At 69.8% G+C, this 55,322-nt stretch carries 60 protein-coding genes and 7 pseudogenes (2 of these 67 running past the window's edge); 48 read left to right on the forward strand and 19 right to left on the reverse strand.

What is annotated here, in order from left to right:
* The 9 genes from KCH48_RS04630 to KCH48_RS04670 form a co-directional block, all read left to right on the forward strand.
* Positions 1-911 carry the 3' portion of an NADH-quinone oxidoreductase subunit H gene (locus KCH48_RS04630; RefSeq protein WP_210570632.1) on the forward strand. It extends 34 nt beyond the left edge of the window, so only the last 911 of its 945 coding nucleotides appear in the window; the start codon falls outside the window, past its left edge; it ends in the stop codon at positions 909-911.
* 13 nt (positions 912-924) lie between these two features.
* A complete protein-coding gene (locus KCH48_RS04635; RefSeq protein WP_210570634.1) occupies positions 925-1,488 on the forward strand; it encodes an NADH-quinone oxidoreductase subunit J in 564 nt (187 codons plus the stop codon).
* Positions 1,485-1,790, forward strand: a complete 306-nt coding sequence (gene nuoK / locus KCH48_RS04640) for an NADH-quinone oxidoreductase subunit NuoK (RefSeq protein WP_210570636.1) — start codon at positions 1,485-1,487, stop codon at positions 1,788-1,790. Before KCH48_RS04635 ends, nuoK begins: the two co-directional genes overlap by 4 nt.
* Positions 1,787-3,637, forward strand: coding sequence for an NADH-quinone oxidoreductase subunit L (locus KCH48_RS04645; protein ID WP_210570638.1), 1,851 nt, complete (start codon positions 1,787-1,789; stop codon positions 3,635-3,637). The genes nuoK and KCH48_RS04645 overlap by 4 nt, the downstream gene beginning before the upstream one ends.
* A gap of 5 nt (positions 3,638-3,642) precedes the next feature.
* Complete coding sequence (locus KCH48_RS04650; RefSeq protein WP_210570640.1) at positions 3,643-5,151, forward strand: NuoM family protein; 1,509 nt, start codon at positions 3,643-3,645, stop codon at positions 5,149-5,151.
* A gap of 5 nt (positions 5,152-5,156) precedes the next feature.
* Positions 5,157-6,578 carry an NADH-quinone oxidoreductase subunit N gene (locus KCH48_RS04655; RefSeq protein ID WP_210570938.1) on the forward strand — a complete coding sequence of 474 codons (1,422 nt, stop codon included), beginning with the start codon at positions 5,157-5,159 and terminating at the stop codon, positions 6,576-6,578.
* Positions 6,579-6,797: 219 nt separating this feature from the next.
* Positions 6,798-7,268, forward strand: coding sequence for a hypothetical protein (locus KCH48_RS04660; protein WP_210570642.1), 471 nt, complete (start codon positions 6,798-6,800; stop codon positions 7,266-7,268).
* Positions 7,269-7,360: 92 nt separating this feature from the next.
* Positions 7,361-8,044, forward strand: a complete 684-nt coding sequence (locus KCH48_RS04665; RefSeq protein WP_210570644.1) for a DUF305 domain-containing protein — start codon at positions 7,361-7,363, stop codon at positions 8,042-8,044.
* Positions 8,045-8,175: 131 nt separating this feature from the next.
* Complete coding sequence (locus KCH48_RS04670; RefSeq protein WP_210570646.1) at positions 8,176-9,042, forward strand: F510_1955 family glycosylhydrolase; 867 nt, start codon at positions 8,176-8,178, stop codon at positions 9,040-9,042.
* 75 nt (positions 9,043-9,117) lie between these two features.
* Here KCH48_RS04670 and KCH48_RS04675 read toward each other — a convergent pair whose 3' ends face one another.
* Complete coding sequence (locus KCH48_RS04675; protein WP_246884717.1) at positions 9,118-10,029, reverse strand: DUF5134 domain-containing protein; 912 nt, start codon at positions 10,027-10,029, stop codon at positions 9,118-9,120.
* 146 nt (positions 10,030-10,175) lie between these two features.
* On the reverse strand, positions 10,176-10,763 hold the full coding sequence (locus KCH48_RS04680; RefSeq protein WP_210570648.1) for a TetR/AcrR family transcriptional regulator: 588 nt from the start codon (positions 10,761-10,763) through the stop codon (positions 10,176-10,178).
* Between the two features lie 125 nt (positions 10,764-10,888).
* On the opposite strand from KCH48_RS04680, the gene KCH48_RS04685 reads away from it, so the two are divergent.
* From KCH48_RS04685 to KCH48_RS04700, 4 genes and pseudogenes are all read left to right on the forward strand, one after another.
* Positions 10,889-11,134, forward strand: a complete 246-nt coding sequence (locus tag KCH48_RS04685) for a hypothetical protein (protein WP_210570650.1) — start codon at positions 10,889-10,891, stop codon at positions 11,132-11,134.
* Positions 11,131-11,685: a hypothetical protein gene (locus KCH48_RS04690; protein ID WP_246884718.1), complete on the forward strand. Its 555-nt coding sequence runs from the start codon at positions 11,131-11,133 to the stop codon at positions 11,683-11,685. Before KCH48_RS04685 ends, KCH48_RS04690 begins: the two co-directional genes overlap by 4 nt.
* A 16-nt stretch (positions 11,686-11,701) precedes the next feature.
* A pseudogene (locus tag KCH48_RS04695) lies at positions 11,702-12,616 on the forward strand (multicopper oxidase family protein); the annotation flags it as partial.
* 57 nt (positions 12,617-12,673) lie between these two features.
* Positions 12,674-13,267, forward strand: a complete 594-nt coding sequence (locus KCH48_RS04700; RefSeq protein ID WP_210570652.1) for an antibiotic biosynthesis monooxygenase — start codon at positions 12,674-12,676, stop codon at positions 13,265-13,267.
* A gap of 108 nt (positions 13,268-13,375) precedes the next feature.
* On the opposite strand, the gene KCH48_RS04705 is transcribed toward KCH48_RS04700, so the two are convergent.
* The 5 genes from KCH48_RS04705 to KCH48_RS04725 form a co-directional block, all read right to left on the reverse strand.
* Positions 13,376-14,404: a C40 family peptidase gene (locus KCH48_RS04705; RefSeq protein WP_210570654.1), complete on the reverse strand. Its 1,029-nt coding sequence runs from the start codon at positions 14,402-14,404 to the stop codon at positions 13,376-13,378.
* 147 nt (positions 14,405-14,551) lie between these two features.
* Positions 14,552-15,466 carry a M56 family metallopeptidase gene (locus KCH48_RS04710; RefSeq protein WP_210570655.1) on the reverse strand — a complete coding sequence of 305 codons (915 nt, stop codon included), beginning with the start codon at positions 15,464-15,466 and terminating at the stop codon, positions 14,552-14,554.
* Positions 15,463-15,831 (reverse strand): BlaI/MecI/CopY family transcriptional regulator, encoded by a 369-nt coding sequence (locus tag KCH48_RS04715; protein ID WP_210570656.1) that lies wholly within the window; start codon positions 15,829-15,831, stop codon positions 15,463-15,465. The genes KCH48_RS04710 and KCH48_RS04715 overlap by 4 nt, the downstream gene beginning before the upstream one ends.
* Before the next feature lie 283 nt (positions 15,832-16,114).
* Positions 16,115-16,534: an arsenate reductase ArsC gene (locus tag KCH48_RS04720; RefSeq protein WP_210570657.1), complete on the reverse strand. Its 420-nt coding sequence runs from the start codon at positions 16,532-16,534 to the stop codon at positions 16,115-16,117.
* A gap of 33 nt (positions 16,535-16,567) precedes the next feature.
* Positions 16,568-17,206, reverse strand: a complete 639-nt coding sequence (locus KCH48_RS04725) for a three-helix bundle dimerization domain-containing protein (protein WP_210570658.1) — start codon at positions 17,204-17,206, stop codon at positions 16,568-16,570.
* A 114-nt stretch (positions 17,207-17,320) separates the two neighbouring features.
* Here KCH48_RS04725 and KCH48_RS04730 point away from each other — a divergent pair, with 114 nt between their 5' ends.
* Entirely contained in the window at positions 17,321-17,629 is a 309-nt protein-coding gene (locus KCH48_RS04730) for a helix-turn-helix transcriptional regulator (protein WP_210570659.1), read from the forward strand.
* Between the two features lie 38 nt (positions 17,630-17,667).
* Positions 17,668-18,441 carry an MIP/aquaporin family protein gene (locus KCH48_RS04735; protein WP_210570660.1) on the forward strand — a complete coding sequence of 258 codons (774 nt, stop codon included), beginning with the start codon at positions 17,668-17,670 and terminating at the stop codon, positions 18,439-18,441.
* 103 nt (positions 18,442-18,544) lie between these two features.
* On the opposite strand, the pseudogene KCH48_RS43380 reads toward KCH48_RS04735, so the two are convergent.
* A pseudogene (locus KCH48_RS43380) lies at positions 18,545-18,655 on the reverse strand (SulP family inorganic anion transporter); the annotation flags it as partial.
* Positions 18,656-18,745: 90 nt separating this feature from the next.
* A complete protein-coding gene (locus KCH48_RS04740; protein ID WP_210570661.1) occupies positions 18,746-18,937 on the reverse strand; it encodes a hypothetical protein in 192 nt (63 codons plus the stop codon).
* A 181-nt stretch (positions 18,938-19,118) separates the two neighbouring features.
* Between KCH48_RS04740 and KCH48_RS04745 the strand changes: the two genes are divergently transcribed.
* Positions 19,119-19,367 carry a hypothetical protein gene (locus KCH48_RS04745; protein WP_210570663.1) on the forward strand — a complete coding sequence of 83 codons (249 nt, stop codon included), beginning with the start codon at positions 19,119-19,121 and terminating at the stop codon, positions 19,365-19,367.
* A gap of 69 nt (positions 19,368-19,436) precedes the next feature.
* Here the strand turns inward: KCH48_RS04745 and KCH48_RS04750 are convergent, their stop codons facing one another.
* A complete protein-coding gene (locus tag KCH48_RS04750; RefSeq protein ID WP_210570665.1) occupies positions 19,437-20,015 on the reverse strand; it encodes a TetR/AcrR family transcriptional regulator in 579 nt (192 codons plus the stop codon).
* Between the two features lie 90 nt (positions 20,016-20,105).
* Between KCH48_RS04750 and KCH48_RS04755 the strand changes: the two genes are divergently transcribed.
* The 11 genes and pseudogenes from KCH48_RS04755 (at position 20,106) to KCH48_RS04805 (ending at position 29,510) form a co-directional block, all read left to right on the forward strand.
* Positions 20,106-20,552 (forward strand): DUF1772 domain-containing protein, encoded by a 447-nt coding sequence (locus tag KCH48_RS04755; protein WP_210570666.1) that lies wholly within the window; start codon positions 20,106-20,108, stop codon positions 20,550-20,552.
* A gap of 438 nt (positions 20,553-20,990) precedes the next feature.
* Positions 20,991-21,857: pseudogene (locus tag KCH48_RS04760) on the forward strand (GNAT family N-acetyltransferase).
* Between the two features lie 109 nt (positions 21,858-21,966).
* Positions 21,967-22,110, forward strand: coding sequence for a hypothetical protein (locus KCH48_RS04765; RefSeq protein ID WP_210570667.1), 144 nt, complete (start codon positions 21,967-21,969; stop codon positions 22,108-22,110).
* A gap of 366 nt (positions 22,111-22,476) precedes the next feature.
* Positions 22,477-22,794, forward strand: coding sequence for an FGGY family carbohydrate kinase (locus KCH48_RS42835; protein ID WP_307840813.1), 318 nt, complete (start codon positions 22,477-22,479; stop codon positions 22,792-22,794).
* Positions 22,697-23,062: an FGGY family carbohydrate kinase gene (locus tag KCH48_RS42840; RefSeq protein WP_307840804.1), complete on the forward strand. Its 366-nt coding sequence runs from the start codon at positions 22,697-22,699 to the stop codon at positions 23,060-23,062. Before KCH48_RS42835 ends, KCH48_RS42840 begins: the two co-directional genes overlap by 98 nt.
* 384 nt (positions 23,063-23,446) lie before the next feature.
* Positions 23,447-24,796, forward strand: coding sequence for a sugar ABC transporter substrate-binding protein (locus tag KCH48_RS04780; protein WP_210570670.1), 1,350 nt, complete (start codon positions 23,447-23,449; stop codon positions 24,794-24,796).
* Positions 24,797-24,886: 90 nt separating this feature from the next.
* A complete protein-coding gene (locus tag KCH48_RS04785; RefSeq protein WP_210570671.1) occupies positions 24,887-25,846 on the forward strand; it encodes a carbohydrate ABC transporter permease in 960 nt (319 codons plus the stop codon).
* The gene (locus KCH48_RS04790; protein ID WP_210570672.1) at positions 25,843-26,727 is read left to right on the forward strand and encodes a carbohydrate ABC transporter permease; all 885 of its coding nucleotides are present in this window, start codon (positions 25,843-25,845) and stop codon (positions 26,725-26,727) included. Before KCH48_RS04785 ends, KCH48_RS04790 begins: the two co-directional genes overlap by 4 nt.
* Positions 26,724-27,896 carry an alcohol dehydrogenase catalytic domain-containing protein gene (locus tag KCH48_RS04795; RefSeq protein ID WP_307840805.1) on the forward strand — a complete coding sequence of 391 codons (1,173 nt, stop codon included), beginning with the start codon at positions 26,724-26,726 and terminating at the stop codon, positions 27,894-27,896. Before KCH48_RS04790 ends, KCH48_RS04795 begins: the two co-directional genes overlap by 4 nt.
* Before the next feature lie 70 nt (positions 27,897-27,966).
* A complete protein-coding gene (locus KCH48_RS04800) occupies positions 27,967-28,776 on the forward strand; it encodes a DeoR/GlpR family DNA-binding transcription regulator (protein WP_210570674.1) in 810 nt (269 codons plus the stop codon).
* A complete protein-coding gene (locus tag KCH48_RS04805; protein WP_210570676.1) occupies positions 28,773-29,510 on the forward strand; it encodes an HAD family hydrolase in 738 nt (245 codons plus the stop codon). Before KCH48_RS04800 ends, KCH48_RS04805 begins: the two co-directional genes overlap by 4 nt.
* A 33-nt stretch (positions 29,511-29,543) precedes the next feature.
* On the opposite strand, the gene KCH48_RS04810 is transcribed toward KCH48_RS04805, so the two are convergent.
* Positions 29,544-30,425 carry a helix-turn-helix domain-containing protein gene (locus KCH48_RS04810; RefSeq protein ID WP_210570678.1) on the reverse strand — a complete coding sequence of 294 codons (882 nt, stop codon included), beginning with the start codon at positions 30,423-30,425 and terminating at the stop codon, positions 29,544-29,546.
* Between the two features lie 168 nt (positions 30,426-30,593).
* Between KCH48_RS04810 and KCH48_RS04815 the strand changes: the two genes are divergently transcribed.
* From KCH48_RS04815 to KCH48_RS04865, 11 genes are all read left to right on the forward strand, one after another.
* A complete protein-coding gene (locus KCH48_RS04815) occupies positions 30,594-31,610 on the forward strand; it encodes a zinc-dependent alcohol dehydrogenase family protein (protein ID WP_210570680.1) in 1,017 nt (338 codons plus the stop codon).
* A 36-nt stretch (positions 31,611-31,646) separates the two neighbouring features.
* Positions 31,647-32,312 carry an SDR family oxidoreductase gene (locus tag KCH48_RS04820; protein WP_210570681.1) on the forward strand — a complete coding sequence of 222 codons (666 nt, stop codon included), beginning with the start codon at positions 31,647-31,649 and terminating at the stop codon, positions 32,310-32,312.
* A gap of 14 nt (positions 32,313-32,326) precedes the next feature.
* Entirely contained in the window at positions 32,327-32,845 is a 519-nt protein-coding gene (locus KCH48_RS04825) for a cyclophilin-like fold protein (RefSeq protein ID WP_307840806.1), read from the forward strand.
* Between the two features lie 105 nt (positions 32,846-32,950).
* Positions 32,951-34,207 carry an MFS transporter gene (locus KCH48_RS04830; protein WP_210570683.1) on the forward strand — a complete coding sequence of 419 codons (1,257 nt, stop codon included), beginning with the start codon at positions 32,951-32,953 and terminating at the stop codon, positions 34,205-34,207.
* Positions 34,208-34,280: 73 nt separating this feature from the next.
* The gene (locus KCH48_RS04835) at positions 34,281-35,048 is read left to right on the forward strand and encodes a glucose 1-dehydrogenase (protein WP_210570685.1); all 768 of its coding nucleotides are present in this window, start codon (positions 34,281-34,283) and stop codon (positions 35,046-35,048) included.
* Positions 35,049-35,086: 38 nt separating this feature from the next.
* Positions 35,087-35,503, forward strand: coding sequence for a cupin domain-containing protein (locus KCH48_RS04840; RefSeq protein WP_210570687.1), 417 nt, complete (start codon positions 35,087-35,089; stop codon positions 35,501-35,503).
* Between the two features lie 185 nt (positions 35,504-35,688).
* Entirely contained in the window at positions 35,689-36,327 is a 639-nt protein-coding gene (locus tag KCH48_RS04845) for a (2Fe-2S)-binding protein (protein WP_210570689.1), read from the forward strand.
* A 12-nt stretch (positions 36,328-36,339) separates the two neighbouring features.
* Positions 36,340-37,320, forward strand: coding sequence for a xanthine dehydrogenase family protein subunit M (locus KCH48_RS04850; protein ID WP_210570691.1), 981 nt, complete (start codon positions 36,340-36,342; stop codon positions 37,318-37,320).
* Positions 37,317-39,515 carry a xanthine dehydrogenase family protein molybdopterin-binding subunit gene (locus KCH48_RS04855; RefSeq protein ID WP_210570693.1) on the forward strand — a complete coding sequence of 733 codons (2,199 nt, stop codon included), beginning with the start codon at positions 37,317-37,319 and terminating at the stop codon, positions 39,513-39,515. Before KCH48_RS04850 ends, KCH48_RS04855 begins: the two co-directional genes overlap by 4 nt.
* A gap of 151 nt (positions 39,516-39,666) precedes the next feature.
* Complete coding sequence (locus KCH48_RS04860) at positions 39,667-40,875, forward strand: XdhC/CoxI family protein (protein WP_210570696.1); 1,209 nt, start codon at positions 39,667-39,669, stop codon at positions 40,873-40,875.
* Between the two features lie 26 nt (positions 40,876-40,901).
* The gene (locus KCH48_RS04865) at positions 40,902-41,795 is read left to right on the forward strand and encodes an alpha/beta hydrolase (RefSeq protein ID WP_210570698.1); all 894 of its coding nucleotides are present in this window, start codon (positions 40,902-40,904) and stop codon (positions 41,793-41,795) included.
* Between the two features lie 56 nt (positions 41,796-41,851).
* Here the strand turns inward: KCH48_RS04865 and KCH48_RS04870 are convergent.
* From KCH48_RS04870 to KCH48_RS04885, 5 genes and pseudogenes are all read right to left on the reverse strand, one after another.
* Positions 41,852-42,283 (reverse strand): annotated as a pseudogene (locus tag KCH48_RS04870) (flavin reductase family protein); the annotation flags it as partial.
* 109 nt (positions 42,284-42,392) lie between these two features.
* A pseudogene (locus tag KCH48_RS42005) lies at positions 42,393-42,655 on the reverse strand (DUF4235 domain-containing protein).
* A 32-nt stretch (positions 42,656-42,687) separates the two neighbouring features.
* On the reverse strand, positions 42,688-43,158 hold the full coding sequence (locus tag KCH48_RS04875; RefSeq protein WP_210570700.1) for a DUF3618 domain-containing protein: 471 nt from the start codon (positions 43,156-43,158) through the stop codon (positions 42,688-42,690).
* On the reverse strand, positions 43,155-43,574 hold the full coding sequence (locus KCH48_RS04880) for a phage holin family protein (RefSeq protein ID WP_210570702.1): 420 nt from the start codon (positions 43,572-43,574) through the stop codon (positions 43,155-43,157). Before KCH48_RS04880 ends, KCH48_RS04875 begins: the two co-directional genes overlap by 4 nt.
* 583 nt (positions 43,575-44,157) lie before the next feature.
* The gene (locus tag KCH48_RS04885; RefSeq protein WP_210570704.1) at positions 44,158-45,219 is read right to left on the reverse strand and encodes a YihY/virulence factor BrkB family protein; all 1,062 of its coding nucleotides are present in this window, start codon (positions 45,217-45,219) and stop codon (positions 44,158-44,160) included.
* A gap of 438 nt (positions 45,220-45,657) precedes the next feature.
* Here KCH48_RS04885 and KCH48_RS04890 point away from each other — a divergent pair, with 438 nt between their 5' ends.
* The 6 genes from KCH48_RS04890 to KCH48_RS04915 all read left to right on the forward strand — a co-directional run bounded on the left by KCH48_RS04890 (position 45,658) and on the right by KCH48_RS04915 (position 48,687).
* The gene (locus tag KCH48_RS04890) at positions 45,658-46,557 is read left to right on the forward strand and encodes an aminoglycoside phosphotransferase family protein (RefSeq protein WP_210570706.1); all 900 of its coding nucleotides are present in this window, start codon (positions 45,658-45,660) and stop codon (positions 46,555-46,557) included.
* Between the two features lie 63 nt (positions 46,558-46,620).
* A complete protein-coding gene (locus KCH48_RS04895; RefSeq protein ID WP_210570708.1) occupies positions 46,621-46,806 on the forward strand; it encodes a hypothetical protein in 186 nt (61 codons plus the stop codon).
* Positions 46,740-47,267: a hypothetical protein gene (locus KCH48_RS04900; RefSeq protein ID WP_210570710.1), complete on the forward strand. Its 528-nt coding sequence runs from the start codon at positions 46,740-46,742 to the stop codon at positions 47,265-47,267. Before KCH48_RS04895 ends, KCH48_RS04900 begins: the two co-directional genes overlap by 67 nt.
* An 81-nt stretch (positions 47,268-47,348) precedes the next feature.
* Complete coding sequence (locus KCH48_RS04905; protein WP_210570711.1) at positions 47,349-47,813, forward strand: SRPBCC family protein; 465 nt, start codon at positions 47,349-47,351, stop codon at positions 47,811-47,813.
* Positions 47,810-48,148 carry a metalloregulator ArsR/SmtB family transcription factor gene (locus tag KCH48_RS04910; protein WP_210570713.1) on the forward strand — a complete coding sequence of 113 codons (339 nt, stop codon included), beginning with the start codon at positions 47,810-47,812 and terminating at the stop codon, positions 48,146-48,148. Before KCH48_RS04905 ends, KCH48_RS04910 begins: the two co-directional genes overlap by 4 nt.
* A 41-nt stretch (positions 48,149-48,189) precedes the next feature.
* Positions 48,190-48,687 carry an SRPBCC domain-containing protein gene (locus tag KCH48_RS04915; protein ID WP_246884720.1) on the forward strand — a complete coding sequence of 166 codons (498 nt, stop codon included), beginning with the start codon at positions 48,190-48,192 and terminating at the stop codon, positions 48,685-48,687.
* Positions 48,688-49,126: 439 nt separating this feature from the next.
* Here the strand turns inward: KCH48_RS04915 and KCH48_RS04920 are convergent, their stop codons facing one another.
* Complete coding sequence (locus tag KCH48_RS04920) at positions 49,127-50,035, reverse strand: oxidoreductase (RefSeq protein WP_210570715.1); 909 nt, start codon at positions 50,033-50,035, stop codon at positions 49,127-49,129.
* 420 nt (positions 50,036-50,455) lie between these two features.
* Here KCH48_RS04920 and KCH48_RS04925 point away from each other — a divergent pair, with 420 nt between their 5' ends.
* The 3 genes and pseudogenes from KCH48_RS04925 to KCH48_RS04930 all read left to right on the forward strand — a co-directional run bounded on the left by KCH48_RS04925 (position 50,456) and on the right by KCH48_RS04930 (position 52,327).
* A complete protein-coding gene (locus tag KCH48_RS04925; protein ID WP_246884721.1) occupies positions 50,456-51,043 on the forward strand; it encodes a hypothetical protein in 588 nt (195 codons plus the stop codon).
* 246 nt (positions 51,044-51,289) lie between these two features.
* Positions 51,290-51,373: pseudogene (locus tag KCH48_RS42845) on the forward strand (transposase); the annotation flags it as partial.
* A gap of 63 nt (positions 51,374-51,436) precedes the next feature.
* Positions 51,437-52,327 carry a DUF1963 domain-containing protein gene (locus KCH48_RS04930; protein ID WP_282615113.1) on the forward strand — a complete coding sequence of 297 codons (891 nt, stop codon included), beginning with the start codon at positions 51,437-51,439 and terminating at the stop codon, positions 52,325-52,327.
* A gap of 460 nt (positions 52,328-52,787) precedes the next feature.
* On the opposite strand, the pseudogene KCH48_RS42010 reads toward KCH48_RS04930, so the two are convergent.
* Together KCH48_RS42010 and KCH48_RS04940 are read right to left on the reverse strand one after the other, a co-directional pair.
* Positions 52,788-52,880: pseudogene (locus KCH48_RS42010) on the reverse strand (transposase); the annotation flags it as partial.
* Positions 52,881-53,022: 142 nt separating this feature from the next.
* Entirely contained in the window at positions 53,023-53,745 is a 723-nt protein-coding gene (locus KCH48_RS04940) for a TetR/AcrR family transcriptional regulator (RefSeq protein ID WP_210570721.1), read from the reverse strand.
* A 62-nt stretch (positions 53,746-53,807) separates the two neighbouring features.
* Between KCH48_RS04940 and KCH48_RS04945 the strand changes: the two genes are divergently transcribed.
* Positions 53,808-55,322, forward strand: partial view of an FAD-dependent monooxygenase gene (locus KCH48_RS04945; protein ID WP_210570945.1) — the 5' portion only. Its footprint extends 48 nt past the window's final position; the window shows 1,515 of its 1,563 coding nt (coding positions 1-1,515); its start codon is at positions 53,808-53,810; its stop codon lies beyond the right edge, outside the window.

Below are 55,322 nucleotides of genomic sequence, written 5' to 3' on the forward strand. Positions count from 1 at the left end.
TCCTCCCTGTCGCCCTGGCCATGGCCGCAGTGATCACGGCTGGGTTCGACGCGGTGCTGTCCGCGGCGGCCGAGAGCGGTCCCGCCAGGAGCGTCCGAGAGGCCGGGCGCCGCGCGATGGCCCCGTTACGCGAAGCCCTGCGGCTGCTCGTCCAGCAGCCGCGCCGTACGACGGCCGCCGACCGGCTCCTCGGACGGCTGGGCGTTGTGCTGGTCCCGGTGGCGGCGGTGCTCGCGGGTGCCGTACTGCCGTGGGGTTTCCGTTCCGTGAGCGATCCGTCCGTCGGCATCGTGTGGTTCAACGCGATGGAGGCACTGGCCTGGGCGGCGGTCTGGCTGGCGGGCTGGGGGCCGAACTCGGCGCTGTCGCTGATCGGTGGGTACCGGTTCCTGGCGCAGGGCCTGGCGTACGAACTACCGCACATGTTCGCGATCACCACCGCTGCCCTGGGAGCCGAGTCGCTACGGGTGGGCGACGTGGTCGCGGCTCAGGACGGGCTGTGGTTCGTGGTGTGGATGCCGGCCGCGTTCGTCGTCTACCTGCTGAGTGCGCTCGCGATGGCCTTCTGGGGGCCGTTCGCGTACCCGCTCGCACAGGACGCGGCAGGGGGCGCCGCCGCCGAACTGGCGGGCGTGGACCGGCTGGTGTTCCTGGGTGGCCGGTGGATGCTGCTCGTGGTGACCGCCGGCTTCAGCGTGCCGCTGTTCCTCGGCGGCGGGCACGGCCCGCTCCTGCCGGGCTGGGCGTGGACGCTGCTGAAGACGGCGGCGGTGCTGGCGCTGTTGGTGGCAGGGCGTCGGCTGCTGCCCGTGCTGCGGATGGAGCGGTACATGGAGCTCGCGTGGATGGTGATGGTGCCGCTGACGCTGCTTCAGGCCCTGTTCGTGGCCGTCGTCGTCCTGAACCGATGAGGAGGTGAGGGCCGTGCTTGACGACGCGATCTTCTGGGTGTTGGCCCTGCTGGCGGTGGCCAGTGGAGTCATGGTGTTCCGGTACGACTCCATGGCCCGAGCCACGTACGCGCTGCTGGCCTCTCTCCTGTGCGTCGGCGGTGAAGTGCTGCTGCTCGGGCTGGACTACCTCGGGGTCGTGATCGTGCTGATGATGACCATCGAGATGGCCATCATGGCCGTATTCATGGTGATGTACATGATGAACCCGGCCGGGCTCATGCCGATGACCATGGTCCACAACACGAAGGGCGCGGCCGTGATCTGCGCGGCGGTCTTCGCCGTACTCGCCGCCGGGATCCTGCTCGCCCCGTGGCCGTCCCGGCGCGGCAGGCCGTCGGCCGATCCGACCATGGACCTGGGCCTGTCGCTGATGGGTCCGCAGATGCTCACCATGATGACCTTGGGCCTCGCCCTGTTCGCCACCATCGTCGCGACCGTCGTTCTGGCCACGCGCCGGGGCCGCTACGACCGTTTCGGCGACGACCTCAAGGCGCGCACCGCCGACGACCCGGTACGGGGAGGGATGGGCCGATGAGCCTGGAACTCTTTCTGCTGCTCGCAGCGGCTCTGTTCAGCATCGGCCTGTTCGGCGCGCTCACCCAGCAGTCGATCGTGATGCTGATGATGGGGCTGGAACTGATGCTGGGCGGCGTCATCGTCGGCGCGGCGGCCGTGTGGCACTACATCGCCCCGGCAGCGGCCGACGGGCAGGTGCTGGTCGTCCTGGCGGTCACGGTCATGGCGGTGGAGATGGCCATCGGCTTCGCCGTGGTCACCGCGCTGTTCCGATCCCGCGAGGTCGACATGACCGACATGGCGGCGGAGTTGAAGGAGTGAGCGCGCTGCTGTGGGCGCTCGTCGCGCTGCCGCTGACCGTGGGGATGCTCCTGGCGGTCGTCGGCCGCCCGGCGGACCGGTACGCCCCGACGGTCGCGGTCGGTACGGCCGTTGCTGCCCTCGGCCTCGCCGTCGCGGTGGCCTTCGAGCACCCTCGGGTCGAGGCGCCGCTGCTTGAAGGGCTTCCAGTCGGGCTCGCGGTCGACGGGCTGTCGGGCCTCATGGTCGTGACCGTCACGGCGGTGACCGCGGCCGTCCTCCTGTTCAGCGTCGGGGACATCGGGCCGGGCGAGGCACGCGCCCGCTTCTTCGGGCTGATGCTGCTGTTCGGCGGCGCGATGCTGACGACGGTCACCGCGACCACGCTGACGGTCCTGCTGATGGCATGGGAGGTGATGGGCGCCACCTCCTGGGCCCTGATCGGCTACTGGTGGCGCGACCCTGAGCGGGGGGACGCCGCCAACACGGCCTTCCTCACCACCCGCGCCGCCGACCTCGGCCTCTACCTCGCAGCCGGGGCGGCCCTGGCGAGCGGGCAGGCCGGCTCCCTCGCCCTCGACGAGCTCCCGGACGCGACCGGCGCGTGGTCGGCGGTCATCACCGCCGGAGTCATCACGGCCGCGTTCGGCAAGTCGGCCCAACTGCCCTTCAGCTTCTGGCTGTCCAGGGCCATGCAGGGCCCGAGCCCGGTCTCCGCCCTGTTGCACTCGGCGACCATGGTGGTGGCCGGGGCGTATCTGCTGCTGCGGCTGGAGCCGCTGCTCGCGCAGTCCGGTTGGGGTGGGCCCGTGGTGGCGTGGACGGGTGCGGTGACGGCGGTGGTGCTCGGTCTGATCGCCGTGGCGCAGACCGACCTCAAGCAGCTGCTCGCCGCCTCCACCTGTGCACAGATCGGCTTCATGGTGCTCGCCGCCGGGGCCGGTGCGGTCACCGGCGGAACCCTGCAACTCATCGCGCACGCCGCCGCGAAGAGCCTGGCCTTCCTCGTCGCGGGCGCCTGGCTGACCACCCTCGGCACCAAGGCACTGCCCGCCCTGCGAGGCGCGGCCCGGCGGCACCGTACGGCCGGGATCACCTTCAGTGTCGCGGCCCTGGCTCTGGCCGGGGTCCCGCCTTTGGCGCTGTGGGCGGCGAAGGACGTACTCCTCGCCGGCGCCCTTGAGGACAACACGGCGCTGTACGTCGTCGGGCTGGCCGCCGCGGTGATCTCCGCGGTCTACAGTGCGAAGGCCCTGTGGTTCGTTTGGCAGCCCGCTCCCGTACCGGACGACCGTGAGGAGCCGCTGCCGTATACGACCCGACTGCCGCTGGTCACGCTGGCCGTCGCCTGCGCCGCCCTGACGGTCACGTCCTTCCCGCCCGTACGGGAGGCGGTCGAGCGGGTGCTCGGCGGCGAGGGCCAACCGGGCCCGGAGGCCTGGGAGTTGGTCCTGTCCGGCACGCTCGCGACGGCCGTCTCCGCTCTCGTCTGGATGCGTGGACCCCAACTCCTCACTCTCCATGGCCGGATCACTGCCTGGGCGTCCGACTGGCTGCGCCTGGAGAACGCGGCACGAACCCTCCTCGTACGCCCGGTCATGCGCCTCGCCGATGCCCTCGCCGCCTTCGACGACCGGGTGCTGGACCACGCCGTCGAAGGCACCGCCCGCGGCTCGGTCCGGTTGGCCCAATGGACCAACGCCCAGGCCGAGCGGCTCGTCGACGGCACGGTGGAGGGCGTGGCGGGCGGTGCCCGCGTGTTCGGCCGCTGGGCGCGCAGGCCGCAGACCGGGCAGTTGCATCAGTACCTCGCTCAGGCGGTCGCCGCCTTCACTGTCCTCGCCGTCGTCCTCGTCCTCGTGAGGTGACCGCCGTGCTCACGGCCATCGTCCTGCTCCCGACCGCCATGGCGGCCCTCCTGTTGTGCGTGCCGCGCAGCGCGCCACGCACTCTGTTCCTGACGGCTTGGGCGGTGACGGCCGCCGTAGAACTGATCCTGACGGTGATCGTCTGGGCGGGATACCGGGCCGACGGCGGCATGCAGTACGAGACACAGGCCCGCTGGATCCCCAGCGCCGGCATCAGCTACCACGTCGGAGTCGACGGCCTGTCCCTGCCGCTGGTGGCCGTCACCTGCGTGCTGTTCCTCGCCTGTGCCGCGTACGCCTGGCGCGAGACCCGGCGGCCCAGGGAGTTCGCGGCCCTGTTCCTCTTCCTCCAGACCACATGCCTCGGCCTGTTCGTCGCCCTCGACCTGATCCTGTTCTTCGTCTTCTTCGACCTGTCCATCGTGGCGATGTACTTCATCATCGCCGGGTGGGGACACAAGGACGCCGCCCGCGCCGCGCTGAAGTTCTTCCTCTACACCTTCATCGGCTCCCTCGCCCTGCTGCTCGGCTTCATCGGCCTGTACCTGGCCGCCGACCCGCACACCTTCGACATCGTCGAACTGACCGACGCCAACCCACTGGCCGGACGCGGGACATACGGCGGCCTCGTCCTCCTCGCCGTCGCCGTCGGCCTTGCGGTCAAGACCCCGACCGTGCCCTTCCACACCTGGCTGCCGCCCGCCCACACCGACGCCCCGGCCGCCGGGTCGGCGATCCTCGCCGGGGTGCTGCTGAAGATGGGCACCTACGGTTTCCTGCGCATCGCCATGCCCGTCCTGCCCGACGCCTGGCGGGACTTCGCCCTCGTCTTCGTCGTCGTCGGCGTGGTCTCCGTGCTGTACGGAGCGCTGGTCGCCCTCGCCCAGACCGACTTCAAACGGATGGTCGCCTACACCTCCGTCAACCACATGGGCTACATCATCCTGGCGATCGGCGCGGCCGGTGCCGTCGGCGCCGGGCAGGAGGAGGCCCGCCGACTCGCCATCACCGGGTCCGTCTTCCAGATGGTCAGCCACGGGCTGCTGACCGGGGCGCTGTTCCTGCTCTCCAGCGTGCTGTACGAGCGCGGGCGGACGTACGAGATGTCCGCGTACTCGGGTGTCGCCGGGCGGGCGCCCGTTTTTGCCGCGCTGACCGGCGTCGCCGCTTTCGCCTCCCTCGGGCTGCCCGGCTTCTCCGGCTTCATCGCCGAGTTTCAGATCCTCACCGGGAGTTTGGGGCCGGAGCCGGTCGCCACCGGCCTGGCCGTGCTCGGGATCCTGCTCACCGCCGGCCTGTTCCTGCGCGCCCTGCAACAGGTCTTCCTCGGTCCGCTGCGGCTGCCCGTCGCCGCGCCGGGTACCGACCGGCCGTTCCCCGACATCCGCCTCCACGAAGGGCTCGCGATCGTCCCGCTGCTGGCCCTGGGCGTCGTCCTCGGCCTCGCTCCCAGGTTCGTCCTCGACGTCGTCGAACCCGCCTCGCGCACCGTGCTGGAGCTGCTCGCGCGATGAACGAGATGACCGGGATGAACGAGAACCCCCTCGACCTCCTGCCCGAGGTCCTGCTCGCCGCCTCCGCCGTACTCGGCCTGCTGCTCGGAGCGTGGCTGCCGCGCCGTCGCCAGTGGCTGACCGGGGCCCTGGCGGGAGCGGCCTGCACCGCGGGGATCGTGGCCGCCGCGATGGCCGCGACCAAGCCCGTGGAGACGGCCTTCGGCGAGTCCTTCGCCCTGGACACGCTCACGGCCACCAGCAGGATCGTCATCCTCGGCGCCACGCTGCTGGTCCTCGCGCTCGCCATGCCGCGCCTGTACGCCGACCCGCGCGAGACCGAGTTCTACGTCTTGCTCCAACTGGCCTCCGTCGGCGCCCTGATGATGGCCGGATCCCAGGACCTGCTCCTCCTCGCCGCCGGCTACCTGCTGGCCGGCGTGCCCGCGTACGCGCTCGCCGGGTTCCGCAAGGACGGCCCCGGAACCGAGGCAGCTCTGAAGTTCTACGTCGTAGGCGCCCTCCTCGGCGTCGTGATGCTCGCCGGCATCACCATCCTGCTCGCCGCCGGGCGGGCCACTGCGTATCCCATGCTGCGCACCGAACTCGCCGAGGCACCGGCCGGATTGGTGGCGGTCGGCACGCTGGCCCTGCTCGCCGGTGTCCTGTTCAAGGCCGGCGGCGTGCCCGGCCACTTCTGGGTGCCGGACGCCGTCCAGGGCAGCTCGGCGCCGGTCGCCGCCTTCCTCACCACGATCCCCAAGATCGGCGCCCTGGCGGCGTTCTACCGACTCGCCGCCGTGCCGCTCGCGGACGCCGACCTGCCATGGGCAGATCTGGTGGCCGTGCTCTCGGTGGCCTCGATGACACTCGGCAACCTGGCGGCCTTCTTCCAACAGGACGTCAAACGGCTCCTCGCGTACTCCACCATCAGCCAGGTCGGCTATCTCCTGCTCCCGGTGGCCGTTGCCGGCCGCACCGACCTCGACCAGGAGGCGCTGCTGTACTACCTGGCCGGGTACGCGCTGACCAACCTCGGCGCCTTCGCTGTCGTCTGCGCACTGCCCGCAGCCCACACCATCGACGACTACCGGGGCCTGGCGCGGACCCAACCGGCTCTGCTGGCCTCGCTCGTCGTCTGCCTGCTGGGCCTGGTGGGCACGCCCCCGACGGCCGTCTTCCTCGGCAAACTGGAAGCCTTCAGCGCTGCCTTCGACGGCGGCTACGCATGGCTGGCGGTCGTCGCGGCCGTCAACACGGTGGCTTCGCTCTTCTACTACCTGCGCTGGATCGCCCCGGCGTTTCTCGCACGCGGAGCCGTCGGTGATCCGGGTACGCGGTCAAGATCAGCTGCCGTCGTTGCCTACGCGGCGGCGATCGGATCCGTCGTACTCGGGCTGCTGGGCGGGGCTGTCCTGGACATGCTGGGCGGACCGCTCGCGCGATGACGCGCCCAGTCGCGCGCCGGAGGAATCGCGGTGTCCTCGCCTGGCGAGGCTGCGGGGGCGACGGGCCGCCCTGGCCGCGTCGATGCCGCCGAGTGACAACAGAGGATGGGCGCAGTGGCGCACGGAGATCGCGTCCCGAGGAGGGACGGCCGATGGGCGTGAGCCGGCCGGGCCCGGTCCGGTGGCCGTTCTATGAAGCGGCTTAGTAGTATGTCTGGCATGTTGCGTGTGAGCGGTCGGCTGCGTGCGGGCGGCGCCTTCGGGTACCTCCTGCTCGTAGCCGTGCTCACATTCGGCGTGTTCGCCATGCACACGATGGGCCATCCGGAGCACTCTTCGGGCTCGGCGGCCGGCCCTCTCCATGCCGTCGTAGGCCCGCACCAAGGCGGCATGGCCCAAGGGGCCGCCGACACCCAGACATTCGCAGGGCCTGACAAGGCGATGGCGGACCACGGCGCCGCGACACCGGCGTCGTCGTCGGCCGCGGTGGACGAGCCCACGATCAGCATGGACGTGCTGTCTGTGTGCGTGGCGGTGCTCAGCGGCTGGCTGCTCTGGTTGTTCCTGTGCGCCGCATCGCGCCGCAAGGAGCAGCTGACGGCGCTGCTCGCCCGGGCGATGGCCGTGCTGTGCCCCAGCCCACCACCCCCGAGACCTCTCCTCGTTCAGCTGTCAGTGCTGCGGATATAGGCCGGACCGCAGCGCGGGCCGTGTCACGCCCGCGCACGCCGTGCCTATCCCCACAATCACTGACAGAACTCATCGAACGAGGTATTTCGCACATGACTGCCCACAACTCTGTCTTGCACCGCCGTCTTCGTCGTCGTATGGCGATCGTCAGTACCGTCGCGGCGGGTGGGCTGCTGCTCGCCGCCTGCGGCGGGGACGACATGGAGGGCATGGACCACGGGAGCGGCACCTCCGCCTCTGCCACGTTCACCCCGACGACGGCGGGTGACACCCCGGCGCCCGGCGCCTTCAACGACGCGGACGTCATGCTCGCGCAGATGATGATCCCGCACCACGAGCAGGCCCTGGAGATGGCCAAACTCGCGGACGGGCGGGCCTCCGACGCGGAGATCAAGACCTTGGCCGCGGACATCGAGAAGGCCCAGGATCCCGAGATCCAGACGATGAAGTCCTGGCTGAAGGCATGGGGCAAGCCGGAGTCCGCCGAGGAGAGCATGCCCGGCATGGACCACGGCTCCGGTGGCATGGACCACGGATCCGGGACGTCCGGGATGATGTCCGAAGAGGACATGCAGAAGCTCGCGGCCGCCAAGGGCGGCGAGTTCGACCGGATGTTCGCGGAGATGATGATCGAGCACCACGAGGGCGCGATCACCATGGCGGAGGACGAGCAGAAGAACGGCCGTGACGCCGCGGCCAAGAAGCTCGCCGCCGACGTCGTGAAGACCCAGTCCGCCGAGGTCGAGAAGTTCGAGAAGATCCTCGACCGGATCTGATCCGCACCACCCACTGACTGCCCAGGGCTCCGAGGCGCGCACCCGAGGAGCCCGGGCGGTCTTCTCCCTGTGCCCCGCCAAACAGTGATCGGCCGTCGCCGTTCCGGTGCACCCTTACGCCCCGAGGAATCATGAACAAACGCCCCGCTGTCGTGGCAGCCACTGCCCTGGCTCTCACCCTCACTCTGGCCGCCTGCTCCGACGGTGGAGAGAGCGAGGAGTCGACCGACAAGTCCGCCGCTGCCGGGACGACAGTTAGCCACATCCACGGTCTCGGTGTGGACCCCACCGACCAGCGCCTCTACGTTGCCACCCACGAAGGCGTCTACACCCCCGATGCCCAGGGGGAGGCAGAGCTGGTGGGCGACAGCAGGGACGACTTCATGGGCTTCACCATGGCCGGCGCGAAGACCTTCTACGCCAGCGGCCACCCAACCTCCGGTGGCAACAAGGGGCTCATCAAGAGCGCCGACGCGGGCAGGACCTGGAAGTCCCTGTCCTTGTCCGGCGAGTCCGACTTCCACGCTCTGGACTTCGCCCACAGCACGGTCTACGGCTACGACTCCACCAACGGCCTGGTCCGCACGACCAAGGACGGCATTTCCTGGAAGGACGGGGCCCGGATCGAAGCCCTGGACATAGCGGTCAGCCCGACGGACCCCGGCGTCATCCTGGCCACGACCGCGGACGGAGTCGTTCGAAGCGGCGACGGCGGGAAGACCTTCGCTCAAGCGCAGAAGCCGGTGATGGCCTTCCTCTCCTGGAGCACGAAGGACGCCCTCTACGGCATCGACACCTCTGGCGGCCTGAACAGCAGTGCGGATGGCGGCATCACGTGGAAGAAGACCTCCACTGTGCCGGGCGGCCGGCCGCAGGCACTCACCGCTGTCGCGGCCGAGCACGTCCTCGCCGCCACTCAGACCGGGGTCTTCGAGTCGAAGGACGGTGGCACAACATTCAAGAAGCGCCTGGCCGTTACGTCGAGCGGCGGCCACTGATCGGTCGAGCGCCGCAGTCTCAAGAGCCTGGCGGGACTCAAAGCGGCGTGACGCAGTAGGGGCGGCGACGGGCGGTCAGGCGGCCATCATGACGAGCATGGCGCACATCGTGCTACCCATGCCGATATGGGCCGTCAGGGCCGCCCCCGGTGACGTGCCCGGCGGGCGACGGCGGCTCCGGTTGCCCCCTGCCGCATGTGCCCGGCGCTTGTTCCCTCCCGACCGGGCCATGTCCCAGACGGAGACGGCCAGGGAGGCGAGGAACACCACGATCGTGTCGGGCAAGGCGAGAAGCCGCCGCGCCCAGCGGCTCCTGCCCGCACCGCGGCCCGCACCCTCCCGCCGGTCGGTGCCGCGAACCCGCGCCCACACGGACGCGACGATCGAGAGCAGGAAGTACACGGCCAGTGCGACAAGAACGACACGCCACACAGAAGCCGTGCCTCCCGCCGCGGCGTTCTCGGTGGCGCCGGCCGTCATGTCGTGGGCGGTCATTCCCGAGGAGTGGTTCATGCCTTCCGCGTCCCCGGCCATGCCCGCCATCTCGTGGCCGTGGGCCGTCGCGGCGGATCCGTGGCCGTGCCCATGCCCCATGCCGGCCATCGAGTGCCCGCCCAGAGCCAGCACCGGCCCGGATTCGGTGCCCGGCATGGCCAGCGTCATGATGACCATGGCGGCACTGCCGATGATGTGGTGCGCCCAGCGGCGGCCGTGTCGCCAGCCGTGCATCCGAGAGTGGCGTACGGACAGGGCCACGCCGCCGAGGCCGACGGCGGTGAACCCGGTCACCCACCACAGACTGTGGTCCCCGAAACTGGCGGCCGTCGCGGGCAGGAACATTGCGGCCATGCCGCCGGCCATGAGGACGTCGCCTCCGGCTGCGAACCGGGCCTCTCCGCCGTCGGCAGCGGCCAGCCGGGCCGCGCTCACGACGGCCACGAGTGCGGCCACCGCCGCCAGCGTCCAGGTCATAGCGGGACTTCCCATTGGTGCCCTCCGCGTCGACCGGCAGTCGCCCGCGGCGTATTCGCGGGCATGTCGACGTGCATCGTCCTCTGGCTGCCATCTACTGATGCCCTTAGTACGTAGGGGAGTCAAGAGGCGTTCAGCAGAAGGGAGTTTGCCTGAGGGCCTCAGTGCTGTGGAGGGCGCATGCCGGCGAGGGTGACCGCGACCAAGCGCCGCACGGCAGCCTCGGACGGCAGCGTTCGTGCTGCCGCGAGGGCGCTGAGGCAATAGCGCGTGAGCTCGGCCGGGGGGATGTCGTCCCTGACGTCGCCGGCCCGTGCTGCCTCGGTCACCAGCTCTTGAACCATGTGGTGAAGGTGCAGGTGCGCGTGGGCAAGGTGGTTGCCACTGTCCTGGTGCAGGAAGACGCCGAGCTCCATGTCGTGGTGGCCGTGCGATGCGTGGGTGATGAGGGCGTAGGCCTCGAGCACCGCTTCGAAGCGGGCGCCGGGGTCGTCGGTGCGGTCCCGGACTTCCGTCAGCTGGGCGAGGTGACCGGCGATCTCGCGCGCGTGCCAGGCATGCAGGATCGCTTCGACGTCCGGGAAGTACTTGTACAGCGTGGCCCGACCGATACCGACCGTCTCCGCGATCTGAGACATCGTCAGCGACAGCGGGCCCTTCTCGGTCGCCAGGGCGGCGGTGCTGTCCAGGATGGCGTCGCGCACGTCCCGGCGGTGCGCCTCGATCGTCTCGTTCCACAGCTTCGGCACGCGGAAAGCGTACGCGATGCCGACCGTGCGGCACTATGGTTTGACGGCGACAATGTGTATCGATAAATCTGGGATCGTTCGCACGGCACGGCGCCCAGGCCTGGGCGAGACAAGGAGAACCCCTCATGGTGGATCCGTCCCAGGAGCCGGACGCTCGCGACATGACCGATGAGGCTTCCGTCAGCGGCGCGAGTGGGGGAGTGCCGCGTTGGGTGAAGGTGTCCGGGCTCGTCGTGCTGGTCGTGGTCCTTCTCGTCGTGGTCATGCTGCTGGTCCCGGGCAACCACAGTCCGGGCCGTCACCTCGGCGGACAGGCTCCGCTCGTCGGTGTCGCTGTTACCACCGGTCCGGCAGCAGGAGGCACCGGATGACGATGCCGCCTCGCCTGCGCAAGCCGGCTCTCATCGCGCACGTCACGGCCTCGGTCGGCTGGCTCGGCGCGGTCGTCGCCTTTCTCGCCCTGTCGGCGATCGGTCTGACCAGCCAGAACCCGGCGACGGTACGCGGGGTCTACCTCGTGATGGAGCCGGCCGCCTGGTACGCCCTTGTCCCCCTGGCCTTCGCCGCGCTCCTCACCGGCATCGTCCAGTCCCTGGGAACGCCCTGGGGCCTCTTCCGGCACTACTGGGTCCTGTTCAAACTCCTGATCAACGTGGTTGCCACCGTCGTACTGCTGATCTACATGGGTACGTTCAGGTCAATGGCGCACATGGCAGCCGACCCGGGGGCCGAGCTGTCCTCGGTGCGCAACTTCTCGCCTGTCCTGCACTCCGTACTCGCGCTGGTCGTGCTGCTGCTCGCCATGGCCCTTGCGGTGTACAAGCCGCGGGGCGTCACCCCGTTCGGGCAGCGGAAGCAGCGGGCGCAGAGGGAGAGCCGTACTGCGCCGGGAGCGGTGTCGGTGTCCGTGCCTCAGGTGTGAGGGGCTGAGGGCGCGAGCTGTGAGCGGCCAGGTCCCCGGCAAGGAGATCAGGCTGTCCGCCGGCGACACCCTGGCCGCCGAAGTCTCCAACCAGCTGCCGAACAAGACCACCACCCCCACGTCGGCGTCCAGCTCGACCGGGGCCTCTACGCACCGCTGATCGTCGAGGACCCCAAGGAGCCGCTGTCGTACGACGACGAATGGGTCGTCGTCCTGGACGACTGGATCGACGGAGTCACGGGCATCCCGACGAAGTCCTCGCCGAGCTGCGACAGGGCATGGGCGGCATGGAGGGCATGGACAGGGGGGACGACTCCGCGTCCCCGTCCGCCTCGCCCGCCTCCGGCGGGATGTCGATGAAGTTCATGCTCATGGGCGCCGAGAGCGAGCAAGCGGGTCCGGCTGCGCATCATCAACGCGGGAGGCGACACCGCGTACCGGGTGGCGCTCGGCGGCCACAAGCTGACCGGCACCCACACCGACGGTTTCCCCGTCGAGCACCAGCAGGTCGACGCCCTGTTGATCGGGATGGGGGAGCGGTACGACGCCCTGGTCACCCTGGGCAACGGCGTCTTCCCGCTCGTCGCGCTGGCCGAGGGCAAGGACGCCACCGGCATGGCTCTGGTCCGTACGGGATCCGGCAGCGCGCCGAAGGCGACCGTCCGCCCGAAGGAGCTACGACTGGGCCATCAACGGCAAGGCGTACGACATGGCCGACCCGGCCGGGCATCCGCTCACGATCGAAGAAGGGCACGGCCACACCTACCAGCTCGGGGACGACGGCCCGCGCAAGGGCACCTCCATCGTGCTGCCGAAGAAGAAGCTGTCCGTCATCTTCGACGCCGACAACCCCGGCCAGTGGATGCTGCACTGCCACAACGCGTACCACGGGGAGGTCGGCATGATGGCGCTGGTCGCCTACCAGGCCTGAGCGGCGGGCCGTCGACTCGGAGGCATGAGTGGCGCGGTCCGTGGCACGCGGGTCCGTATGAACCACAGAGCCGTCCGTACGGACCACAGCGCCCAGTGCACCGAACCGGTCACGGCCGTCTTCACCTGGAAGGTACGCCCCGGTAGAGAAGCCGAGTTCGAGCGGTGGACTCATGGCATCACCCGTAGCGCGTCGCGGTTCCCCGGGAACCAGGGTGTCGCGTGGCTGCGCCCCGAGGACGGGCACCGCTTCCACGCGGTGGTGCACTTCGCCGACCCGGACCGGCTGTCGCAGTGGCTGACGTCTCGGGAGCGGGCGGACTGGCACGCACGGATCGAGGACATCGCCACCGAGGTCAGCGGCGAGCGGCAGTCGACCACCGGGATGGAGACGTGGTTCAGCCTGCCCGGCACGACGGTGCAGTCCCCGCCCCGCTGGAAGATGGTGCTGACCACGTTCCTCGCGGCGTATCCGCTCGTTCTGCTGGTCCAGTGGCTGCTCGTGCCCTACACGACCGGCTGGCCGCTGCCGCTGCGCGCGGTGGTCTTCCCGGCGGTACTGCTGCCGACGCTGACTTATGTGCTGATGCCCCGCCTCAGCCGACTGCTGCGGCTGTGGCTCTATCCCCCGCCCGGGGCAGACAGAAGGTGAATGCCCTCATCCGCTCGGGCGCCCGGACGACCGCGCCCCTCACGGAGGCAGCGGCCCTGTTCGTTCCTGATCGCCAAACGGCGGCCGCTTCCATCCGCGATCCGGCCATCAGGGCCGCGTGGCCGCGAAGTACGGCATGGAGTCGAGGTTGGCGATCTCGATGTTCTTGCCGGTGCGCGGTGCGTGGATGGCCTTGCCGTCGCCTATGTACAAGCCGTTGTGCTGGCTGTTGTTGTACCAGTAGATGATGTCGCCGGGCTGGAGGTCGGAGCGGGCGACCTGCCGGCCGGCGTTGTACTGCTGGTTGACGGTGCGGGGCAGCGAGACGCCGGCGGCACGCCAGGAGGCGCCGGTCAGACCGGAGCAGTCGTAGGAGTTCGGGCCGGTCGATCCCCACTCGTAGGGCTTGCCGAGCTGGGCGTAGGCGAACTCGAGCGCGGTACGGGCTCGTCCGCTGGCGGGGCCGTCGTAGGTGGCGGCGCTGTCGCTGCTGCCGGAGGCGCGGTCGGCTTCCGCCTCCGCGGCCTTGAGCTCGGCCCGCTGCTCGGCGGTGAGGCTGTTCAGGAGCTTCTGGGCCTCGCGCAGCTTGCTCTGGATCTCCTGCTTCTTCTCGCTCATCTGCTCCTGGGCCTTGCGGGCCGCCTCGAGCTTCTTCAACGCTTCGGCGCGGGTCTGGGCGAGCTCCCGCTGCTTCTGTTGAAGGCTCTTGAGCAGGGAGATCTGCCGGGAGCTCGTACGATCCAGCAGTTCCGCCTGCTCCAGGTAGTCATCGGGTTCGGCCGACAGGAAGAGCCGCACGCTCGGGTCCAGGCCACCGTCTCGGTACTGTGAGGCGGCTACCGGGCCCATCTCGCTGCGTATCCCGTTGATCTCGGCCTGCTGCTCGGCCACCCGTTCCTGTGCCCTGTTCGCGGCCTTCTGCAGGGCCGCCTTCTTCCCCTGGGCGGTGTTGTACTCCTCGGTGCCGGCCTCCGAGTCGTGGTAGAGCTCCTCGACCTCTTCGCGCACCTTCTCGATGGAGGGCTTCGGTTCGGCCTGGCTCTGTGCCGTGGACAGCAGGGAGAACGCTCCCGCCGAAGCGGCCAGTACGGCGAGCCGGGGACTGCTCGGCGGCTTCGGTCGGCGGTGGGTTCCCATCTTGCGACAACTCCTCTGTGTACCCACGCGGACAAGGCACGGTTCCCCGTGGAGTACCGGCGGCTTCGATCAAGTATGCGAGCAACTTAGTAGCTTCGTAGATGGAGTGGCAATCCACGCCGAGAAAGAGGGGCGTTTGCGCCCGGTTTACCCGATGGTGGGCACGCAGCCGAACAGCAGCGGGAGCACCGGCACCACAGCCGCTGCGACGGCCACCGATCCAAGGAGTGCGACGTGCGGTCGCCGCTGCGGGATGAGTACCCGCCTCATGCGGACCAGCGCGCTCGGGCCGCCCACCGCGAACGCGCCCGCGGGGGCGGCCTTGGCCGCCGCCATCTCGTACATGGCCGTGGCCAGCGCTTCGCGAGACTGGCGGCGCAGTGCCCGGTCGTCGGCGATCATCTCCAGGAGCACTGCGGTCTGCTCCTTGGCGTGGTGGGCGAGCGGGATTCGTCGGAAGACCCGGGCGAACGCCTCGGTGGCGGCCAGTGCCAGATGGTGGCGTCCTGCGATGTGTGAACGCTCGTGTTCGAGGACGGCATCGAGTTGCCCGGGAGACAGCAGCCGCAGGGCGCCCGCACTGACGACGACACGCGGGTTGTGCCCCGGGAGGCAGTAGGCGGCGGGCAGTTCGTGTTCAAGGATGGTGGCGCCCAGGTGATGCGAGCGCCGACCCACCATGTCCAGGACTTCCCGGTGACGGGTGCGAGCGCGTCGGCCACGGAGCACTTCGAAGAGGAAGCAGCCGAGCACCAGCAGGACCATCGAGAGCGGGAGACCGACCGCCAAGCGGTCGATGACGGTCGGGTCGGGCGCGGCGGTCGCGTTGGTCAGCCCGCAGGAATGCAGCACGCCGATCAGGTCGGCGTGCAGGTGCTCGGTCGGGCTGGCGAGGTGGTACGCGGCCAGTGCGACAGCGACGGTGAACGATACGGTCAGCCCTTGCCATACGGCCACGGCCAGGCCCGGCGCGCGGTGCGGCCAGGCGCTGCGCAGCAGCAGCCGCGGGGCGAGGAAACCGACTCCGGCCGCGTAGCCGAGCAGCGCGGGAACCGCGTTCACGACTCGGCCTGCCGCCCTGCCGTGCGCAATGCCTTGCGCAGGGCGCTGATCTCGTCGGGACTCATCTGCTGGACGAAGTGGGCGAGAGCCACCGGACGGTCCTCGCTCGCGCCGAGCGCGTCCTCCATGAGTGCCGCCGCGTACTCCTCACGACTGCGGACCGGCGTGTACAGCCAGGCCCGGCCCTGCTTGCTCCGCAGTAGCCAGCCCTTGGTGTAGAGGATGTTGGTCACGGTCATCACGGTTGTGTAGGCGAGCGGGCGCTCCTCGTTGATGTCGTCGACGATCTCCCGCACCGTCGCCGGACGCTGCCACCGCCAGAGGCGATCCATGATCTCCGCCTCGAGATCCCCCAGCCGTCGCATCGTCGCTCCCTTTCCACTGCAGTACGCAGCGCCATAGTAGAACGAGCAGCGGAATGGGTCCGATTGACCAGCGGCGACCCGGTCGCCATCGTCGCGCCCCTGGAAACCGCCTTGGAGCGCCGGAGCGCAAACAGAGCACCACCCCATCCGGTAAGCCGACCCTGCACAACGCACGAAAGCCGAGCGGATGACACACTCCGGCCGGTCGGCGGCTATACAGCCGATCCGGCGGGGCCGCAGCCGATGGTGATGACCCCGCGTATGGGGTTGCCCATCACTGAGGTCACGCCTCCTGCTGGGCGTCGATCTCGGCGATCAGGGCCTCGATGCGGGTCTTGATCTCGTCGCGGATGGGGCGCACGGAATCCACGCCCTTGCCGGCCGGGTCCTCCAGGGTCCAGTCGAGGTACTTCTTGCCCGGGAAGATCGGGCAGGCGTCGCCGCAGCCCATGGTGATGACGAAGTCGGAGGCCTGGACCGCCTCGGTGGTCAGCACCTTGGGCCGCTGGTCGGAGATGTCGACGCCGACCTCCTTCATGGCCTCCACGGCGGCCGGGTTGACCTGGTCGCCGGGGATGGAGCCGGCCGAGCGGACCTCGATCCGGTCGCCCGCGAGGTGCGTGAGGAATCCGGCGGCCATCTGTGAGCGCCCGGCGTTGTGGACGCAGACGAACAGCACCGAGGCGAGCGGAGTCGAGGACATGAGGTTCTTCCTTCTTGAGTGGGTGTACGGGGCTCAGGTGTTCGGCAGGGAGTCGAGCAGCTCGGTGATGTGGGCGTCGATCTCGTCGCGAATGCCGCGGACGACGTCGATCGGGGCGCCCTCGGGGTCGGTGGTGGGCCAGTCCAGGTAGCGGCGGCCGGGCACAACGGGGCAGGCGTCGCCGCAGCCCATGGTGATGACGATGTCGGCGGCCTGCACGACCTCGTCGGTCAGCGGCTTGGGGAAGGCGGACTCGCTCAGGTTCACCCCGACCTCGGCCAGCACCTGCCCGACGGTCGGCTCGATCTCGACGGCGGGACGCGTGCCCGCGGAGGAGACGACCACACGGCCGTGGGCCCGGTGGGCGAGGAGAGCGGCGGCCATCTGGGAGCGGCCGGCGTTGTGGACGCAGACGAACAGCACCCGCGGCAGTCCGACGCCCGGCGCGCCCTGAACGTGCGCGATGGCGTCGAGCCGGTCCTTCGTCAGGTGCTCGGTCAGCACGATCAGGTGGGTGCGGACGTGGGCGTGCTCAGCGAGACGCTCGTACGAATCGGTGATGACGCTCTGGATGGTCTCCGCGGAGAACTGGCCCCGGTACCGCAGGGCGAGCCGGGCCACGCCGGCTTCGAGATGCTCATCAGGCAGAACAGGGGGTGAGGCGGACGTCATGGTGACCCCTTTCAAAGGGGCATGGGCCCAACGGGTGTTGGGTGCGGGTCCCAGTGATCGGCAAGGATCAGCCCAGGCTGGTATCAGCCGTGGGTGATGTGAGAGTATCAGTCCATGATGACGTCAGTCGACACTGATCTGATCCGGGTTCTGGCCGATCCGCTCAGGCTCCAGATCGTGACCCTGCTCGCCAAGGAGACCCTCTGCACCACCCACCTGGTGGAGGAGACGGGCGCCCGCCAGACCAACCTCTCCAACCACCTGAGAGTGCTGCGCGAGGCCGGGGTCGTCGAGACGGAACCGTGCGGCCGGTACACGTACTACAAGCTTCGCCCGGACGTCGTCGCTGCGCTCGCGGACCAGTTCGCCGACCTGGCCGAGTCCGCCCGCACGGCGGCCGACAACAAGCGGTCCTGCCCCTGATCCCCGCCGCCTGAGGCGACTGCACCAAGGAGTCTTCGTTGACCGCCACCCACGAGTCCGCCGCGGAGTCCGTCATACCCGCTGACGAGCCGCAGCCGGCGCCCGGAGCGACACCGCCCCGTACACCCCTGGTCGCCAGGGCCGCCGCCGAACTGGTCGGCACCGCTGCCCTGGTGACCGTCGTGGTCGGGTCCGGCATCCAGGCCACCGAGCTCACCCAGGACGTCGGGGTGCAGCTGCTGGCCAACTCCCTGGCCACGGTCTTCGGGCTCGGCGTGCTGATCGTGCTGCTCGGTCCGGTCTCCGGAGCGCACTTCAACCCGGCCGTCACACTTGCCGAGTGGTGGACCGCGCGGCGAGGAGGATCCGGGGTCACCGCGCGGGAGGTCGCGGTGTACGTCCCCGCACAGATCGTCGGCGCGATCGCCGGCGCCGTCCTGGCGAACGCGATGTTCGGCGAGCCGCTGGTGGAGTGGTCCACGCATGACCGCTCGGCAGGAAACCTGCTGCTGGGCGAGGTCGTGGCGACCGCCGGTCTGATCCTCCTGATCTTCGGCCTGGCCCGCACCGACAGGCTCCGCTTCGCCCCGGTCGCGGTCGCGTCATACATCGGCGCCGCGTACTGGTTCACCTCGTCCACGTCCTTCGCCAACCCCGCGGTGACGATCGGTAGGGCCTTCACCGACACCTTCGCGGGGATCGAGCCGGGTTCCGTGCCGGCGTTCATCGGCATGCAGGTGATCGGCGCGGTGGTGGGGCTGGCACTGGTCTCGCTCATCTTCATGAACGCCCGGACCGCTCCTGAGGCGTGAGTCGGGCGCCCGGGGTCGTCGTCATCGGCGAATCGGTTCGCGTTCGGTCAGCGCGACTCGAGCACTTCGCGGATCACGGGCATGGCGGCGAACACCCTCGGCCACCCGGCGAGATCACCAGGCCGATGCCGGCGAGCATGCCCTCGACGACCGAGACGGATATTGCGCGTAACCAGCGCCCCAGCTTCAGGGCGCCCATGGCCAGTTGTTCGAGAGGCTCTCGCACGAGATCGTGCCGACGATGTCGATATCTGAAATGGCGAAGACCGGCGCGCTGCGCCGCCGGAGGCGCCCTCGACGGTGGCTACTCCTCGCCGCGCTCCCGGATGACGACCAGGAACGCATCCGACTTCAGGTCCATCACAACCGTCGCACCGGATTCGCCCGCGGCCTGTAGTCGCGCCGCGTACTCCTCCGCAGGTCGCGATCCGCGCGGAGCTCCTGCTGGAAACCGCTCCAGCACCGTCCCGTCCATGGCGGCAGCCACCTCCGTCATCGCCGAATGACTCGCGCGCTGTTCAGGCGTCCCTTACCGTCCGTCTGCCCTCGATCAACCGGTATGTGTATCGGGGAAGCGCAGCCCGGCGTATGGGGGCAGCGACGGGCTGTTGACGGGTGGTCAGCCCGACTGCGGACAGTCTGACCGCATACGACGTATTCAAGGTGTCGACGGTGGCATGGACCGACGCGTGCTGGCCCCGCACCGGCAGAAGGCGATGGCATCAGGCCGGCGCCGTCGAGCCATGGCCACCGGTCACCCGGCGGCCGGCATGTTCGCCGCCGGCCAAGGCCCGGACGGTGACGTGGATCCCGACCAGGGCGCGTGTCGAGTCGTGATCAATGAGTGCCGCAGCTTCCGGGCCGGGTGTCCCGTCGGGGATGCGGGGTCGGCGATCTGCGGCTGCGCCGTGTGTGGGCGCGAGTGACCGGAAGCGATGCCGCAGGCAGGCAGCGGGGCCCGAGGACCCCGGCCGTGTGCCGTCCGGGACGGTGCGTCAGAGCATGGCGAGCCGGTCCACCAGCAGCTCCGTCCTGCGCTCGGTGTCCTCCGGCGGGAGCCGTCCCGCTCGGGTCAGGGTGGCCAGTCCGTGCAAGGACGCCCAGAACGTCTCGGTGAACAGCTCCGGGCGCACGCCGTCCCCGGCGACCTCGCTGAGGCACTCCAGCAGCGCTGCGAAGGCGTCCTTCAACGGTTCGGGGGTGTCCTCCTGCGCGTACGCCAGGCCGCCGTCGAGCTGGAACAGGGCGTCGTAGACCGCCGGATGGCGTTCGGCGAAGGCGAGGTAGGCGCGGGCCAGCGCGGTGACCCGGGCGCGCGGGCCGTCGGCGGCGGCGGTGGCGGCCCGCATCGCCACGGCCATCTCGGAAGCGCCCTGCAGAGCGACGGCGCCGATGATCTCGCGCTTGCCGCGGAAGTGGCTGTAGAGGACGGGCTGGCTGTATTCGATGCGTTCGGCGAGCCGGCGGGTGGTGACCGCGTCCCAGCCCTGCTGCTCGGCGAGTTCGCGGGCCGTGGCCACGATGAGGCGCTCGCGGGCCGCCCGTTCGCGCTCCTTGCGTTCCTGTACCGACATGACTCGATCCTAGCACCGCTAGACAACGGAGCGGCAACAGAGATAGCGTTGCTTCATCATCTAGCGGCGCTAGATCCCGGAGGGGTCATCATGCTCAATGCACTTGAGGTCGTCAGCATCGTGGTCGTCGGCGTGATGGTGGGGGTGGAGTTCTCCGTCCCCTTCTTCAGCAACCCGATCGTCAACGCGCTCCCCGGCGACAACGGCCTGCGCGCTCGCGTCCACGGGGCGCGACTGGGCGGCGCCGTGATGCCGTTCTGGTATATCGGCTCGCTCGTCCTCGTCGGGGTCTGGGCCGTCGCCGGATGGGACAACGAGGGCACCGGCCTCGTCGTGACAGCCGCCGCGCTGCTGATCGTCAGCGTGCTCATGTCGATCCTGGTGCTCGTCCCGATCAACAACCGGGTCAAGACGTGGACCACCGGCAGCCGGCCGGCCGACTGGAAGGAGCAGATGATGCGCTGGGACCGCTGGCACTACGTCCGCGTCGCCGTCATCATCGCCGCCTTCGCCTGCCTGGCGGCCGCCCTCACCTGAGCCCGCGGGCCGGCGCGGCGCCGGTGACGCACAATCCCCACCCCCCGGCCGGCAGCGGGCCACCGACGGCCCGACGTCCGGGCATGCAGCTGCCGCTGAGAGTCCACACCTGCGATCCCGACAACCTATGCCCCTCGATCACCTGCGCGGCTCCCGGATCTGGTTCGGTGAGGCCTTTGATCCAGAGGGCAGTACGGCTCCGAGACGCACGCGGAGATCACGCGGGGGGCCCAGATGTGCGGGGCGCCGCTCGTACGCTCCGGCGCATTGGTGGACTCCGAGGTGCATGAGCGGATCACCGCGCGCCGCGCGGTACGGGGGCACCGAAACTGCTGGGCTATTGCAGGAGCAGCAGCTCTTGGTTGGGCCGCTGCGGGAGCAGTGGCCGGCCCGGTTAATCGGTTGCGGACCCTCGGGATGGAGTGTCTGATCCCGGCTATGACGATTGCGCTGGGTACGCCGACTGTCGACGGGGTGCGCGAGGCCATGGCCGCGCTGCGGGAGTGGCAGTACGACGCAGCGCCGATGCAGTTGCATTCCGGGGACATCGGCTGGAACTACCGGTTCGGAACGGCCGAGACGGCCACGGCGGTCCGGACCTGGAGTCGGGACGGGCGGATTCTCGCGGTCGGGATGCTCGACTCGCCGACGCTGGTGCGGATGACGGTCGCTCCGGACGCTTTCCAGGATGAGGACTTGGCGCGGCGGCTTGTCGAGGACTTCTCCCTGCCTGAGCGCGGCGTGCTGCCGGAAGGAGCGGTGTCCATCGAGGGGCCGTTGGGCCTGCTGCTCCACGACCTGCTGAGCAAGGAGGGCTGGGGCGTCGGCGAGCCGTGGACGCCGCTCTTCCGCGACCTCACCGAGCCGGTGGAGGACCCCGGCGTGCGGATCAAGCCGATCGGTCCGGAGCAGGCGTAGGATTTCGCCGACGTCCTGCGGTCGGCGTTCAATACTGCGCGGCCTACGCGCGAGTACTGGCACGCGATGTCGGCGGGACCGTTCTACCCCGACGCCCGCTGCCTGGGCGCTTATGACGACCAGGCCAGCATGGCGGCGGTGGTGACGGTGTGGTCGGCCGGCCCGGGGAAGCCGGGGCTGGTCGAGCCGATGGGCGTCCACGAGGACCACCGTGGTCGCGGCTACGGTCGGGCGATCACCGTGGCCGGGGCGGCCGCGCTGCGGGAGATGGGTTCGTCGAGCGTACGTGTATGCACGCCGAGTTCCAACGTCGGCGGCGTCGCCACGTACAAGGCGGCCGGGTTCGAGGTGCGGCCGGTGGTGCGGGAACGGATCCGGACGGCCTGACGCCGGGGCTGCTCGGTAAGGCGGCATTCTGGGGCGTAGATCGCCTGGCAGGATGCGGGTTTCCGGTGCCTCATCCGCCGTCTCGGGCTGCGCTCGTACGCTCCGGCGCATGGTGGACCCCGAGGTGCATGAGCGGATCACCGCGCGCTGCGCGGAGCTGGATGAACCCGAAGAGCAGCTGATCACGCGGCTGTCCGAGGTGCGGGCCGAGCGGGACGAGCCGCCCATGGCGGTGCGGGTGGGCAGCGGTTGAGCGAGCAGCTCGCTGACGAGCGGGCAACGGCCGGGTCGCCGGTGGTGCAGGTGGCGGTCGGGCGGTGCGGCTGATCCCGGACCGCGCGTCAGGGGTGGCCGACTCCGCGCCGGCGGACTACCAGAGCATCCTGGCCGCCGTGCGGCAGGCCGGCGGGGCACGGAGAGCCACAGCAGACTCGAACTGGGTCGCGCGGGACATGGAAGAGGTGTGGCCGACGACGCTCCAGGCCACCGCCGCGGTGGGGCCGGCCGGGCACGGCGACGGCCTGTACGCCGTCGATGCGCAGGGTTGGCCGGTGCGGCCGCGATCGTGGCAGTGGACGCGCGCGCCGAACCGGTGCTGGAGGAGTGGCGGGGCACTCCGGTGTGGTCCAGCGCCCTGGAGTTGTCGGGCACGGTGCCTTTCTCTGGTTCCACTGCGACCCTGCTGGCCTGGCTCGCCCGCCACGAACCGGGAGTGCTTCAACAGGCCCGTTGGCTGCTGTCCTGCAAGGACTGGCTGCGCCTACGGCTGACGGGCGCGCGGTGGCCACCGATCCCACGGACGCCAGTGCCTCGTTCACCGATATGCGACGGGGGGCTATGTGCCAGAGCTGCTCGACCTGTACGGCATCGGCGCGCTCGCCGCCCTGTTGCCGCCCGTGCCGGCCTGCGAGGCGGTGAGCGGAACCGTCACCCGTGAGGCCGCGGCGCTCACCGGGCTCACCGCCGGAACGCCAGTCGTCACAGGCGCCCATGGCGTCGATGCCGCCGCGCTCGGGATCGGTGGCACGACGCCGGGCGAACTGTGCCTGATCACCGGGTCGTTCAGCATCAACGAAGTGATCAGTGACCGCCCCGTCTGGCCCGGGGGCAGCCCGCCACCGCCGGGAACGGCGGCGAGGCGCTCAGGGCGTAGGCCATGTCGGCGGGCGGCAGTGTTCGCTTGGCCGTCGACAGTCCATGGGTAAGGCGCGCGCAGCGGATCGCCGAAGTGGTCGTCGCAGACGCAGGCGAGCAGCGCCGTGGGGACTCCGAGCCGGCCGGGTCCGGCGGCGACGTCGGGTCTGTCTGCGGATTCCGGCCTGGCACTCATGCGTGACTCCTCGGAGACGGCGGAGGCGCCCCGCACCCCCTCGCGAGACAGCTTGACGATAGATTCGTAGAAGTTTTCTCGCAAGATGTGTTAACAACGGCGCAGTCTCCTGATAATAATTCGGCCATCGATATCGCGCCCCACACCCCAGGGCCGCGTCCACACCCTCCCCAGCCGAGCTCAGTCAAGGTCTCGACGAGCGGCGCCGCGGCGGGAGCCCCTACGCAGTTTCCAGACCCACCCGCACGAGAGGTCCCTCATGCGATCCACCAGATACGCCCTCATAGCCGGCGCCGCCGCCACCGCTCTCCTCACCACCGCCTGTTCCGGAGCCGGGGCCGGCGGCAGCGACAGCGGGGGCAAGAGCATCAACGTCCTGATGGTCGGCAACCCGCAGATGGAGGACATCGCGAAGCTGACCAAGAGCACCTTCACCAAGGACACCGGGATCAAGGTCAACTTCACGATCCTTCCCGAGAACGAGCTGCGCGACAAAGTCACCCAGGACATCGCCACCCAGGCCGGCCAGTACGACGTCGCCACCATCGGCGCCTACGAGGTACCGATCTGGGAGAAGAACGGCTGGCTGCACGAGCTGGGCTCCTACGCCGACAAGGACGCGAGCTTCGACAAGAGCGACCTGCTCAAGCCGATGGTGCAGTCGCTGTCCGGCTCCGACGGCAAGCTCTACGCCATGCCGTTCTACGGCGAGTCCTCGATGCTCATGTACAACAAGGACGTCATGAAGGCGAAGGGCATCACGGTGCCCGAACGGCCGACCTGGCAGCAGATCGCCGACATCGCGGCCGAGGTCGACGGCGCCGAGCCCGGCATGAAGGGCATCTGCCTGCGCGGTCTGGCCGGCTGGGGGGAGCTGGGTGCGCCGCTGACGTCCATGGTCAACACCTTCGGCGGCACCTGGTTCACCAAGGACTGGAAGGCGCAGGTCAACAGCGGCGGCTTCAAGGAAGCCACAAAGTTCTACGTCGACCTGGTCCGCAAGCACGGAGAGGCGGGCGCGCCGCAGGCCGGGTTCACCGAGTGCCTCAACGCGCTGAGCCAGAAGAAGGTCGCGATGTGGTACGACGCGACCAGCGCGGCCGGTTCACTGGAGGACCCTGCCTCCAGCAAGATCGCCGGGAATGTCGGCTACGCCTACGCGCCGACCGTCGACACCAAGAGCAGCGGCTGGCTGTGGGCCTGGGCCTGGGCCATGCCCAAGACCACCAAGAACGCCGACGCGGCCTCGCAGTTCATGCTGTGGGCCTCGAGCAAGAAGTACGAGCAACTGGTCGGCGAGAAGCTCGGCTGGTCGCGTGTCCCGGCCGGCAAGCGGGCCAGCACCTACGAGATCCCGCAGTACCAGAAGGCCGCCGGATCGTTCGGTGAGATCACCCTGAAGTCCATCGAGCAGGCCGACCCGGCCAACCCCGGCGTCCAGCCCAGGCCGACCGTGGGCATCCAGTACGTGGCCATCCCCGAGTTCCAGGACCTGGGCACCAAGGTCACCCAGGAGATCTCCGCCGCCATCGCCGGCAAGACCAGCGTGGACAAGGCACTCGACGACGGCCAGAAGCTCGCCGAGGAAGTCGCCAAGAACTACCAGTGACCGTCCCTGCCCGGTCGGCCGGCCGGCCTTCCGCCGGCCGGGCACGGCACCTCTTCCCCTACCCGGCCGTCACTGGCGGAGGAACCATCGATGACCACGCTCACCGCACCCCCCAAGACCGCACCACCTCCCGCCCGAACCCAGAAGTCCTCGGGCATCGGCAAATGGAAGCGTCGCATCCCCCTGCTTCCGGCGCTGATCTTCACCATCGTCGTCACGCAACTGCCGTTCGTGGCCACGCTCGTGATCTCCACCTTCCAGTGGAACATCCTCAAGCCGGGCGAGAGGCACTTCGTCGGCCTGTCCAACTTCTCGTTCGTCTTCACCGACGAACGGCTGCGTACGGCGGTGCTCAACACCGTTGTCCTCACCGCGTCGGTGGTGGTCATCAGCGTGATCCTCGGGCTCGGCCTGGCGATGCTGCTCGACCGCCGGTTCATCGGCCGTGGGCTGGCGCGCACCTTGCTCATCGCCCCGTTCCTGGTCATGCCGGTCGCCGCGGCGCTGCTGTGGAAGCACGCCATCTACAACCCCGACTACGGCCTGCTCAACGGCGTACTCAACGCCGTATACCGACTGTTCGGAGCGGACAACGGCCCCACGGTCGACTGGATCTCCTCGTATCCCATGCCCGCCGTCGTGGTCTCACTGGTCTGGCAGTGGACCCCGTTCATGATGCTGATCCTGCTGGCCGGTCTGCAGGCGCAGCCCGGTGACGTCCTGGAGGCGGCCCGCATGGACGGCGCCTCCGCGCTGGCGACCTTCCGCTTCATCACGCTGCCGCACCTGCGCCAGTACATCGAGCTGGGTGTCCTGCTCGGCACGATCTACGTCGTGCAGACCTTCGACGCGGTCTTCACCATCACCCAGGGCGGGCCCGGCAAGCAGACGACCAACCTGCCCTACGAGATCTACCTGACCATGTTCCGCAAGTACGAGTACGGCGAGGCAGCCGCCGCCGGTGTCGTCGTCGTGCTCGGCGCGATCGTGATCGCGACGTTCGCGCTGCGCACCATCGCGTCGCTGTTCCGCGAGGAGGTGTCCCGATGACCCACGCAGCAGCCGTCGCGCCCGGGGCGAGGTTCAAGAAGTTCCTGCGCCGTAATCACGACCAGGGCGGTGCGCCGCGCCTTTCGCCGCTGTGGACGTTCGTCGCCTGGCTCGCCACGCTGGCGTTCTTCGCGCCGGTGGCGTGGATGGTGCTCACCTCTTTCCACCAGGAGGCCGACGCGGCGACCAACCCGCCGACCCCCTTCGCCGCGGTCACCTTCGACCAGTACAAGCTGCTGTTCAGCCGGGACATCACTCCGTTTCTCCTCAACTCGGCCATGGCCAGCGTCATTTCGACGGTGCTGGTGCTCGCCCTCGCGGTGCCGGCGGCCTACGCGCTGTCCATCAAGCCGGTCGAGAAGTGGACCGACGTGATGTTCTTCTTCCTGTCCACGAAGTTCCTCCCGGCCATCGCGGCACTCCTGCCGGTGTACTTGATCGTCAAGGACGCCGGGATGCTGGACAACGTGTGGACGCTGATCGTGCTCTACACCGCCATGAACCTGCCGATCGCGGTGTGGATGATGCGTTCGTTCCTCGCCGAGGTCCCCAAGGAGATCCTTGAGGCGGCCGAGGTCGACGGGGCGGGACTGCTCACCGTGCTGTGGCGGGTCGTCGCGCCGGTCGCCATGCCCGGCCTCGCCGCCACCTCGCTGATCTGCTTCATCTTCAGCTGGAACGAGTTCATGTTCGCCGTGAACCTCACCGCGACGCAGGCCTCCACCGCGCCGGTCTTCCTGGTCGGGTTCATCACCAACGAGGGCCTGTTCCTGGCCCGGCTCTGCGCGGCGGCCACCCTGGTGTCGCTCCCGGTCCTGATCGCCGGCTTCGCCGCGCAGGACAAACTGGTCCGCGGCCTGTCCCTGGGAGCGGTGAAGTGACAGCCGCCGCCGAGTTCGTCGCCGCCCCGGTCGCCAACTGCGCGGTCCTGCCCGACGGCGTGCGCGGGCAAGATCCAGATTCAGCCCGGCCCGGCCTCCTCGTGAACGCCCCCCACCGAACGGAACCCGTCACCATGACCGAGCAGATCCGCCGCGTACTCGTCCGCTCCCTCGATGACATCGCCCTCGAGGAGGTGTCCGCCCCCGTCCCCGGGGACGACGAACTCCTCGTACGCACCACGGTCGTCGGGGTCTGCGGCTCCGACACCCATGCGGCGGCCGGCCACCATCCCTTCATCGACCTGCCCTACCGCCCCGGCCACGAGGCGGTCGGCGTCGTCGCCGCGGCCGGGAAGGGCGCCGAGGACTTCGCACCCGGCGACCGCGTGATCATCGAGCCCAACCTGTACTGCGGACGGTGCCCACAGTGCCGCTCCGGCCGCTACAACATCTGCCAGGAGCTGAAGGTCTTCGGCTGCCAGACGCCCGGCGCCATGACCGACCTGTTCGCCATTCCGGCCGACCGAGTCCACCGCGTCCCCGACGGCATGACCGACATCGAGGCCGCCCTCGTCGAACCCCTGGCCACCCCCGTGCACGCCGTGGCGAAGGCCGGTGACCTCACCGGATGCACGGTCGTCGTGCTCGGCGCCGGGCCCATCGGGCTGCTCGTCCTCGCCGCCGCCCGGCACGCGGGCGCCGCGAAGATCGCCGTCACCGATCTGCTGCCGGGCAAGCGGGACCGCGCCCTGCGTCTCGGAGCCGACACGGCCCTGCCCGCCGACGCCACCGACCTTGCCGACCAGACCCGAGAAGCGCTCGGTGGACCGGTCGACGTCGTCTTCGACTGCGTGGCCCGGGAGCAGTCCATGGCCCAGGCCATCGACCTGGTCACCAAGGGCGGCACGATCATCGTCGTCGGCGTCGGAGCCGCGGGCACCACGCCCATCCGGCTCGACCTGGTCCAGGACCGGGAGATCCGCATCGAGGGCACCCTGATGTACACCGGCGACGACTACCGCACCGCGATGTCGCTGATCGCCGCGGGCGCCGTGGACACCGCCGAGATCGTCACCGCCACCTACCCGCTGGAGGACGCCGCCGAGGCCTTCGCCGCATCCGTCGACCCCGAGCAGGTCAAGGTGCTGGTCACGGTGGACGGACCGTAGCCCGAGGCCCGACCCGCACCGGCCCGTGTGGGAAACTGCCAGACCGGAGCTACCGGTAAGGAGGGGCGCCGTGACCGCCCGTACGCGACTGTCACAGGCGGCCGTCGAGGAGCGGCGCCAAGCCGTGCTGCGCTATGTCGCCGACCATGGCGAGACCCGCATCGACGACCTCGCCCGGCACTTCGACGTCAGTCTGATGACGATGCACCGGGACCTGGACGACCTCACCGGGCGGCATCTGCTGCGCAAGGAGCGCGGGCGGGCCGTCGCGTTCCCCGCCCTCACCATGGAGACGGCCACCCGCTTCCGGGAGAACAGCGCCCTCGCGGCCAAGAACGCGCTGTGCGCGGCAGCCGCCGCCCGGATCAGGCCGGGCAATACCGTGCTCATGGAGGACTCGACCACCCTGTTCCCCCTCGTCCCGGCGCTGGCGGAGGTGGACCAGCTGCACGTCGTCACCAACTCGGTCGGCCTCGCACAGCGCCTCGGGTCCGCCGCCCCCGGGGTGCACGTCACCCTGCTGGGCGGCCACTACCGCGCCGACTTCAACTCCTGCACCGGCCCCACCGTCACCCGCGCCCTGTCCCGGATCCGGGCCGACCTCGCCCTGATGTCCGCCACGGCCGTCCTGGAAGGACGCCTCTTCCACCCTCTGAACGACTACGTCGAGGTGAAGCTGGCCATGCTCGCCTCCGCCGAACAGGCGCTGCTCCTGGTGGACCACTCGAAGTTCGGCAAGACCGCCACGTACGCATACGGGTCCGTGGCCGACTACCACACCGTCATCACCGACACCGGCACACCCGACGCGGAACTCGCGGCCATACGCGACCTCGGAGTCCCCGTCGAGACGGTCGAACCCGAAGAGTCCTCCCCGTGATCCACACCCTGTTCGAAACGCCCAGCGCCTACCGTCCCAGCGACGTCGAGATGGCCGAGCCCGTACCCGCGGTCCAGGCCGTCCTGTTCGACTTCAGCAACACCATCTTCCAGATGATCGACCTGGAGACGTGGCTGCGCCGGGTCGCCTCCGCCACCGGCCGCCTCGCCTTGCTGGACGAGCCCTGCGCGGTGGCCGGAATCTCCGACCAGTTGCGCGCCGCCTTCCGGCTGCCCTCCGTCGTCGCCCTCCAGGAAGGACGGGATCTCTCTTCCGAACTGCACCGCCGCGCCATGTGGGGATGGTGGGGGCAGGTGGACTTCCTGCGCGGCGTGGAGGAGGCGGCCTACCGGGAACTCACCGCTCCGGACGCCTGGGTTCCGTATCCCGACACCGAACCGGTCCTGCGTGCCCTGCGCCAGCGCGGACTGCGCATCGCCGTCGTCAGCGACTTCGCCTGGGACCTGCGCACCCACCTCGCCCACCACGGCCTTGACGCCTTGATCGACACCTGCGTGATCTCCTACGAGCAGGGCCGGGAAAAGCCCGACCCGCAGCTGTTCCTCAAAGCCTGCGCCGACCTCGGCGCGGACCCCCGCGCCACCCTCATGGTCGGCGACAACCCGGTCCGCGACGGCGGCGCGGCCGCCTGCGGTCTACGCACCTACATCCTGCCGGCGGAACACCGCACGGGAGAGCGCGGCCTGATGGATGTGCAGCGGCTCGTGATCTGACCGAGCCGCCTTCATGGCGGCGGCCCGTCGCGGTCAGCCGGCGGGGGAGGAGGCCGGCAGGTGCTGGTCGGCGGCCCAGGAGGCGAGGATGCGGAGCCGTTCATGGGTGGGGGAGCCGGGCCCGGCGGTCCAGACGGTGAGGTGCTGGTCGGGGTCGGTGTTGGCGGTGAGGGTGTCCCAGTCGAGGACGAGTTCGCCGACGACGGGATGGTTGAGGGTCTTCGTGCCCACGGTGCGGGCGGCGACCTTGTGTTCGCCCCACCACTTGGCGAACTGACTGTCACGCGTGGACAGTTCACCGACCAGCTCGATCAGGCGGGGGTCCTCGGGATATTTCGCGGCCTCCATGCGCAGTTGGGCGACGGCGATATGCGCGGAGGTCTTCCAGTCGGCGTACAGGCTGCGCAGGGCAGGATCCGTGAAGATGAGCCGCGGGTAGTTGCGGTGTCTTTCCGGGATGCGGGAGAAGTCGGTGACCAGGGCGGCGGCCAGCGCGTTCCAGGCCAGAATGTCTCCGCGCCGGCCCTGCACGATGGCCGGGGTGGCGGTGAGGTCGTCCAGGACCCGCTGAAGCTGCGGCTGGACCTTCTGCCGGCCGCGGCGCCGGGTGCGCGTGGTGGTCTTGCCCGCGAGCTGGAAGAGGTAGCCGCGCTCGTCGTCATCCAGATGGAGTACGCGGGCGAGGACGTCCAGCACGGGCGCTGACGCCTGCATGCGGCCCTGTTCGAGCCGGGTGTAGTAGTCGGTGCTGATGCTGGCGAGCTGGGCGACCTCCTCGCGGCGCAGCCCCTCCACCCGGCGGGGCCTGTCGCTCTCGGGCAGTCCGACCGTGCGCGGACTCAGCTCGGAGCGGCGCTTCTTGAGGAATTCTCCCAGCTCATTGAGGGGGACGTTGGCGGTCATACTCCCCAGCATGACACCGATCCCACCCCTGAAAGGGGGGAGAATTTACTCCCAGGATGCTTCCCTCCCGGGATGAATTGCTCCACTTTTCGCGCCTGCCCTCGCGTATGAGGCTCGACCGTGAGCAGCCTTCCGACCTCGGCTGCGGCTCACCTACCCTCGCACCGAAGGAAGCACCCCATGCGCGGAGCAGTCATCTACGCCCCCGGCGACGTGCGCTTCGAGAACCTCGACGACCCGAAGATCGTCCGGCCGACCGACGCGGTGATCCGCACGGTGGCCACCTGTGTGTGCGGCTCGGACCTGTGGCCGTACCGCGGCGCGGAACCCATCGGCGACCCGCACCCGATGGGGCACGAGTACGTCGGCATCGTCGAGGAAGTGGGCAGCGCGGTCGCGGGCGTCAGGCCGGGCCAGTTCGTCGTCGGCTCCTTCGCCACCTCGGACAACACCTGCGCCAACTGCCTGGCCGGCTGGCAGTCCAGCTGCCTGCACCGCGAGTTCATGAGCACCTGCCAGGCCGACCACGTCCGCATCCCCAACGCCGACGGCACCCTGGTCGCCACCGACGAGCACCCGGACGCCGAGATGGTGCCGAGCCTGCTCGCCGTGTCCGACGTGATGGGCACCGGCTGGTACGCCGCCCTCGCCGCAGAGGTGAAGCCCGGCTCGACGGCTGTCGTGGTCGGTGACGGCGCGGTCGGCCTGTGCGGTGTCATCGCCGCCAAGGAACTCGGCGCGGAGCGGATCATCGCCATGAGCCGTCATGAGTCCCGGCAGGCGCTGGCTCTGGAGTTCGGCGCCACCGACATCGTGACCGAGCGCGGCGAGGACGGCGTCGCCCGCGTCAAGGACCTCACCGGAGGGATCGGGGCGGACGCGGTGCTGGAGTGCGTCGGCACCGCCGAGTCGATGCGGCAGGCGCTGCGCTCGGCCCGGCCCGGCGGCAACGTCGGTTTCGTCGGCGTCCCGCACGAGGTGCAGATCGACGGCCAGGAGCTGTTCTTCTCCCACGTCGGCCTGCGCGGCGGCCCCGCCCCCGTCCGCCGCTACCTGCCCGACCTGATCGACCGCGTCCTGACCGGGCTGATCAACCCCGGCAAGGTCTTCGATCTCAGCCTGCCCCTGGACCAGGTCGCCGAGGGCTACCGGGCGATGGACGAGCGCCGCGCCATCAAGGCCCTGCTCAAGCCCTGAGCGCAGACGCCACCCCCACTCACCCAAGGACTGACCATGACGACCTTCGCCCTTGTCGGCGCGGGCCCCGGCCTCGGGCTCGCCACGGCCCGCCGTTTCGGAGCCGCCGGCCACACCGTCGCCCTCATCGCCCGCAACGCGGAAAAGCTGGACGGCCTGACCGCCGGCCTCGCCCGTGACGACATCCAGGCGCGCGGGTTCACCGCCGACGTCCTGGACCTCGAGTCGCTGACCGCGGCTCTGTACGCGGCTGTGGCCGCCCTGGGGCCCATCGAGATCCTCCAGTACAGCCCGGTGCCGCGCGCCGACTTCATGAAGCCGGTCCTCGACACGAGCGCCGACGACCTCGACGCCCCGCTCGCCTTCTCCGTCAAGGGTGCCGTCGCCGGCGTGAACGCCGTACTGCCCGGCATGCGGGAACTCGGCCGCGGCACACTGCTGTTCGTCAACGGCTCCAGCGCCGTACGCCCCAACCCGAAGGTCGCCGGCACCTCGATCGCGTTCGCCGCCGAGAGCGCCTACGCCCGCATGCTGCACGACACGCTCGCCGGGGAGAACATCCACGTCGCGCAGCTGATCATCCCGGGCGCGATCCGGCCCGACGCCGAGCACAGCAGCCCCGAGGTGCTGGCACAGCGGCTGTACGACATCCACCGGCAGCGGGACGGCTTCCGCCACTACGCCGAGCCCCTGCCCGACTAGTCACAGGACGCCCCGTGAAACCGGTACCCCTTCCTGCTCTCGTCCGCGTGATCCCGGCCGCCACCCTGCTGGTGGTCGCGACCGCCTGCGCCAACGACTCCCCGTCCTCCTCACCCTCCGAGCCCGCGTCGTCGCAGACTCCGACAGCGCCGGCCGCCACCACATCACCCGCCAGGACAACCGCCATGAACATCCGGCTCACGCTCAACGGCCACCACATCGCCGCCACCCTGAACGACAGCCCCACCGCCCGCGACTTCGCCGCCCAGCTTCCCCTCTCCCTGTCCCTGCGTGACCTCCACCAGGCCGAGAAGATCGCCGACCTGCCCCGCGAGCTGTCCACCTCCGGCGCCCCGGAAGGCGCCGACCCCAAGCCGGGTGACCTGGCGTACTACGCCCCCTGGAACCAACTCGCCACCTACTACCGCGACGCCCCCTACGCGGCCGGCCTGGTGCCCCTCGGGCACATGGCCGACGGTGGCACCGAGCAACTCGCCACCGCCGACGAGATCACCATCGAAGCCGCGCCCTGACCAGCTGGAACCGTCGAAGACCTGGCCGCGCCGTCCGCTGTCTGCCGCGACGGCTTCGCTCGCCACCACGATCCGCCGATTTCCACGCAAGGAGAGACCACACGTATGCCTTCCGCGTCCGGGACCACCCCCGGCAAGCTCCCCTTCGTCGTCTGGGTGCTCGCCGCCGGCACGTTCCTGATGGGGACCACCGAGTTCGTCGTCGCGGGACTGCTGGCGGAGTTGGCCGTTGACCTCGGAGTCAGCGTCTCCCACGCCGGCCTGCTGATCACCGCCTTCGCCATCGGCATGATCGTCGGCGCGCCGACCATGGCCATGGCAACGCTGCGCCTTCCTCAGCGCCGGACGCTGATCCTGGCCCTGTCCGTGTTCTGCCTCGGACATCTGGTCGCCGCCCTCAGCTCGTCCTTCACGATCGTCCTCATCGCCCGCGCCGTCACGGCCCTGGCCACCGGAGCGTTCTGGTCCGTCGGCTTCGTCGTCGCCACCACCGCCGCGGGCCCACGCAACGCCACCCGCGCGACGGGCGTCATGATCGGCGGCCTGACCCTGGCCAACGTTGTCGGCGTGCCGATCGGCTCCTTCGCCGGCCAGTTCACCGGCTGGCGCGGACCCTTCTGGGCCCTGGCCGTCTTCTCCGGGCTGGCAGCCGTGTTCATCGGCCGCTTCATCCCGGCCCAGGAGCAGCGCGTCGAGGTGTCCATCCGGGCCGAGGTCCGGGCTCTGAGGCAAGGCCGGCTGTGGCTGGCGCTCGGTGCCGCGATGCTGATCATGGGTGGCGTTCTGGCGACGTACACCTATGTCACGCCGCTGCTGACCGACCGCGCGGGCATCCCGGCGGGCGCCGTACCACTCGTCCTCATCGCGTTCGGCGTCGGCGCCCTGGGCGGCACCACCATCGGAGGCGGTCTGGGCGACCGGCGTCCGATGGCCACCACCATCGCGGCCGCCGCGGCCACCGCCCTGGTCCTGCTCCTGTTGATCCCGCTGTCCGCCAACGCGGTGACAGCCACTCTCCTCGTCTTTCTCATGGGCCTGACCGGCTTCACGGTCAACCCGGTCGTCACCGCCCTCGCCATGCGCTTCGCCGGCGACGCCCCCACCCTCACCTCGGCGCTGACCACCTCCGCCTTCAACACCGGCATCGCCGCCGGATCGGCGATCGCCGGTACGGCGCTGGACTCCACCCTCGGCCTGACCGGCCCGCCCGTGGTCGGCACCGTCATCGCCGCCCTCACCCTGCTCCCGCTGATCGCCCTCGCTGTCCACGGCTCGTCCAACAAGGGCCGGATCGTGGCCCGGAGCGGCGCTCCGACGGACGTACGACGCGACGAACCCGCGCGGGTGCCGTCGCAGTACTGACACACGCCCGGATCCGTCCAGCCGGAGTCTGCCGGAATCCGGCGACTCCCCGAACTGATGAGGACAACACGACGTGAATCCCACGTACGACTTCACCGGTCAGGTCGCGCTCGTCACCGGAGCCGGCGCCGGTATGGGCCTGGCGACGGCGCGCGCGTTCGCCGCGTCCGGAGCCGCCGTCGCCCTGACCGACATCGACGAAGCCGCCCTGAAGACAGCCGCGAAGGAACTCACCGACGCCGGCCATCAAGCCCTCGCCCTCACCTGCGACGTCAGCGACGAGGACCAGGTCGCCGCCGCGGTCGACCGCACCGTGGAGACCTTCGGCCGCCTGGACATGGCCTACAACAACGCCGGCATCCAGATCCCGCCCAGCGACGCCGCCGACGAACCCGCCGAACGGTTCGACCGCGTCAACGCCATCAACCTCCGCGGCGTATGGGCCTGCATGAAGCACGAGCTGCGGCACATGCGCGCCCAGGGCGGCGGCGCCATCGTCAACTGCTCCTCCCTCGGCGGCCTGGTCGGCCTGCCCGGCCGCGCCTCGTACCACGCCTCCAAACACGGAGTCATCGGCCTGACCACCAGCGCCGCCCTCGAATACGCCCCACGCGGCATCCGCGTCAACGCCGTCTGCCCCGGCACCATCGACACCCCCATGGTCAGCGACATGATCGCCAAGGGGGAGCTCGACCGCGCCGAGGCCGAGGCCAACCAACCCATCAACCGGCTCGGCACCGCCGAGGAAATCGCCCAGGCGGTCCTGTGGCTGTGCAGCCCCGGGGCGGGCTTCGTCGTCGGCGCCGCCCTCCCCGTCGACGGCGGCTACGTCGCCCGCTAGGGACAGCCCCCATACCAAACAGAGCTCAGAGAGACACCATGGAATTCATCGAGCAGCAGCCCAGCAGCAAGGCCCCGGCGGACTGGTTCACCGGCGACGTGTGGTGGGACGTCATCGTGGCCGGCCAGGAGCCCTCCCGGATGCGCGCCAACCTGGTCCGCTTCTCACCGGGCGCCCGCACCCACTGGCACTCCCACGCCCTCGGCCAGACCCTGCACATCGTTTCCGGCGTCGCCCTCATCGGCACCCGGGACGGCACCGTCTTCGAAGCCCACCCCGGCGACACCGTCGCCTGCCCGCCGAACGAGGAGCACTGGCACGGAGCCGCCCCGGACCGGTTCATGGAACACATCGCCCTGTGGGAGGGCACGGGCGACGGCACCCCCGAGACCGCCTGGGCGGAGCCGGTCACCGACCAGCAGTACAAGGGCCCCCGCATCACCCGCAACCAGTGACACCGGCTCACCAAGGGGGGAGAAAAGTCTCCCTGCCGCCAACGTTGCCGGTGGTGCAAGACTCCCCATGCGACCAGTCGCCGCTGCAGAAGCGCGCGGTTGCCCGGTTCCCGCGGTGACGACGATCCAGTCTCCCGTCCCCCTGCTGTGTACGGCCGATCCGTCCGCGATACGAAGGCGTACGTATGTCTACCGAACTCCCTGAATCTGCCGCTCCACCCCCCACCGGAGCCGGCGAGTCCGCCCCCGCGCCCACCCGGCGCACGTTCATCGCCACCAGTGCCGCGGTCGGCGGAGCCGTCGTGGCTGGAGGGGCCTTCATCGCCCTCCCGGAGGAGGTGAGCGCGGCGGGGCCGTCGCCCTCCAGCCGCGTCTCGCTGACGGTCAACGGCACCCGCCGGACCGTGACGGTCGACAACCGCACCTCGCTCCTGGACCTGCTCCGCGAGCACCTCGGCCTCACGGGCTCGAAGAAGGGCTGCAACGCCGGCGCCTGCGGCGCGTGCACCGTCCTGGTCGACGACCGGCGCGTCAACTCCTGCCTGACCCTGGCGGCGCGTCTGGAAGGTGCCGAGGTCACCACGATCGAGGGCCTGGCCGACGGCGACGAACTGCACCCTCTCCAGCAGGCGTTCATCGACGAAGACGCCTTCCAGTGCGGCTACTGCACGCCCGGCCAGATCGTCTCCGGTGTCGGCTGCATCAAGGAGGGCCACACCGGATCGGCCGAGGAGATCCGGGAGTTCATGAGCGGCAACATCTGCCGCTGCGGCTGTTACGTGAAAATCGTGCGCGCGGTCGAACAGACCGCGGGCCGGAAGTGAGGATCGGCCGCCATGTATCCCTTCTCCTACGCCAAGGTGTCCGACACCCGTGAGGCCGTCAACGCGGGCCGGAACGGCGGGCGTTACATCGCCGGGGGCACCACGCTGGTCGACCTGATGCGCGAGACCGTCGAACGCCCCGACACGATCGTCGACATCAGCGACCTGCCACTGCGCGAAGTCAGGGTCACCGAACGCGGAGGCCTGCGCATCGGCGCGCTGGTGAGCATGGCCGAGACGGCCGCCCACCCCAAGGTGCGCACGCTGTTTCCCGTCATCTCCGAGTCGCTGGAGCTGAGCGCGTCGGCGCAGCTGCGGAACATGGCGACCATCGGCGGCAACATCATGCAGCGCACCCGCTGCACGTACTTCCGCGACGTGACCGCCGACTGCAACAAGCGCGACCCCGGCTCGGGATGTGCCGCGCTGGAGGGCGTCAACCGTACGCACGCCATCCTCGGCACCTCCGACGACTGCGTTGCCACCCACCCCTCCGACGTCGCCGTGGCCTTCGCGGCACTGGAGGCGCAGGTGCATCTGCTGGGCCCGGACGGCGAGCGCCACATCCCCTTCGCCGACTTCCTGCTGCGACCGGGCAGCACCCCGAACCGCGAACAGGCCCTCCGCCAGGGCGAGTTGATCACCGCCGTAGAGATTCCTGCCCTTCCACGCCCGCTGAAGTCCGGCTATCTGAAGGTGCGCGACCGGCAGTCCTACGAGTTCGCCCTGACCTCCGCGGCCGTCGCGTTGCACATACGCGGCGGAGTGATCCGCGACGCATACGTCGCCGCCGGAGGCGTAGGCACCGTCCCCTGGAAGCTCTCCGCCGTCGAAGAAGCCCTCGTCGGTGAACGCCCCTCCGACCGGCTGTGGACCGAGGCCGCCGGCCGCGCCGCCAACGGAGCCCGGCCCCTGCAGCACAACCGCTTCAAGGTCGAGCTGCTCCAGCGCACCGTCGAACGCCAGCTCCGTACCGTAGGAGACAGCAAATGAGCCCCCAGCCGCAGGCAGCCGTCGGCGCCCCGCTCTCCCGGGTGGACGGCCGGCTGAAGGTCACCGGCCAGGCCAAGTACGCCGCCGAGAACGACATCAAAGGCGCCGTCCACGCCGTGATCGTCGACGCGAGCATCGGACGCGGCCGTATCACCTCCATCGATGCCGCTGACGCCGAGAAGCACCCGGGTGTGCTGCGGGTGATCCACCACCGCAACGCCCCGAAGCTGCCGTACCGCGACAACCCTGGGTCCAACAACCCTCCGGGGGGCCGACGGCTGCGGGTCTTCCAGGACGACAAGGTCCTCTTTCACGGCCAGCCGGTCGCCGTCGTGGTGGCCACCACCCTGGAGGCCGCCCAGCACGGCGCGAGCCTGGTCAAGGTCGAGTACGACGCCCAGCAGCCCTCGACCGACCTCGCCGAGGCCGAGCCGGGCGAGCCGACGAACTACGCGCGCGGCGACGCGGAAGCCGGCCTGCGCGACGCCGCCGTACGGCTGGACCTGACCTACCAACTGGCGCGCAACCATCACAACCCGATGGAGCCGCACGCCACCCTCGCCCACTGGGACGGCAACAAGCTCACCGTCTGGGACAAGACCCAGTGGGTGATGGGCACCCACGACGAACTCGCCGCCGTGTTCGGCCTGCCCGCGGACGCGGTGCGGGTCATCAACCCGTTCGTCGGCGGCGGTTTCGGCAGCGGGCTGCGCTGCTGGCCGCACACCACCGTCGCCGCCCTGGCCGCGCGGGTGACGAAGCGCCCGGTCAAGCTGGTGCTCAGCCGCCGGCAGATGTACTTCGGCACCGGCTTCCGGCCGGCGTACACGTACCGGCTGCGCCTCGGCAGTGACCGGCGCGGTCGGCTGACCGCGGCCGTTCACGGTATCGACGCCGAGACGTCCTCGTACGAGACGTTCACCGAGGCGGCTATGGCGCCCGGGCAGATGACCTACAGCATGCCCAACGTCAGCCAGGCGTACCGGCAGGTGCCGCTGGATGTGAACACCCCGATCTGGATGCGCGGACCCGGCTTCGCGACGGCGTCGTTCGCGATCGAGTCGGCCATGGACGAGCTCGCGAACAAGTTGGGCATCGACCCGATCGAGCTGCGGCGGCGCAACGAGCCGGACGAGGACGAGTCGAACAACCTGCCGTTCTCCACCCGTCGGCTGCGCGAGTGCTACACGGTCGGGGCCCGGGAGTTCGGCTGGCACCGGCGTTCGTCCCGGCCGCGTTCGCGGCGCGAGGGCGACTGGCTGATCGGCATGGGCATGGCCACCAGCGTGTACGACCCGGGGCGTTTTCCCGCGGAGGCCCGGGCCCGCCTGGATGCCGATGGCACCGCTGTGGTCGAGACGGCCACCAGTGACATGGGGCCGGGCACCTACACCTCCCAGACCCAGGTCGCCGCCGACGCGCTCGGGCTGACCATGCGCACGGTCACCTTCCGGCTCGGCGACTCGCTGTTTCCGCAGACCGGGCCGCACGGCGGCTCGGCGACCATGGCCAGCGTCGGCACCGCCGTCCTCGACGCCTGCGACAAGGTGCGGCAGCAGGCGGTCAAGCTGGCCGTGGAGGACCGCGATTCGCCGCTGTACGGAGTGGACGCCGGCGATGTGGTGGTGCGCGGCGGCCGGCTGCATGTGAAGGGCAACCCGGCGCGCGGTGAGACGTACCAACGGCTACTGGCCCGCAACGACCGCTCCCACCTGGAAGCACGCGGCTCCTACGCCGGGCCGCCGACTCCCGCGCGGCGCTCCTACCACGCCTACGGCGCGGCCTTCGCCGAGGTCGCCGTGGATGCGACCCTCGGTCTGGTGCGGGTGCGGCGGATGCTCGGCGTGTACGACGCGGGGCGGATCATCAGCCCCAAGTTGGCTGACAGCCAGGCGATCGGCGGCATCGTGGGCGGTATCGGCGGGGCTCTGCTCGAGCACACGGTCACCGACCACCGTGACGGGCGGATCGTGAACGCCAACCTCGCCGACTACCTCGTCCCCGTCAACGCCGATGTCCCCGAGGTCAGGGCGATCTACCTGGACGGCGAGGACAACGACGGCAACGAGCTCGGCGTCAAGGGGCTCGGCGAGGTCGTCCAGGTGGGTGTGGCGGCCGCGCTCGCCAACGCGGTCTTCAACGCCACCGGCCGCCGGGTCCGCGAACTGCCCATCACCGCCGAGGCGTTGCTCTGATCCCAGCACCCCACAGGCCGGTCCGGCAGCAGCTCCCCCGTACGGCTGCCGGACCTACCAGGGCCGCCGCCGCCCATACGCTCCCCGTCGGCGCGGCGGCGGCCCACCCCACCCTCATCGCGAACCACGAGAACAACGGAGAACAACGGCCGTGCTGAACATCGCGGAGACACTGCACCGTTGGTGCCGCGAAGGCCGTCCCTTCGCCCTGGCCACCGTCGTCGACGTCACCGGCAGCTCCCCTCTGCCCACCGGCACGTCGGTCGCGGTGGACGCCGACGGCAACGCGGTCGGCAGCATCTCCGGTGGCTGCGTCGAAGGAGCCGTCTACGAGCTGTGCCGGCAGGTGCTGCACGATCGTGGCGCCCCGCAGCGCGCCTGGTTCGGGTACTCCGACGACGACGCCTTCGCCGTCGGCCTGACCTGCGGCGGCGAACTCGACGTGCTCGTCCGGCGCGTCGATCCCGCCACCGACCCCCATTTCGGGACCGCCCTGGACGACATCGTCCGAGGCAGGCCGACTGCCGTGGCGCAGGTCGTCGACGGCCCCCACGACCTGGTGGGCCGCACGCTGTGTGTCCTTGCCGACGGCACCGCCTCGTACGGAACCCTGGACGGAGGGCCGACGGACCGCGCGGTGACCGCACAGGCGGGCGCCCTGCTCCGGTCGGGACGTACCGCCCGGATCGAGCTTGGCGGAGACGCCGCCACCTGTCCGGACCGGCTGTCCGTCCTCGTGCATGTGGCCGCGTCCCGTCCCCGCATGCTGATCTTCGGCGCCGTCGACTTCGCCGCCGCGCTCAGCCAGGCCGGCCGCTTCCTGGGCTACCACGTCACCGTGTGCGACGCCCGCCCCGTCTTCGCCACCGAGGCACGCTTTCCGCATGCCGACGAGGTCGTGGTCGACTGGCCCCACCGCTATCTGAAGAACACGGCCGTGGACGCCCGTACCGCCGTCTGCGTCCTCACCCACGACGCCAAGTTCGACATCCCCCTGCTGCGCCTCGCCCTCGATCTGCCCGTCGGCTACGTCGGGGCCATGGGATCGCGGCGCACCCACGAACAGCGTCTTCGCCTCCTGCGCGAGGCGGGCATGTCCGACGAACACTTCGCCCGCCTGCACTCGCCGATCGGCCTGGACCTCGGAGCGCACACACCCGAGGAGACGGCCGTCTCCATCGCGGCGGAGATCATCGCCTCCGCCAACCTCGCGAGCGGCACGCCACTCTCCCGAGGAGCGGGCCCGATCCACCGTCCGGTGCCCGTCCTGCCCACCCCAGGGCTCGACGAGGCGGCGGTTCGTGTCTGCCCATTGCGCGAAGAAGAGCGAGGGTCCATCATCAGGAATCCTGTTAGTTAAACCTTGCATCGATTGGTGACCCAGCCATGCCATTGAGCCCGAAGATCCAGGCCAGAGGGGTCCAACTGCTGCTCGGCCGCATGATGGCGCGCGTCCACAAGGACCTGCGCTTCGCGGACATCCCGAAGCGCACCGAAGCACTCGTGGTGGAGACCGGCGCCGGCCCGGTGCCCTGCACGGTCTACCGCCCGTCGGCCGACACCACTACTCCGGCTCCCGTGTACGTCAACTTCCACGGCGGTGGATTCGTGATCGGCCGCCCGGAGCAGGACGACCACATCTGCCGTTACATAGCCGCCACGGCCGGCTGTGTCGTGATCAACGTGGACTACGCCGTCGCCCCGCAGCGACCCTTCCCCGTGCCTGTCACCCAGGCGTACGACGTCACGGCGTGGGTCGCCGAGAACGGCGCCGCCCACGACTGGGACGGCTCGCGCCTTGCCGTGGGTGGACACAGCGCCGGGGCCAACCTGACGGCCGTGGTCTGCCACATGGCCCGGGACCGCGGCACCTTCTCGCCCCGGCTCCAGATCATCGACTCCGCAGTGCTCGACCAGGTCGCCGACCCGGCCACCAAGCAGTCCCTCATCGCCAAGCCGCTGCTCAGCCCCCAGATCATGCGGATCTTCACGGCCGCCTACGTCCCCGACCCCGCCGACCGTGCCGACCCCCTCGCCTCGCCCGCCCTGGCCGATGACCTCGCCGGGCTCCCTCCCGCCCTGGTCATCACCGCGGAGAACGACCGTCTGCGCGACGAGGGCGACGCCTACGCCAAGGCCCTGGAGGCCGCCGGCGTTCCGGTCACCCACCGTGTCTTCGAGGGAGTCGACCACTACTTCACCCACACCGGTCCGGTACCGGAGGGGAAAGCGGCCATCGACATGATGGCCACCACCTTGCGCACCGCACTCAGCGTCTGACCGTCCGAGGGGCCTTCTCGATGTGCCGCCCACCTGCCGGGCACGTCGGCATCTCCTCAACTGCCCAGCATTTTCAGGGTCTGACGGTGCCAGACGACAGGATTGTGGTCGTCGTCGGTCATCATGGCGAGCACGCGCAGCACGATGATGTCGTGATCGCCGGCCGGATAGGTGTGCTCGACCGTGCACTCGAGCCAGACGGGCGCGCCGTCCAGGAAGATCGCGCCGGACGCTGTTTCCGTCGTGCCGAGGCCGGCGAAGCGGCCCTCCTTGGTGCGGGAGGCGAGTTGCCGGGCCTTGTCGCTGTGCTCCTCGCCCAGGACAGAGATTCCGATCGTCTGTGCGCGGGTCAGCACCGGCCAGGTCGTCGAGCTGTGCTGTGCGGCGAAGGAGACCATGGGCGGGTGGTGGGAGATCCCGACGGCGAACGACGACACGATCATGACGGTCGGATCGCCGTGGACGCGGGCCGCGAGGGCGGCGACTCCTGACGGGAACGCGGAGTCGCAGGCAGGGCTGGGTGTGGACGGCGGGGGAGCCCATCCAGTCGGTGAGCCGGCATCGGCTCCTGGGCCCGCACCACCAACCGGGCATGCGTCAGCCGGTGTTGTGACGGAGGCCGACGGTCGGTCGGCCGGGCCAGGTGCCGGTCAGGCGGCGGGTGGCGGTGGCGCCGCCACGGTCGACGGCGGCTTTGACGCCGGCGAAGATCGCTCCCTACAGGACGGCTGCCGACACCACCTCGCGCCAGGTGCGGTGCTCGTCGGTGCATCCGGGGCGTCCGCCTCGTGCCCGAGCCGCTTCCAGACCTCCTTGAACATCGCGCCGGTCGGCACACCGCTGAGGGCGCCCATGGCCATGCCGACCGGCTAGTAAGCGACGTTCGACGCGTTCACCGGTGCCTCCGGGCGCGGCGGATGAGCAGCAGCGCGATGAGCGCACCGGCTGCGGCGAACAGCGGAGTGCGGTTGGCGCGGGCCACCTGCATACCCTGGCCGGCCTTCTCTCGTACCGGTTCCGGGGCCTTGTCCCGGGCCAGCTCCGCGACGTGCACGGCCTTGTCGTGGACCTGCTCCGTGGCCGCGGCGGCCTTGGCGCGCACCGGCTCGGGGGTCCTGTCCTGGACCACGTGGGCCGCGTGCGTGGCCTTGTCCTTCAGCTGGGTCCTGACCTGTGTGGTCTTCTCGGCGACCTGGTGCCTGACGGCCGCTGTCCTCTCCTGGGCGCGGGCCTTGACGTCGGTCTTCGCCGCGAGCGCCTCGACGGTCTCGCCGAGTTCCTCGCGGGTCGCCTCGACCTGCTCCCGCAGTTGCTCCGAGGAAGGTGCTGTCTCATCGCCCTTGTTCGGCTTGTCCGGGGTCATCGGTGTGCCTTCTCCTTGATCTCGGCCATATCGGCCTTGACGCTCTCCATGGTCTGCTCGGGCCTCGGCGGGGATGCCTGGCTGATCTGCCGCTTCCCGAGCGCCGCCATCAGCGCGGTGACGGCGGCCAGGACGCCGGTGACGATCAGAGCCGCCACCCACACATCCATGGCGAGGGACAGAGCGGCGATCACGGTGGCCACCAGTGCCTGCAGGGTGAGCACGCCCATCAGCCCGGCGCCGCCGAACAGGCCGCCGCCCCTGCCGAACCGCTTGCCCTTCTCGGTCATCTCCGCCTGCGCCAGGCGCATCTCGTCACGGACCAGTTGAGACAGCTGCCGCGAGGCACGCTGGACCAGGTCACCCACCGGTTCCTGCGCTCCGCTGCCCGGGCGGGGGGAACCATCTGCTGTCATGAGTGCTCACCTTCCTTGGGGCTGTCCTCGGGGTGGGGCTGCCCGGGGTGACCGAGCGGCCGGCTCTGCTTCCACCGTCTGATCGGCTGTCCGGGTACCCCGCCCGGGTCAGCACGCATCACCTCCCGTCAGAGCAGCCGTCGCCACGGCAGATGGGGCGCGGCCCGTACCGGGGCGGCCGCGGCCAGCCCGGCGCGACGGCGTCCGCGAAGGCGACGGCCGCGGCGGTGTGCCCCGAGGGGAACGACGAGCTGTCCGGGCGCTCCCGGAGTTCCTCCGGCGGGACCCATTCCCGGGGTGGCCGACGCCGTCGAATGGCTGTGGCCGTCGCCCACCACAGCTTGGTGTGCTCGGCAGGCTCCCGCACCGCCGGCGCGAGCCGCCGCACCCAGGGTGGCCCCGACCCGATCGTCCGCCTGGCCAGCCGGCGGTCCCCATCGTGAAGATCCGCCATCGTTCCCATGACCAGCCGACTTCCCGTTCAGGGCCAGGTCACACCGGTGCCGTGAACGATTCGGCCCGGCACCCCGAAGAACCTGGAGCGGTCCTGCACGAGGCCCGCGGCGGTGCCGTCCCCACCACCTCAGGTTCCAAGACGGCGGCGATCCTCCTCGTCCCACTTGCGGGTGTCGCGCGGCTGTACGTACGGCTCCTCCTCGGCCGGCTGACCGCCTGCCACCGCGCGCTGGCGGGCCAGCTCCGCGTCGCATTCCAGGCCCAGCAGGATCGCCAGATTCGTGATCCACAGCCACACCAGGAAGATGATCACGCCCGCGAAGGTGCCGTAGGTCTTGTTGTACGAGGCGAAGTTCGCCACATACAACGCGAACCCGGCCGAGGCGATCATCCAGATCACCAGCGCCAGGAAGCTGCCCGGCGTGATCCAGCGGAACCCGCGCACCCGCGCGTTCGGTGTCGCCCAATACAGGATCGCGATCATGGTGGTGACCAGGAGCGCCAGCACCGGCCACTTCGCGATCGACCACACCGTCAGCGCCGTGTCGCCGACGCCGAGAGCGGAGCCGAGCTGCTTGGCCAGGGCGCCAGTGAACACGACGATCACCGCGCTGACCACGGCCAAGACCATCAGGACCACCGTCACGCCGACGCGGACGGGCAGTACCTTCCACACCGGCCGGCCCTCCGGGACGTCGTAGACCGCGTTGGCGGACCTGATGAACGCGGCGACATAGCCGGAGGCCGACCACACCGCGAGCAGCAGACCCACGATCGCCATGACCGAACCGATCCCGGCACTGCCCTGCATCTGCTGCACCGCACTGCTCAGGACATCCCGCGCCGCGCCCGGGGCCAGGTTCTGGATGTTGTCCAGCACCTGCTGCGACGCCGACTGCCCGACGACCCCGAGCAGAGAGATCAGTGCCAGCAGTGCCGGGAACAGCGCCAGAATGCTGTAGTAGGTCAGCGCCGCGGCCCGGTCGGTCAGCTCGTCCTTCTTGAACTCCTTCAAGGTGCCTTTCAGTACCGCTCCCCAGGAGCGCTTGGGCAGATCCGTCGGTTTGTCCGGCGCCTGCCGCTCCACCTGCTCATCCGGCCCGGCTTCAGAGGCCCGCACGGTCTCGGCCTTGTGGTCGGTCGCGCTGTGCCCGCCGTGCCTTCCATGCCGTTTCAACGTCCGTACCATTCCGAACGAGTATCCGGCTGAGTGCCGCCTATACATGGACGCAAATCTCAGCGCGGTCCTGGCTGCCCCGTGTGCGCGTCGCGCTCGGTCCTCTTGCCTGCGTGGTGTGCCCTCAGGCGTCATCATGCGGGCGAGCCGCGGCCTGATGGAATTCACTGCCCTCGGCGAAAAGATTTCGTATCGTCCGCGTCACTCAACTCTGCGAATTCAACTCGAGTCTGCAACTCCTGGATGAAATCCGCCAGGAACCCAGGGCTGACAGGCCTGTTTCCGATGCGGATCATCTGTGTCCGAAACCGTGCAGCCCGTGCTGGGATGCCGGCCGCGCTCCGATGACGTTGCCGTGCGTTGCAAACTCGGTCGACAGACGGGGCCGCGAACCACTGTGATGGCTCCGAGTGCCCGTCGCACGGAGCGGGCCGGCCACAGGAGTTGCTCTTGGTAACCGTGAGAACTGCGGACACCCGCCCCCAGATCGATGGTGCACTGGTCAGGCGCCTGGTCGACACTCAGTTCCCGCAGTGGGCGGGGCTGCCCCTGAAGCTGCTCAACCCCGCCGGCTCTGACCATGTGATCTACCGGCTGGGTGAGGAGTTGTCCGTCCGGCTGCCGCGCCATGCCGGAGCCATCGGGCAGGCCAGGAAGGAATTCGAGTGGCTGCCCCGGCTCGCGCCGCACCTTCCCCTGGCTGTCCCGGTACCGGTGGGGGTGGGCGACCCCGACTTCGGTTACCCGTGGCCGTGGGCGGTGTCCCGCTGGCTGGACGGGGAGGTGGCGACCGTCGAGGCGCTGGCCGGTTCCTCCACGGCCGCCGTTGAACTGGCTCAGTTCCTGGCCGCCTTGCAGCAGTTCGCACCCGAGGACATCCCCGCCGAGAACAGCCACGAAGACCTCACCGGCAGGCCGCTGTCCGACCGGGACCGTGCGACGCGGGTCGCCATCGCCCAGGTCGACGGCGTGTTCGACGCAGCAGCGATGACCGCACTGTGGGACGCGGCGCTGAGCGCCCCCGGATGGGACCGCCCTCCGGTGTGGTTCCACGGCGACTTCCACACCGGCAACCTGCTGACCGTCGACGGCCGCCTCAGCGCCGTCATCGACTTCGGCGGGCTCGGCACCGGTGACCCGGCCTGTGACCTGATGATCGCTTTCACGCTGATGTCGGCCGATACCCGGGCCGTCTTCCGCACCGCGCTCGAAGTGGACGACGCCACCTGGATGCGAGGACGCGGCTGGGCCCTGGCCACTGCCCTGAACGCCTACACCTCCTACGCCGCCGTCAACCCCCGGGTCGCCGAGCAGACCACCAGGCAGATCAATCAGGCCCTGATCGGCTGACAACGTTCACGGTGATCCTCGGCCCGAGCCGCTGCGGTGCCGCTCCTCGTGATCCGTCGCCTGGTGCCCGAGAACAGGGCCCCGGGCCGCCGCCGTATCGACTGGACGGGCGCCGGTCTGCTCACTGTCGGCCTCATCGCGCTGGTGAACGGACTGCTCTCCTCCGACTCGGGCGTACCGCTGTGGCAGTCCGCCGGTTCGATCGCCGTGGGGTCGCCGAACGCATCCGAGCCCTGGGCAACGGCCTGACGATCCTGCTGATCGGCGTCTCCGAGGCGGTCTTCTTCCTGGTGGTCCTCTACAACCAGGACGTACTGGACTTCACGCCGCTGGAGGGCGGCCTTGCCTGGCTCCCCTTCTGCCTGGCCTTCCTGCCCGGTGTCCTCGTGGCCGGTCAACTCCTGCCCAGGGTGGGCATGCGGACCCTTCTCGTGGTCAGCATGCTCGTGATGGCCTGCGGCATGCTGATGTTCAGCATGGTCGAGGAGGACTCCTCGGTGCAGCAGGTGGGCGGCGCGCTCGGCCTCGCCACGTTCGCGGCGATCGCGCTCGGCAGCACGCACGGCTCCCACACCGTGGAGTCGGCCGGAGGCCTCGCCGTCGACGGCGTACGCCTCGCCTTCCGCGTGGGCGCCGTGACCTTGGTGGTGGGCGCGGCTCTCAGTCTCTGGCTCATGCCCGGACGCCGCCGGGAGAAGGCAGGCAGCTAAGAGCAACCAATGGTTGCGCATCCCGGAGGGGAGGTCTACAGTGATGTGCAACCAAACGTTGCGAGATGGCGGGAGAGTGCGGTGGAGTACGGCAGCATCGAACGGGAGATCCACATCGAAGCCACGCCCGAGGTGGTCTACGAGGTCGTCAGCAGGCCCGAACATCTGCGGGAGTGGTGGCCGGACGAGGCAGAGCTGGAGCCGGTGCCCGGCGCCACCGGGGTCATCTCGTTCGGCGACAGGTCCACGCCGGAGGCGAAGGTCGTACCGATCACCGTGGTGGAGGCCGACCCGCCCCGGCGGTTCTCCTTCCGGTGGGTGTACGACGAGAGTGAGGCCGCGGCGCCGGACGACTCGCTCCTGGTGACCTTCGAGCTGGTCCCGTCGGGCGCGGGGACACTGCTGCGCTTCACCGAGGAGGGGTTCAGGGAGAAGGGCTGGGAGGTCGCCGTGCTCGAGGAGCAGTACCGCGAACACGTCACCGGCTGGGACCACTTCCTGCCCCGGCTCGTCTCGTACGTCACCCGGCTGGTGTCGACGCCGTGAGCGTCACCATCGACGACGAGCTCTGGTCGGCGGTGGGAGACCCGACCCGGCGGCGGATGCTCGACCTCCTGCTGACCGACGGCGGCGGTACTGCGACCACGCTGAGCGAGCAACTGCCGGTCACGCGGCAGGCGGTCGCCAAACACCTCGGCGTACTCGACCGGGTCGGGCTGGTGCACGTCACGCCGTCCGGACGTGAGCGCGTCTACCAGGTCGACGAGGCCCAACTCGCCCGCGCGGTCGCGCAGTTGTCGTCGGTTGGGGCGGCCTGGGATGCCCGCCTGCAGCGCATCAAGCGGATCGCCGAAGCAATTCAGCGCGGCCAGAAGGGCTGACCCGCACGAACGAGCGCGCCGCCTCATCCGGGGTGGCGCTGATGAACCGCGCCCGCATGCCCGCATGGGGGCGCCCACCCGAGGAACGAGGTATCGAGATGGTGGACATCCTGCACAGGATCGGAGTCGAGTCGTCTCCCGGCGACGTATACGAGGCCCTGACCACGGTCGACGGTCTGGCGGGCTGGTGGACGGAGGACACGGACGGCGACACCGACGTCGGGGGAGTGATCCGGTTCCGCTTCGAGCCCGGCGGGTTCGACATGAAGGTACTGGAGGCCCGGCCCGCCGAGCGCGTGCTCTGGGAGGTCGTCGACGGCCCCGAGGAGTGGATCGGCACGCACATCCGCTTCGAGCTCAAGCAGGAGGACGGCTTCACAATCGTGCTGTTCCGACACGAGGGCTGGAAGGAACCGGTGGAATTCATGCACCACTGCAGCACCAAGTGGGCGACCTTCCTGATGAGCCTCAAGAGGCTGGTCGAAACCGGCAAGGGCGAGCCCGCACCGCACGACGTCAAGATCAGCAACTGGCACTAGACCTGCCCGTCACGCCGGCCGCCTGTGCGAGCGTCAGGTGGGACGGCCCACGGGCGACCTGGTGCCGGATTCCGCGGGCATCCCGGCGGAAACCATCTGCCGCGTCCTTGCCGCTGGACGTGTCGTACGCCGATCGAAGGCCCGTACGTCCGTCATCCGCGTGTCCTCGGCAGGGGTGGCCCATGGAGTGGCATGGTCTTGGACGCTCTCTGCCGCGAGGGCCTGAGGTCGCCACACTCAGGCTCTCGCGGCAGAGGCCGGCGGGGCGGACGTCGCGGTCGCCGGCGGCGATGCGGGCTTGGTCCAGGGCGTGCTCGATGCCGTCGTTGCCGAAGGCCGCACCGTCCGGGACTCACGGTGCAGCAGCACGATCCGCTCCGGCGGGGCGATCCGCGAGTTGGTACCGGGGCTGACTCAAGTCCGGTCAATGCGGCCGGCATCAGGATGCAGAGCGGTTGATCGAATCGAGGAGCTGGAGTTCTTCCTCCGCCAGCTGCAGCGCCCCGGCCGCCACATTGGCGACGAGGTGCTCGGGGATACCCGTCCCGGGGATGGCGAGTACATGTGCGCCTTGCCGCAGGATCCATGCCAGGCGAACCTGCGCCGCTGAGGCACCGTGCGCGCGGGCGACGGCGAGGACCTCGTCGTGCTCGGCCCGGACTGCTCCGGCCTCGCGGCCCTTCCCGGCGACGGAGAAGAAGGGCACGAACGCGATGCCACGGGCTGCGCATTCGCGGAGCATCTCATCCCCGTCGGCTGCATCGATGCCGTAGGGGTTCTGGACGCACACCACCGGTGCGATTGCCTGGGCCTGGGCCAGGTGCTCCGGTCGGGCGCTGGAGATGCCGAGGTGGCGGACGAGTCCAGCGTCGCGCAGCTCGGTGAGGGCCCCGAAGTGCTCGCTGATGTCGTCTTGGCCCATGAGGCGCAGGTTGACCAAGTCGAGGTGATCGCGCCCGAGTTGGCGCAGGTTCTCCTCGACCTGGCCACGCAGTTGCTCGGGTCGAGCCGAGGTGGCCCAGTCGCCGTCGGCATCCCTGGCTGGGCCGACCTTGGTGGCGATGACGAGATCGTCCGGGTACGGCGCCAGCGCCGAGTTGACCAGTTCGTTGGCGGAACGTAACCGGGAGAAGTAGAAGGCGGCGGTGTCGATGTGGTTGACGCCGAGTTCTACGGCGCGGCGGAGCACGCGGATCGCCTGGCTGCGGTTGCTGGGCGTGCCCTGGTGAAAGGCGCTGCTGCCGGTCAGGCGCATGGCCCCGAAACCGATTCGGTTGACCTTGAGGTCACCGAGCATCCACGTGCCGGCTGCCGCCGCCGAGACATGCGCGACGTCATCTTTTTCCATCAGTTCCATCAGCTCCCTCGGCTCCATCCGATGGGCCATCGCCCAGCAGTCGTTCAGGCGTGGCGATCCTGGAGTATGCGCAGGTGACAGGCATGGCTGGAAGGCGCGGAGCGTTGGGGGAATGTCACAGCGCGAACGGGAACCCTGACTAGGCACTCCGAGTTGGTATCGGTGAAGCGTCCGCCCATGAGCGCCCTTGTTCAAGGCGCGCTTACCGTACGGGTGGCCTTCTCCGGAATCACGTGCCGGATGCCGCACAACTCACGCCCCTTGCGGGGCAGCACCTAAAATTCCGTCCACAATCACGCAACGGCCGGCGAAGGGAAACTCGTGGAGCGGGAGTGCTGGTTCTGCCGGGAGGCCACGCCGGCGTCATGGCACGACCGCGTCCTGGGGTTGCACAAGGATTCCGAAACCACCATGACCCCATGGATCGTCGTCCTGCGCACCACCTGGCGTGTGGAAATCGTCTCCGTGCCACGCTGTGCCCGCTGCCATACCGGACACCAGATCGAGCAGACCACGGCGGTGCTCTCCATAGCCGCGTTGATCGCCTACGCCGCCAGCGGCCAGCTGGACCGGCTGCTCGGCATTCTGTCGGCTTCGGCCGGAGAGCGGACAGTCGCGGCGATCTGGGCGGCCGTCGCCTGCCTGCCGGGGCTCGGATGGATCGCCATCCGGCAGGGCCGGCTGCCGTGGCGGCGCCTGGCGCCCCGCCGTCTGGGCTACGCCCGCCACCACCCGGAGTATCTGCAGCTCCGGGAAGAAGGCTGGAAGCCCAGGTCGGGCCCCCTCCACTACTGGCACGGTCCGCCGAACCCCCATCACCCTCCGCCGCCGAGCCGTCCCCGACGGCTGATCGCGGGCTTCCTCGAGCTTGTCGGAGCAGCCTGCGTCATCGCCATCCCCGTCACCTACTTCCAGGGCTATGAAGAACTGGCCGGAGGTTTCATCGTGGCAACGGGAGGGCTGTTCTTCGTGTCCTCGAAGATCAGACCCGAGGACTGATCGCCGTAGTGGCGTCGCCCCCGTCCGGCGAGGTGGGATGGGGAGCGTATCGAGTCGTGATCAATCTGCGGGATTCGCCCTCACGGTGGGCCCCGACCGGTAGATCCTCTTGCGTGACGCGAGTGCAACTGACGGACGACGAGGGGGAGTTCATCAGGCCGTACCTGCCGATCGGCGAGTACGGCCCGTACCCCGAGCGGCTGCGGGCAGCAGTTCGAGGGTGTGATCTGACGGTTCAAGACCGGCGGGCAATGGCGGGAGATGCCGCAGGAGTTCGGCGCCTGGTCGACCGTCCACAACCGCTTCCGGCAGTGGCCTGACGCGGGCGTCTTGGAGGCCCTGCTGGAGGGCCTGATCGCGTCCGGGGCGGGAGTTGCCCCTACTGTTTCCGCCATGGATCTCTACGGAGCCTTCCGGGCGGAGGCGATCGAGCAGGGCGTCTCGTCTGCGGATGTCGACACGTACCTGGCGGATGGACGCCCTTGCCTACGTCTGGGGCGCGGACCCGGACCGGTCGCCGGATGGGTAGGTGGACTGCCGGTGCTTCCCGACGGTGTGGCGTGGCCGCGCGCCGACGGCAGGGACCACGATGTCGAGGCCGAGCCCTTCCCGCTGGCTGTCACCATCGACTTGGCGGCCTTGCCCTGGGAGGGGTTACGGGAGGCACTGCCGTTCACGCTGCCGGCCACCGGTCTCCTGCAACTGTTCTACCTGTATTCCCAGGATCCGCTCAGCCAGCGCTGCACCGGGGAGGAGGAAGCTCTCGGATTCGTTCGAGTGATTCACGTTCCCGACCCGGGCCTGGCCGAGCAGCGTGCCGTTCCCGAATACGCTCATGCGGAGAAATGGCCGGTCCCGGTACACGAGCGTGTCGAACTGCGGGCAGCACTGCGGATCGACATTCCGGGATTCGACCCCGATTACGGCATAGAGAAGCCGGGACTGCCGGCGGACCACCCGCACGCCGCTGTCCTGAAGGACCTGACGCTGCGTTTTCTGCCGGTTGGTCCGTGGTGGGAGGGCGTCCAGGTCGGCGGCCACGCGTGGGGCGAGCAATGGGAGTGCGAAGACGTGATCGCCGCGGAGTTGGCACCACCGGGGGAGGACAGTTCCAGCAAGGCCAGGCAGGAGCGTAAGCAGCAGGTGTATCGCGAGTGGCTGCCTCTGGCTCAGTTCAGCGTGCAGGACGCGAAATACACCAATGCCCGGCTGATGATCCGCCGGGAGGACCTGGCGGCGGCCCGCTTCGACCGGCTGCGTTCTTATCAGGAGTTCACCGAATGAGGCGCCGGCGCAGCCTGCACGGACGGCAAGAGACAATTCGATCTGGTGTCCCACCGCGGTCCATAAGTGAATCGCTCCGGGCCTGCTCGCGGAAGCCGGTAGCCGCCCAGCCACCGCACGTTCGCAGCACCGCCTCCGGCGCGCCCACCCGTTGGAAGCCCCCCGGAGATCTGGGAGGCGATCTTCGCGGTCCACGCCGAACTGCGGGGCCGGTCCCGAGTCGGTCCCGAGTCGGGATGGCCACCCGCACCCGCCTGATCCCTCCGGACGTACGCGAGATCTACGGGCCCGACCTGCACGTCCCCTCTTCGGTATGGTCCGGGCATGTGCTGGTCGACCGTCCCGGGCAGGTGGTCGCGCTGGACACCACGGCGCCGAACTCCTGCGGAAACTCCCGCCACTGCCCGCCGGTCTTCAACCGCCAGGTCACACCCTCGAACTGCTGCCGCAGCCGCTCGGGGTACACCGTCTCCCACGACCCGTACCGCTCGGGCATGTCCCGCCACGGTATGCCCGTACGAGTCCGGAGCCGTATCCCGTTGAACAGCTGCCGTTTCGTGTGCACCGGTCACCGACCGGGCTTGATGCCCTTCGGCAACAGCGGTTCCAGCACCGCCGACTGCGCATCCGTCCGTTCGCCCCGAGCTATGAGGGGTGGTCATGACACGACCTTGATCCACTTTTGAAAGCAGACCCTAGCGGGGTGTGAGGCCGTCGATGATCAGGGTGAGGGTGAAGTCGAAGCGGTCGTGGTTTTCGCCGGCGGTGAGTTCGGCGGCGTGGCGGGTGGTGTGGGGGAAGGTTTCCGCGGGCAGGGCGGTGAGCCGGCGCAGCAGTTCGTTCCGGTCGTGGACCCAGATGGTGTCGTCGTGTGCTGCTCGCTGGCGGGCGATGGATGCTTCGAGGCAGTGGGCGGCCACGTACAGCAGGAGGGCGTCGGTGGCCCAGGCGGCGGCCTGCGGGGAAACGCCGCCGGCGAGCAGGACCGCCAGCATGCCTTCGCTGACGCGCAGCGTGTCGAGGCTGGTGGGGGCCATGGCGAGCGCGGCGCGGGAGATGCCGGGGTAGGCCAGGTACTGGTCGCGCAGCTGGGTGCACACGCTGCGGATCTGCTCCCGCCAGGCCGCAGGGTCGGGCTCGGGCAGGGCGAGTTGGGCGCACAGCCGGCCGATGAGCAGTTCGTCGAGGTCGGCCTTGTTGACGACGTGGGCGTAGAGCGAGGCGGGACCGGTGTCGAGGGCGCCGGCCAGGCGGCGCATCGTCAGTGCCTCGTAGCCCTCGGTGGCGATGACGGCCAGTGCGGTGTCGATGACCTGTTCCACGGTGATCGGGGCCTTGCGGCGCCGCGGCCTGGGGCCGGCCTCGGCCTCGGTGGTGGGCGGCTGGTGGCGTGCCGCGCGTCGCTCTCTGGGGTTCACCAGGCCACTATAACTTGACACGAACACCGCTCGTTTGTAGAACGCTGTTCGTGACAGCGAACATGGATCAGGATGTGGACGTGACCGTGGTCGGAGCCGGGCCGGTGGGCCTCGTGCTCGCCGCGGAACTGGCGCTCGCCGGGGCGACGGTGCAGATACTCGAGCGGCGGGCCGAGCCGGACGAGGCCATGAAGGCGCAGTCGATCAACCTGCCGACGGCCGAGGCCCTCGACCGCCGAGGCCTGCTGCCGGCCGCCGAGGCGGTGCAGCGCGAACTGCTCGAACGCGTGGGGTCGTTCGCCCGCACGGCCGACGATCCACCACTCGGTGGCGGTTGCGCGCCCGAACCACGGTTCACCGGGCATTTCGCGGGGGTGGTCCTCGACGCCGACCTCGTGGACTGGTCGGATCCCGACCTCGCCGCGCACACCGTGGCCGAGGGCGCGAGGATGGTGCCGCAGCGCGAGCTGGAGGCGCTGCTCGCCGCGCACGTCGCGCGACTCGGCGTACCGGTGCGTCGCGGGGTGGAAGTCACCGCGCTGGACGACACCGGCGACGGCGTACTCGTCGGCACGAGTGCCGGTACGCTGCGCACCGCATGGCTGGTCGGGTGCGACGGCGGGCACAGCACCGTGCGCCGCCTCGCGGACATCGGCTTCTCCGGTACCGACCCCGAACTCACCGGGTACCAGGCGATCGCCGACATCGCCGACCCTTCGATGCTCGGACACGGCTGGACGTGGTCGCCCAAGGGGGCCTACCGCTACGGGCCCCAGCCCGGCCGGGTGGCCACCGTCGAGTTCGACGGCGCTCCCCAGGCCCGGCTGCGCTCGCGCGGTACCCCCATGGCGCCGGTCACGCTCGAGGAGGTGCAGGGCAGCCTGCGCCGGGTCTCGGGCACCGACGTCACACTGACCGCACTGCGCGCCACCCCGACCCGCTGGACCGACAACGCCCGCCAGGCGGACACCTACCGGTCGGGACGGGTGCTGCTGGCCGGCGACGCCGCACACGTTCACCCGCCGTTCGGCGGTCAGGGGCTCAACCTCGGGGTCGGCGACGCGATGAACCTCGGCTGGAAACTCGGTGCCGTGACCGCCGGTTGGGCCTCCGAAGAACTCCTCGACACCTACGACGCCGAGCGCCGTCCGCTAGGCGCCTGGGTGCTGGACTGGACGCGGGCCCAGACCGGGGTGATGCGCCCGGACGCCAAGTCGGCCGCGCTGCGCCAGGTCCTCGCCGATCTGCTGAGGACCCGGGCGGGCACGACGTACGCGGTCAAGAAGATCGCCGGCGTCACGCAAGGCATCGACCTGCCCGGCGACCATCCGCTCATCGGCCGGTTCGTCCCCGACCTGTGGCTGAGCGACGGCTCCCGCCTGGCCGACCACAGCCACAGCGGCGGCTTCGTGCTCCTCGACCGCACCGCGGACGGCACGTTCGCCCGCCTCGCCGCGGCCTGGGCAGGACGCGTCAGCTGCGTGACCGACGACCACGTGACTCCGACCGCGGTGCTCGTACGCCCGGACGGGGTCGTCGCCTGGGCCTGCGACACCACCGGCATCGCAGCCGCCACC

The sequence above is a fragment of the Streptomyces sp. GESEQ-4 genome, assembly GCF_017948455.1.
Classification (GTDB): domain Bacteria; phylum Actinomycetota; class Actinomycetes; order Streptomycetales; family Streptomycetaceae; genus Streptomyces.

Coding starts and splice junctions, on each gene's coding strand:
- KCH48_RS04685 (WP_210570650.1), top strand. CDS start 10,889: ATGGTGGATCCGTCCCAGGAGCCGGACGCTCGCGACATGACCGATGAG.
- KCH48_RS04755 (WP_210570666.1), top strand. CDS start 20,106: ATGCTCAATGCACTTGAGGTCGTCAGCATCGTGGTCGTCGGCGTGATG.
- KCH48_RS04915 (WP_246884720.1), top strand. CDS start 48,190: ATGAACCGCGCCCGCATGCCCGCATGGGGGCGCCCACCCGAGGAACGA.
- KCH48_RS04745 (WP_210570663.1), top strand. CDS start 19,119: ATGGACCGACGCGTGCTGGCCCCGCACCGGCAGAAGGCGATGGCATCA.
- KCH48_RS04740 (WP_210570661.1), bottom strand. CDS start 18,937: ATGACGGAGGTGGCTGCCGCCATGGACGGGACGGTGCTGGAGCGGTTT.
- KCH48_RS04675 (WP_246884717.1), bottom strand. CDS start 10,029: ATGGGAAGTCCCGCTATGACCTGGACGCTGGCGGCGGTGGCCGCACTC.
- KCH48_RS04690 (WP_246884718.1), top strand. CDS start 11,131: ATGACGATGCCGCCTCGCCTGCGCAAGCCGGCTCTCATCGCGCACGTC.
- KCH48_RS04660 (WP_210570642.1), top strand. CDS start 6,798: ATGTTGCGTGTGAGCGGTCGGCTGCGTGCGGGCGGCGCCTTCGGGTAC.
- KCH48_RS04880 (WP_210570702.1), bottom strand. CDS start 43,574: ATGACAGCAGATGGTTCCCCCCGCCCGGGCAGCGGAGCGCAGGAACCG.
- KCH48_RS04750 (WP_210570665.1), bottom strand. CDS start 20,015: ATGTCGGTACAGGAACGCAAGGAGCGCGAACGGGCGGCCCGCGAGCGC.
- KCH48_RS04885 (WP_210570704.1), bottom strand. CDS start 45,219: ATGGTACGGACGTTGAAACGGCATGGAAGGCACGGCGGGCACAGCGCG.
- KCH48_RS04655 (WP_210570938.1), top strand. CDS start 5,157: ATGACCGGGATGAACGAGAACCCCCTCGACCTCCTGCCCGAGGTCCTG.
- KCH48_RS04850 (WP_210570691.1), top strand. CDS start 36,340: ATGTATCCCTTCTCCTACGCCAAGGTGTCCGACACCCGTGAGGCCGTC.
- KCH48_RS04865 (WP_210570698.1), top strand. CDS start 40,902: ATGCCATTGAGCCCGAAGATCCAGGCCAGAGGGGTCCAACTGCTGCTC.
- KCH48_RS04765 (WP_210570667.1), top strand. CDS start 21,967: ATGGTGGACCCCGAGGTGCATGAGCGGATCACCGCGCGCTGCGCGGAG.
- KCH48_RS04705 (WP_210570654.1), bottom strand. CDS start 14,404: ATGGGAACCCACCGCCGACCGAAGCCGCCGAGCAGTCCCCGGCTCGCC.
- KCH48_RS04840 (WP_210570687.1), top strand. CDS start 35,087: ATGGAATTCATCGAGCAGCAGCCCAGCAGCAAGGCCCCGGCGGACTGG.
- KCH48_RS04820 (WP_210570681.1), top strand. CDS start 31,647: ATGACGACCTTCGCCCTTGTCGGCGCGGGCCCCGGCCTCGGGCTCGCC.
- KCH48_RS04700 (WP_210570652.1), top strand. CDS start 12,674: ATGAACCACAGAGCCGTCCGTACGGACCACAGCGCCCAGTGCACCGAA.
- KCH48_RS04665 (WP_210570644.1), top strand. CDS start 7,361: ATGACTGCCCACAACTCTGTCTTGCACCGCCGTCTTCGTCGTCGTATG.
- KCH48_RS04930 (WP_282615113.1), top strand. CDS start 51,437: ATGGATCTCTACGGAGCCTTCCGGGCGGAGGCGATCGAGCAGGGCGTC.
- KCH48_RS04920 (WP_210570715.1), bottom strand. CDS start 50,035: ATGGAAAAAGATGACGTCGCGCATGTCTCGGCGGCGGCAGCCGGCACG.
- KCH48_RS04855 (WP_210570693.1), top strand. CDS start 37,317: ATGAGCCCCCAGCCGCAGGCAGCCGTCGGCGCCCCGCTCTCCCGGGTG.
- KCH48_RS04670 (WP_210570646.1), top strand. CDS start 8,176: ATGAACAAACGCCCCGCTGTCGTGGCAGCCACTGCCCTGGCTCTCACC.
- KCH48_RS04810 (WP_210570678.1), bottom strand. CDS start 30,425: ATGCTGGGGAGTATGACCGCCAACGTCCCCCTCAATGAGCTGGGAGAA.
- KCH48_RS04715 (WP_210570656.1), bottom strand. CDS start 15,831: ATGCGACGGCTGGGGGATCTCGAGGCGGAGATCATGGATCGCCTCTGG.
- KCH48_RS04725 (WP_210570658.1), bottom strand. CDS start 17,206: ATGACGTCCGCCTCACCCCCTGTTCTGCCTGATGAGCATCTCGAAGCC.
- KCH48_RS04790 (WP_210570672.1), top strand. CDS start 25,843: ATGACCCACGCAGCAGCCGTCGCGCCCGGGGCGAGGTTCAAGAAGTTC.
- nuoK (WP_210570636.1), top strand. CDS start 1,485: ATGAGCCTGGAACTCTTTCTGCTGCTCGCAGCGGCTCTGTTCAGCATC.
- KCH48_RS04815 (WP_210570680.1), top strand. CDS start 30,594: ATGCGCGGAGCAGTCATCTACGCCCCCGGCGACGTGCGCTTCGAGAAC.
- KCH48_RS04925 (WP_246884721.1), top strand. CDS start 50,456: ATGACCCCATGGATCGTCGTCCTGCGCACCACCTGGCGTGTGGAAATC.
- KCH48_RS04830 (WP_210570683.1), top strand. CDS start 32,951: ATGCCTTCCGCGTCCGGGACCACCCCCGGCAAGCTCCCCTTCGTCGTC.
- KCH48_RS04785 (WP_210570671.1), top strand. CDS start 24,887: ATGACCACGCTCACCGCACCCCCCAAGACCGCACCACCTCCCGCCCGA.
- KCH48_RS04780 (WP_210570670.1), top strand. CDS start 23,447: ATGCGATCCACCAGATACGCCCTCATAGCCGGCGCCGCCGCCACCGCT.
- KCH48_RS04730 (WP_210570659.1), top strand. CDS start 17,321: ATGATGACGTCAGTCGACACTGATCTGATCCGGGTTCTGGCCGATCCG.
- KCH48_RS04720 (WP_210570657.1), bottom strand. CDS start 16,534: ATGTCCTCGACTCCGCTCGCCTCGGTGCTGTTCGTCTGCGTCCACAAC.
- KCH48_RS04845 (WP_210570689.1), top strand. CDS start 35,689: ATGTCTACCGAACTCCCTGAATCTGCCGCTCCACCCCCCACCGGAGCC.
- KCH48_RS04875 (WP_210570700.1), bottom strand. CDS start 43,158: ATGACCCCGGACAAGCCGAACAAGGGCGATGAGACAGCACCTTCCTCG.